The organism is Sphingobacterium sp. UBA5996 (assembly GCF_002429765.1).
In the GTDB taxonomy this organism is placed as follows: Bacteria; Bacteroidota; Bacteroidia; order Sphingobacteriales; family Sphingobacteriaceae; genus Sphingobacterium.
This window is the reverse complement of record NZ_DJAS01000004.1, coordinates 115,343-173,013: the sequence shown is the minus strand read 5'-3', so window position 1 is coordinate 173,013 and position 57,671 is coordinate 115,343. Positions and strand designations below refer to the sequence as shown.

Genomic DNA, 57,671 nt, shown 5'->3' with positions numbered 1-57,671 from the left:
CGGATTGATTTTATGCCTGCCTGTAACCGAGCTGCTGCACTTTATGTAGCCATTTGTCACGCTGAATTGAATCCGAAGTTTTGATAATGCCTATGTAGGTGACTTTTACGGGTGATATTCCACAAAATTGCAATGTTGATTTTTTTAGTTGATTAACGCTGGGACTACCATATATCAGCGTGTAATACCAACTCGGCTGATCAAGTGTAGTAATGATTCGAGCGGATTTACCTTTTAATAATTTGTCCCAAAAAAGCGAGTTTTCACGGTATTGAAATGCCATCCCAGGTAAAAAGAGTCGATCAATAAATCCCTTCATAATGGCGGGGAGCCCACCCCACCAAACGGGATGTACCCAGACTAGATGATCGGCCCATAGGATGTCTTCCCAGGCAAGCTGTAGGTCTTGTTCAAGTTCAGTCCGTTTGCGATAACCAAATTGAAGATTTGGATTGAAGTCTAGGTCGACGATATGGATCGTTCGTATAACCGCTCCGGACGCTTCTGCACCTTTTTGATAAGCATTTGCAATGGCAAAATTGAAAGACTCCCGATTTGGGTGTCCATTGATGATGAGTATTTTTTTGTTCATGACCTTGTATTATAGCACAAAAATAGTCATACGAATACCGTTGTTATAGGACAAATGTCTAAAAAGAAATTTCGCTGCGAATACGACTTAAATGGCGTTGTGTAATGCCTAAATAAGAAGCAAGATAGTGTAAAGGAAGTTGTTGGATAAATTCAGGATGATCTTTAAGTAAATTGGCATAACGTTGTGATGCGGTTTCTTTTTGCAGTTGAAACACACGTTTTTCGAGCTCAAGATATTGTTCTTCAGCAATCATTTTAAGGTACGTTGTCCATTTTAGGTTGTTTGTAGCAAGTTTGTTAATGATATTTTTTTTGATCACCCATAGTTCAACAGGCGTAATCGCTTGCATGCTCTCTACACTTGGTCCGCCCGTAATGAACGAGGAGTAGGCCGCTATCCAAGTATTCGGAAAGCGGAAACAATACGTAATATCCTCTTTATTGACGCTACTATAAAAGGAGCGGAAAATCCCTGACTGTATGAATGCAACCTCACGACAGCGCTGATTTTCTTTAATGAAAAAGTCGTTTTTATTCAACTTTCTGTATTCGAAAAGATCGACAATTTGATTGATCTCTTCTTCCTCAAAGAGACCAATAGAGCGGAAATATGTTGCTATCATGGATTTCAAACTTAGCGAAATTACTGTCTTTATGCAAAACAGATTGAGTTTTGTTGCGAAACCTAGATATTAAATATTCATTCCACCGGACACCTCAATGCGTGCCATCGCTATCTTGTCTTCTGGATAGAAAGGAAAGATGCAACTGGATCCTTGTAAGATTCAAATTATAACGTTTATTACCTAAAATTGTTTTTCAATTCAGGTGGTAGTTCCATTGATAATGATTCTCATTTCAATGTAAATTACAATATTATATTTTGCACAATATAATTTCTTAATGTACATTTGTATGGTCAAATTAAAACAAATTAAAATATGAAAACGTTATATAACATCGGTGCGACAGCAAAAGGCGGACGAAACGGTCAGGTAAAAAGTGAAAATGGTGTATTGGACTTAGCTGTTCGTATGCCTAAAGGTCTTGGCGGGGCCAATGACGATTATGCTAATCCGGAAATGCTTTTCGCAGCAGGGTATGCGGCATGCTTTGATAGTGCTTTGAATTTGGTGATCAGATCAGAAAAGGTTAAAACAGGAGAGACATCTGTAACTGCTCATGTCAGTATAGGACAACAGGAAAATGGTGGTTTCGGTCTCGCTGCTGAACTACATGCAAATATTCCTGGTGTGAGCGTTGAAGTTGCACAGGAATTGATTGAAAAGGCGCATCAAGTCTGTCCTTATTCAAATGCAACCAGAGGGAATATAGAAGTTAAATTGACAGTATCAACTAACGAATAATAGATGAACAATTTGGCCAATGTGCTTACAGCACTTGTACTTTTAGAACATGTGTACATTGTATGGATGGAAATGTTTGCTTGGGAAACGGCTGGAAAACGCAGTTTCGGAAAAGCCCTTCCGGCTGAGCTCTTCAAACCTACTAAGGGGCTTGCTGCAAATCAAGGCTTGTATAATGGTTTTTTGGTTGCAGGCTTGGCCTGGTCGTTTTTTATCACTGATCCGGTATGGAGTGAAAATGTACGACTGTTTTTTCTAGGATGTGTTCTTGTGGCTGGAATTTTTGGCGCAATTACATCGAGCAAAAAGATATTCATTGTACAGGGGCTGCCAGCATTGTTGGCGATATTAGCTGTTATTCTCTCCAAATAAATATATAATTATATGTCATTAATAGAAGATTTAAAATGGCGTCATGCTGTAAAGGCGTATGACCCTGAAAAAAAAGTTAGTCAGGAAGATATCGATAAGATTGTGGAAGCTGCTCGTTTAGCCCCTACGTCTTCAGGCCTGCAACCATTTAAAGTGCTTGTCGTTGAGAACCAGGCATTAAAAGAGGAGTTGGCTAAGGGAGCACTAAATCCAGAGTGTATGCGGGAATGTTCGCACGTTTTGATTTTCGCTGCATGGGATCGTTATACCGCTGAGCGTATCGATCAGGTGTATGATTATACAACAGACGAACGCGATCTACCTCGAGGACGCTTTGGTTCGTACACCGATAAGTTAAAGTCGATTTATCTAAATGAAGCTGCCGAAAGAAATTTTGCGCATACAGCAAGACAAACTTATATTGCTTTAGGCTTGGCGCTAGCCCAAGCGGCTGAACTTCGCGTCGATTCTACTCCTGCGGAAGGCTTTGATAATCATATGGTGGATGAAGTATTGGAACTGGAAAAGCTCGGTTTAAAAAGTGTATCATTAATGTATGTCGGTGTAGCAGACTCCTCCCGAGATTGGATCTCAACGATGAAAAAAGTTAGAGTATCCAAAGCGGATTTTGTCGTTGAATATAAATAGATGGGCGCTGCTCGCTCAATCACTTGAAAACTCGATATCTTTGTAGGATGGACGACTTATTAAAATTAGATAAACAGCTTTGCTTTTCAGTTTACGTGCTGCATAGGGAAATTATGCAGCAATACCGAGCTATTCTTGAAGAGATCGACTTGACCTACCCACAATATATCACCATGATGGCATTATGGGAAAATGATGAGCAAACGGTAAATCAATTAGGAAGTAAGCTATTTTTAGATAATGGAACACTTACACCACTGTTGAAACGTCTCGAGGCCAAAGCCTTGCTCACCCGGACACGAAGCAAATCTGATGAGCGGGTGGTAAAAATCAAACTAACGAAGCAAGGATTGCTGCTGAAAGAAAAAGCGAGTTGCATTCCTATGCAGATTTTTCAAACGTTAAACCTTGAGTATGATGATATGGTCCAGCTCAAGTCATTAGCTGATAAAATCGTAAATAATTCGGGTAAACGCTAGGAGTTTTTCATATGGAATAAGCAAGGACTGGACGAGATATAATTTCGTTCTGTTCTTGCTTATTTTACTTTAAAGCGTACTTGAAAATGGAAGTCCTTACTATGTGGCAACTACCACAGATTTCGAGTGCTCCAAGTTTATTTTTGCTGAAATTGGCTATTTTGCTTGAAATGGCTATAAACCTGTTGTATGCCTACAAGATATTTTTCAGTTTAATATATTGCAGCAACATAATAGTTTTTCCATCTTTGATTTCTCCTGTATCAATCATATGTAAAGCATCCTGAATTTTAATTTCAAGGATCTCTATATGCTCTTCTTCTTCCTCCAGTCCCCCTCCATCGCTAACTTTCATGTTGGTTGTATACTCTGCTATAAAAAAATGCAATATCTCGGTTACTGACCCGGGGGACATGTAGGCCTCAAATATCTTTTGTGCTTCCTTGATCTGGTAGCCCGTTTCTTCTTCTGTTTCTCTACGGATGCAATCTTGCGGTGAATCTTGGTCAAGTAATCCTGCGCATGCTTCTATCAGCATACCCGATTCGTTGCCATTGATGTAAGTTGGTATTCGAAATTGTCTGGTCAATATTACGGTCTGGGAACTGATGTTATAAAGCAGAATAACCGCGCCATTACCACGGTCATAAGCTTCCCTACTTTGTTGCTGTACTGTACCGTCGGGTTTGCTGTATTGATAGGTTACTTTCTTTAGCGTGTACCAATTATCTGATAATATCTCGGTTTTTATAATTTCAATATCTTTTATTGCCATTTTTAGTGTGTTAAAGTCAAATAGTAAAAATAAAGATTGCAATCCGTATGAAGTAGGGAAAACCAAAGATGCTTTGATATCTTTCGTTGGTTTCTATGGCGCTATTTAATGGACTTTATTTGAGACCATTTTCCAATACCTTTTTATCGATCGTGAACTCACGATAGCCAAATGCACCAGACTTGTAGCCAATAACGGCACCGAACTCAATATTTTTTGAGGAAGCTATCTTTGGGAATACAGAAGAGCGGTATACATTAGCGGAAGCTAAAGGTTTTTCAAAGACCCGAAAGTGTATGCCATCCTTTGAATATGCTAGGTAATTCATATCTGAGGTGAATCGGTCTACATTTCCGATTGCCAGACATAAGAAATAATATCCATCGATATAAGAGCCTTGTAAATGCCAAGTTGAATATCCCTTACTAAACTCGAGCCAAGGTTTGTTGATAAATTCAATCTTTTTGCTATTCCGATAAGTGGTAAAGTCTAATCCATTTGTAGAAACACGCGATAGGATATTCGTTATAATAGGAGTTTTATAACTCGGCATGAAATCTACTTCGTAGCTTGTTGTTACATTGGCGGAATTTTTTACAAAGGTTGGAGATAGGATGTGGTTGTCTTGAAAGGCTGCGGGTTCATTACTATTATAAACGAGTTCCAGGGGAGTCCAGTCAATCCCATTTTTCGATGTTTGCCTTACAATAACACGTTCAGCTTCTTCGTTTAATTTCCTATTATTATTGTCGCTTTTTGCGCCCCATCTTTTCAGAATTTTGCTGGAGAAAAAGCATCCCCTATAATAGAGCTCAAATTCCTTTCCGTTGAAATTCCAATCAACATCAGACCAATAGCCTTGATTTGGACTACCATCTTTTTGGATGAAAGACTCCTCTAATGGTGGTCGGCGTTGAATAGGATTGATCATCCCAGCTGGTGTAATCCATTCTTTTCCGTCGTTGGATGCAACTATAGTCGGGTTTTCGTAAAGTGAGGCTGTTCTGTCTGAGCCTATGATTCCGAAATAAGGCGTGAATACCATCCAATATTTGTATCCGTTGAAACCCTTTGGAAAATACTCCACATCGGGATGGCAATAACTCGCGTTATTTCCAGAAATATCGCGTACCAAAGATGGTCGCTCTTCACCAGGTTCATTTGCATTGGCAATTGCACTAATTTTTATACTAGCAATATCAGTTGTAAAATCTGCTGGGACTGGTAGTTTATCTCTTTCTGTGATCTCAGGATCGGGCGGTACAATACCTGGGTGAATATCTCTCTTACAACTAACAAATAATGTTAGGCCCAAAAAGAAATAGGCAATTCTTTGAAACGACATAGAGAGTTCTTAAAAATAAATATCGACGGTTAAGATGTTATGGCCTTACGGTTCCTTTAAATTGCAGGAACTAAAAGCAAAAGTGATTTATTTTTTTTATTTCTCAAAATCAATCTGAAAATATTATTCTATGTTTCTATTGTTTGTTATTCTCTACTGGAAAGCTCGTATCTTTTTCTCACTGCTGCTAATACTTTTTTATAATATTTAGTCTTATCGGCTTCGTCAATTACAATAATCTCGACATCATGTGCCTGAAGTAACTGCATCTTATCCTTGGAAAGCGAATACCATTTTTTTGATGTATAATAAAATAATTGATTTTTAATAAAGCTACTCCGTTTATAATACTTATTACGTGCACGATACGTTAATAGCCACCAAAGATCGATTTCCACAAGATCTAGAGAGAGACCAAAGATGTGGATATCTTGCGTAAAAAATAGATCAATCCACGATTGTAGCTTGGTTCCTTTTTTCTGATTCAACCTTTTCATCAAGGAATCTTTGTAGACAGTTTCTGAACTGTAATTTGTTCCATTAACGACATAATCCCTCATTTTTTGCAATTGACCACAATAATGCTCATAACCGAGATTAATGGAAGAGGGATTTAGACAGTCACCATGAATATGCCAATAGGTTTTATGCTCACTTTCATGCCTGCGAAAGATGCTGTAGGTTGTTTCGCGGATTAAACCAGTATTACGTGTGCTGATTTGACCTTCTAAACTAAAATCATAATTTGTGGTTATGATGTTTTCGATTGGTATCTCCCGAATTAACTGGTGTATTTCGTTTTGCTTGATCTGCGAAACACAATCGGAGATATAACTTTTAAGTTCCCTCTCGTTAATGTGCTGCTTTTTGATTGCGCCAAGGAATATTTCCTCATATAACATGGGGAAGGGTTTGAGTCCATTTTCTAATGAACTGACCTTATATTTCTCTTTAATATTAGTTAATAAATCGCTCCAGCTGATTCCGGGTGAGATATTATTGATGTCATTCCCAACGAGTAAAGTAAACTTATTCATCATTATATAAATCAAGCGCCATCCACGTATAACCTTGAAGACGATGCCTAATAATCGCATAATTTGTTATTTGATCACCTGTAGCATACAGGTCAATCCAATACTAAAATAATAAATTAAATCCTGAAGGAATATAGTGTACGTTTTTTTTAGTGCGGATCTTGTTGGCTCTTAATCTGGAGATCTTGACATGTTTATATTCATTAAATGCAAGAATATTGTCCGCTAGTGTTTTTAGGTGAGCTTTCTTGCATAATGCTTTCACCGATAGTCATGCTTTAATTAGCACGATATGGGTTATGGAATATTAACTGAATATAATTAGCGGGCACTGGCGTTATTCTGCTTATAATTATCAAAAAAGGCTAGGCGAACCAACTTCCTAGCCTTAACGGTATAACTCATCCTATGCTATAACAAACAAATAACAAAGGAGAGAAGGAAATGTTTGATGGCCAGATTACACTCCGGTATGAGACTTTAACAATGTGATCGTTATTAGCACACACCATTTATTGTTACGGTGTTTTTCCAAAATAGTCGGTAAGTGCAACGTACCGACTACATTAATCTGTTATTCCGTGTTTTAATAGCTGACTGCCTTTAAATTTGTAGTGTAGAGAAAGCTAAAATGCTTTCATTGATCACATTTGATTCGATGCTTATGAAAGCTCGGAGTAATCTAAATACAAACATAAAAGAACTAATTAATAAGGATAAAAGCTATGGAAATTAAAGAAAACAAGCTGTTAGGTGTTTCATATAGAGATACGCCCAATAAAGGTGGTATTATCAAACCTGTTTATATCATCATGCATTATGATGGTGCGCCCAACTCGACTAGTGCTATAGACTGGTTGACAGATTCGCGAAGTAAAGTGTCTGCGCATCTGCATATAAGTCGTACTGGTGTTGTAACCCAAATGGCCCCGTTTAATGTCAGATGCTGGCATGCAGGTTCTAGTACATGGGCGGGGCTAAAGGGGTTGAATACCTATAGTATAGGTATAGAGTTACAGAATAAAGGTCATGAAATCTATACCGAAAAGCAAATCAGTATTGCGCTTGAAGTGTGTCAGGCACTTATCGGTCACTATCCGATTCGGGATATTTTGGGGCATTCAGATATCGCTCCCGGAAGAAAAGAGGATCCAGGGCGACAGTTTCCCTGGGAGAAATTTAAATCATTAATAAAAGGGGATTGGAATGGACTTACTTGAAATTTTGGAAAAGTTGATTATACCCGTGGCTACTGCTGTTGGAGGATATTTCGTCGGAAAGCCCAAAGAGCAAGCTCAAGTGGAAGCTACAAATGTTGAAAATGCTGGAAAGGTGATCGAGAAATGGGAAGGATATTCGAATAGATTAGCGAAGGATATTGAGCAACTTCGCGCGATTATTGAAGATCTTAATGAAGCGCTACGTCTAGCAAATGATGAACGTATGGCGTGCATAAGGACATTAGCCGATTTGCAAAAAAAATATGATGACCTCATGATACTTTACAATAAGTTACAAATGGAATTAAAGCAGATCAAAAAAGCAAAACTTAGTACAGGCAATGAATAAGTTGTTTGAATCTACATCCAAAGAATAGTCCTTGAGTATTTTTTATCAAGGACTATCTATATGGTTCAATAAGAAGAAGACGAATTTTATCAATAAGTTTAAGATGGACGTGAAATAAATCAATAGTCTTTATTGAAACGCGCATCAATAAGGTAATAATTGGCAATCTGCTTGATCTCCATTTTGAAGTCCCGGTAAAGATCAAATTGGTTGCATGCGCAGATGATGGATTTCTGTAAAATGTCATTATTTATTTTCAAACACGGTCCTAATTCTTTATAAATGGTGCTTTTAACCTTTGTTTTTAGATTAGTTAATTTTTCAGGTTGAAAAATGCGTAAAACAACCGCTATAGCTTTGTAACGATGCTGAATATCGCTATAATTGATATATTCTCCCATGATTTGTTGAATTGGGATGCCTGCGAATTTGCAATAGCAGTCTATCACTTTACTGATTTTAGAAAGATCAGGTTCATAAATCTTATCAATGGATTTTAGTATTTCGGGATGGTTTTCCTTTAAGAAACTCATCATAAATGAATAATATAATGTGTTCATGTGTTGTGAGCTATTTTTTACGTGTTAAATATAGTGTTGCCTCTGTTCTTAAAATCTTATTTTATTTGCGCGGCTTATTAACATCTGTATATTAGCCGCTAATCAATTTATTTGTTAAACAAAGTTAAACTAAATTGTTAATCATTAGGTGTTTTTTTTTGATAAATTTTCATGTTATTGAAAAATAATAAACTTATTTGTTTAGTTCTAATAGTCTTATAATCAATTGTTTTTATTTTTTTTAATTGTTCTGTTTGTTTAGGTTTGATAAGTTGTGTAACTTTGTGTCAGAATGTTATGTTTTTGTGTAACATTTCTTAAGTACAGTATCAACTATGGAGACTTATTCAAATAATAATTTTGAAGTTTTGCGCCTGGAAATGCGTGTCACAAACCGTGAATTTGCGTCGTTATTAGGTGTCCGCGAGCAGGTCTATTCGCGTATTAAAAAAGGTGAGTATCCTATTGGGCTTACGATGAAAACACGAATTCAGAAGGCTTTTCCGCATGTTCAATATGACTGGCTGTTGTATGGAAAAGGGGATAGGCTAGCGACTGTCGCTCCAGTTCAGTCTGACACTATGGCGATGGTCAGTGTGGGAAATGGAAAATCAATAGGGTACTTTTCGGACGATATTAAGTTTATCGATGAAAACAAGAACAATATATTTTTTGAAGTTTCCCCTGGAAGATATTTGATGCAGACAAAACTTGTTACTGAGAAAGCGAAAGCCGGTTATTTATCGGGCTTTTCCGATCCCGAATATATGGACGACTTACCTGCCCATTTTATTACAGTCAATGAGTTTCATAAGGGAGCTTATCGTTCTTTTCAAGTTAGTGGTGACAGTATGACCGATGGTACGGATGCAAGTGTATTGGATGGCGATATTGTTACGGGGCGTTTGATAAAGCCAGAGTTATGGCAATCCAAATTTCATACACATAAATATCGTTATTGGGTAATAGTGCATAAGTTTGAGGGTGTTATTATAAAAGAAATCGCTCATCACAATGTAAACAACGGAATTCTTACGCTTAGATCACTTAACTCGGATAAAAAAAGATATCCTGATTTTGATGTAAGTTTGGATGACGTTGACCAAATTTTCAACGTTGTAGATATTAGTCGCTCTTTATAAGTGCATTAGTTTTAAGGTATTTTTTGGATTTTAAGGTGGATGGACGTTTTATATTTCATTGCTAAAAAATATAGAAATTAAAGCTAATTATGTTAGTTTTAATTTCTATATTTGATCTTAAATTGAACGTCTACGGTCATGTTGCTGTGTGCTATTTTGGCGCTTCTAGTATATATACATGCATCCGGATAGACCGTTAGCATAGCAAGGATATAGGTTGCTCATTATTCAAGCCTGCCCGTAGCGTTCAATTCAAATAGAAGACCGTTATTAAGTTTAGGTTGCTTATGTTTTCGATTGATAAAATGAGCTTATCTTTTGGATTATAGCGGCTATCATTTTTAATTTTTGACAAAACTAACGTCGGTTATTTTATAATTAAAGTTGTCCTTTTCTCGCTCATTTTCTGGCTTCTCTAATTCGCTGTAACGTACTGTACCTTTCATTTTAAATGTTGTATGCGAATCTAGATTGATTTTCTCTCCATTGTCGTCAAATACATAGAAGTTCTTGAGCGTATAATTTTTTTGGTCCGCAGGGATATCAAATAACACACTATTCTTTTCTGTGCCAACAGGTAAAATCACATTGATTACTGTAAATTTTTCTGAACTGAAAGCATGAGATTTAACAACAAAATTCATTTCCATCGTTTTCGATTTGCCAGATGAAAAGGTGAAAGACGGTGCATCAAATTCTCCAACTAACGCAATGGTCTTGTCTTGGTTGTCGTAGTTAGATTCAATAGCTTTTACCGTATCGACAGAGTCGCCATTACAAGATGTAAATAGTGTTAAGCTACAAGATGTTAACAATAATGCTGAAAATAAATGTTTTGTTTTCATGATAAAAATCTATTAATTGAATACATTGTTATTAGTCCGCTTAGCCATACTGAATAGCACTATATATATGATGTAGGAAGGTTTGATGATTCAATATTGTCCACTCCATTCCTCCTAGCTTTAGCTTTCATTCAGTAGGGTTCTCTTTATTATTTTGTATAAAAGTAATGCATGGATAAATATATCTTAAGGTAGATTTAAATTCGTAAGGAATGAATTTAAATTCGCATTCACATAATTATTTTTCGTTTGAAAATGAAGGTATGTGTACAAATCGATTGATGGTTAGTCCTTATAGAAAGTCTATAGGGTTTTTTGGTTTAGTTAGCTGTTGACAATTAATATTTTGAGGATTTGTTACCGTGGTGAATAACTTTGATTAAATGCTAGCTTGCTATCCCATTACTGCGCTCTGCATTGATCTGCCAGTTTAGTTTGTTGTCTCTCTATATATTTGGACTGTGCCCGACGTTTAAAAGCGTACTTAGCAATTCTCTGGCCGCGGCACTTCCGGCTCGGTTTGCGCCAATAGTGGATGCTGATGGGCCATAACCCACGAGGTGAATTCTGGGCTCTTTGGCTACCATGGTAGCGAGTCTGCCTGTCATTTGGATTCCGCCTTGGACTTCTTTTGGCAGAACGGCATCGAGATGGCTCAATGAGCTTTTGAAGCCCGTATTCCAAAGAATTACATCTGCTTTTTGCTCTATTCCGTTGTCCCATTTGATTCCCTTTTCTGTTATTTCCTTAAACATCGGAAAACGTTTAAGAACTCCACGCTGTTCCATCTTTTGAATTTCACTAGTATAGGGAAGGCCTGTCACCGCCACTACAGACAAAGGCGGTAGTCCTTGCCTTACACGCTCTTCCACCATCGCAACAGCATGATGACCTGCCATATCATCGAAAGGTCCTTCTCTGAACAAAGGTGGTCGACGTGTAACCCAGGTCGTTGTCGTTATTTGGGAGATTTGGTCCAGTAATTGAATGGCAGAAATGCCGCCTCCAACAACAATCATAAAATAGTCTGCAGTTTTAAAATCCTTTGTATGAAGTTGTTCTCCCTGAAATAAAGCTGCGCCGGGATAGTCCGGAATGTATGGGTTTTCCCATGTACCTGTAGCGTTTATAATGCCTAGAGCTGAGAAAAGCTCGTTATTTGTGTCGATGTGAAAACGATTATGGTGTGCATAGACTTTGTCTACTTTAACTGGCCGATATACCTTAAGCGCAAATTTCTTCTCATAAAGCTCAAAATAATGGGGGACGGCAGTGTTTGCTTGGACCTCCGTGTCGCTTGTGGATAGCGTTTCTTCGAACGACATACCAGGCAAATCGTGTATTTTATTAATAGTGCTTAAGGTGAGCGAATCCCAACGGAATTGCCAGGCCCCACCTGGGCTAGGGGCTTCATCTAAGATAATAAAGTCTTTCCCGATTGTCAGTCCCATTCTTTTTAAATGATATGCAGCGGAAAGCCCAGCTTGTCCCGCACCTATTACAGCAATTTTTGTTTTGTACCGAATATTCTTTATCATGAGTTCAGAAAAGTTAACGCCAGCCGAGTTCAGGCGCGACATATTTCAAAATAGCCGAAAGGATATGAATGTTATAGTCTACTCCTAACGTATTTGGAATGGTTAAGAGTAATGTGTCGGCTTCTTGGATGGCTTCATCTTGCGCTAGTTCCTTTATAAGTTGATCTGGCTCGGCCGCATAGCTTCTTCCAAAAATCGCCCGCCGGTCTGTTTCGATCATTCCTATCTTATCTTTTTTATCCGCCGCCTGCCCGAAATAGTAGCGATCCAAATCGTTGACCAACGCAAAGATGGATCTGCTAACGGATACCCGGGGCTCGCCGGCATGTCCAGCTTCCTTCCACGCCTCTTTGTATAAGCGGATTTGTTCGGCCTGCTGAATATGAAAAGGCTTACCATTTTCATCATATTTCAAGGTAGAGCTTTGAAGGTGCATTTTATTATACGCAGCCCATACGGCTGTTGAATTGGACGCTGCTCCCCACCACACACGATCCCTTAAGCCATCTGAATAGGGTTCAAGCCTGAGTAGGCCCGGTGGGTTTGGGAACATCGGATAGGGATTTGGCTCGGCAAAACCGATGCCGTTAAGTTTTTCCAAAAACGCCAAAGCTTTCTTCCTTCCCATATCAGCGTCGGTTTCATCTTCGCCTAGGTTGTAACCAAAATAGCGCCAGCCATCAATTACTTGCTCTGGGGAACCTCTGCTGATTCCCAGCTGCAATCTGCCTCCAGCAATTAAATCTGCAGCGCCGGCATCTTCCACCATATAAAGCGGATTTTCATAGCGCATGTCGATTACACCAGTGCCGATTTCAATGTTAGAGGTTTTGGCTCCAATGGCCGCGAGTAAAGGAAACGGGGATGCCAGCTGATTTGCAAAATGGTGTACGCGAAAATAAGCTCCATCTATGCCTATTTCCTCTGCAGCTACAGCTAAATCTATCGATTGCAGCAAGGTGTCACTTGCTGTCTGCGTACTATATGCGGGATGTTTGGACCAATGTCCAAACGATAAAAAACCTATTTTTTTCATAAAACACACTGGAATATGATGTCTATCAAATTTAACAAATGTTGTGGTTATTTGTGTCATGTGTATTGTCCGGGCGGTGTCAATAATATATCGTTTTTATCGAATTGGCAAATGAGCTATATACTAAAAATAGTAATTTTGTATATTATTCAATTGTATTGTTTCTAAGCGAAATGTATCCAATATGGTAGCAAATAGAATACTTGTTTTCTTCTTTATCTTTATTTATTATTCAACTTGTTTTGCACAAAAAGCGACGCTATTATCGATCGGTAAGTCAGAAATATTGCATTCAAAGGTTTTGAGTGAAGATCGAACGATCAATATCTATCTTCCTGATAATTATAACCCAAATGATTCTGTCCGATATCCGATTGTATATGTGCTCGATGGTGGTATAGATGAAGATTTTTTTCATATCTCCGGGATTGTACGTTTCGTGACGCAACCTTGGATCGATAGATTTCCTCAAAGTATTGTTGTTGGAATAGGAGGAAATAAAAGAAGGAGAGACTTTACCTTCCCTGTCGAAAATACTGATTTTATAGAGCGGGAGGGTTTTCAGAAAGCGAGCTTTTCTTCGTACGGCGGTTCTGAAAAATATATAGCATTCTTAAAAAATGAATTGATACCTTACCTCACTCGTAATTATCGTACGAATGGAAAGCAGACGTTAATAGGGGAGTCACTGGCAGGACTTTTTTCTACAGAAATTTTATTAAAGCACCCCGAACTATTTGATGATTATATTATTATAAGCCCAAGTTTATGGTGGGGAGAGGAGGTTTTATTGAAAAATTCAAAAAAGCTTTTGCAACATAATTTGAAAAAAAATGTAAGGGTTTACCTTGGCGTGCCGAACAAAGAAGAGGACATTAGCATGTATAATGAGGCCCTAGCATTATCTGACGTACTGAGGAGCGAAGAAAAGATTGATTTTGTGTTTGATTATATGCCCGATGAATTGCATTCTACAGTGATACATCAAGCCGTCTACAATGCTTTTAAGAAGTTGTATCCAAAGACCTACTATTCCAAGTAGCAGACAAACTATATTAATTATCTTCATTTTTTATTAGGTCTCTTCGATCAAACCATTCATCCTTTAAAATTGACATCAATAGCTTATCGTGAAATTGGTTATCCCGAAAGCAGGCTTTGCGCATCCTCCCCTCCATTTTAAATCCAGCGTTTTCATACGCTTTAATCGCTGCATAATTTGGCTCGGATACGGTAAGCATAATTCTATTAAGTCCTAATGTTTCAAATCCAATAGCGAGAAGTAATTTGGTAACTTGAGATCCTATCCCTTTACCCCAATGTTGACGATCTCCGATGAAAATAAAATATTCTCCGGATCTGTTTGGCTTTGAAATATTACAAATGCCAGCATATCCAATCAATTTATTTGTATCCCCGTTTAAGAAAATTCCACGATTAAAATTTTTTAGATCATTGACAACAGTTAAAAACCAAGCATCGATCTGATCCTTTGAGTGCATGGATTGGAATACAGAAAGTGAATATTTTATCGAAATGTCATCATTGATCCATTCATAAAATGGTGATACGTCTTGCTGAATAAGGGGTTTTAAATTAATCATTATATTGAGTCTTACAGTGTATTGATGGATTATGTTTATTTAATAATGTCGTTATTTCGGTGCAAACATAATATAATCATTGTGTAAAGAACTAAGTCTATCGTTTTGAAAATTTATCTAAAAAACTGCTGTACTACCTATGCTTTAAATCGGTAACGAGAGGGGCTGTCCAATTGGGCAGCCCCATTGATATATTTGTATTATTTTTTGTCCCACCAAACTTTAGACAAGAAAGAATCTCCATTCGTCATTCTGGCTGCCGCTTCCTTTACATGTGTTGCGTTCAACTCAGCCTCTTCACTGGAGTATATTGCCCTGCGTGGTATCTGTCCGTTGGTTGAACCTGGATTTGGGCCAGGGGTTAAGCTGGGGTATCCGGTACGTCGCCATTCCGCGAAAGCTTCCATGTCCCTGCCAAAAAGGTGAATCCATTTTTGCGTCGCTATTTTTTCCATTTTCTGTTCGTCTGTCAAACCACTTAAATTGATCACAGATTCGTATGCTAAAGGAATAGACGAAATATTATATGGCGGTAATGCCAGCGCAGCTTTGACACCTTCTGTAAAAAATGCTTGTGCATTTGCAGGTGTAGCTCCCCAGCCCAGCAGCGCAGCTTCAGCTTTGTAAAAACAGATATCCGAATACGTAAAGGCATAGCTTGGGATCGGTGCAAAGGTGAGACTAAACCACGTTGATTTATTGGCTGTGGAATAGTTGGCACGAATCAATTGTGACAACTGATTATCCGTTAACGCAACGCCAATACCCTGGTATGTTGCTGTACCATTGAAATTGACAGGCTCTGCAAGTAAACGAAGCCTTGGATCATTGTATTCTTTGAGTTTGTCAACCAGAGTATTCGCCAAATAACGTAGATCGGCACTTCCGGTAGTCATTTGACGTAAAATCGGGTTCTGGTTTTCAGCCTGAGCATCGTTGTAGGTCGGTACTGCGGCATTATCACTGTTGCTGGAGAATAGACCGATAGCAGAAGTCATGGCTTCGGTAACCGTTTTCTGGGCCAAAGAAGGATTGGCGTACCGCATGCGCATGCCGAGCTTTAGTTTGAGTGAATTGCCAAATTTTTTCCATTTGTCAATGCTGCCTTTGTAAAAGAAATCTGAGGAGCCGTAAGACAGGTCGCCGCTGGTCAGCCTTGCCATAGCTGCATCGACCTTTTGAATGAGTGCCGGATAGATCTCTTCTTGTTTGTCAAATTTGGGCGTGCGATTGATTTCCTTATTGGATTGTGTGATCTCGGAGTAAGGGATGTCCCCAAACAAGTCAGTAAGGCGCTGATAGAGATATGCTTCGTAAAGTTCGGCAATAGCCAGCTTACTTCTTCCTGCTGCATTGTCTTCCTTGCCGCTCAATTCCTGTTTGATCTGAACGATGTTGCGAAGTAAGGTGTAGTGCTGCGACCAGATCAGATTTTCGGGTCCTTCAAAATATCGAGAAACAGGCACTACCGGACCTCCAGCCCAATGTTGGATCCAAGAGCCAAACTTGTTGTTGGGTAGTTCCCCAGATTCCTGAAAAGTGCCATCACGTAGGATACGTGCTATGAGTAAAGATGGATCTACAGTGGTGACAGATGTGGGAGGCGTATTGATTCGTTCGAAATCTTTGGTACAGGCTCCTAGTCCTGCTACAGAAATAAGTCCGAAGATGAATGTATTTTTAAATAGTTTCGTTTTCATAATAAAGGGTTTACAGACCAACTGTGAGGTTAATACCGAATGTGCGCATCATAGGAAGTGAAGTTGATTCAATACCGATGGAGCTGTTGTTAACATTGAAGGCAGAGGCTTCTGGTGAAAATCCATCAGTTTTCCGTTGAAAATAAAATAGGTTTCGGCCATAGACGCCTAATTTTAGGGAATTAACAAGTTTATGTGGCATCAGCTTTTTAGGGAAAGAATAAGAAAGACTGATCTCGCGCATGGCGACATAGCTCATATCATTGATCATTTCTTCAGAGACCATGACTTCTTTATCACTGGCTACCATGTTCCAGTAATCTTGTGCGGCAACTTGCTTACTGTTTTGTGTTCCGGTACTTGTCCAGTTTCCTGCCCCATCTTTTTGGCCGAGCATCCCTGCCGCAACGTAAGTTCCATCTCGTCCTTCTAGGGTCTTCGTTGAAGTCCCATAGATAATCTGTTCGCGGTTCGACTGGGAGAAGATCACACCGCCCTGACGGATATCGACAAGCGCGTAGAGGTTGAAACCTTTATATTTAACTGTATTGGCAAAACCTCCCAACCAATCGGGTTGTGCATTTCCAAGATCGGTTTCTACACGTCCAGCTGTGCGTAAGGGGAGCCCAGTGATCGGGTCAATCAACCTATTTCCCTGATCATCTTTGATCCACGCAAATTGTGTCCCAATGAGCTGGCCAAATGGTTTTCCGACCTCCGCAACCACATTTATCCCGCGGTCTGTAGCAAGCAAGAAGCTTTCTACCCCCGGATAGAGTGATTCTACTTTATTTCGGTTGCGGTTGTAATTGAAGGTGGTATTCCATTCAAAACCCGATTCGCTTTTGATTGGTGTTGCTCCCAAGACAAATTCAATACCTCTGTTGCTAATTTCCCCTGCGTTGATCCTGTTTTTTACATAGAGACTGGAAGGGGCGATTGGTACGTCCAGAATCTGATTCTTTGTTTTGGCCTGATAGTAGGTGAAGGAGAACGAAAGTCTGTTTTTCAGAAATCGCAGATCTGCTCCAGCTTCGATTGATGTAGTCAATTCGTTTTTCAGATTTGGATCCGGTATGATTTCTGTATACGAAGCCATTGGTACACCGCCGTGGGTGTATTGGTTGAGACTGTATGCTCCTGTCAATTGATAGGGGTTTCCTGAACTTCCTGCCTGTGCCCATGAAGCTCTGATTTTGGCGAAAGACAGTGCGTCAGATTGCCATTTGAAGGCATCCGAGAGAACTAAACTGGAACTTACACTCGGGTAGAAAAACGAATTGTTTTCCTTTGACAGGGTCGAAGACCAGTCGTTACGGGCAGAGAAATCAACAAACCAATAGTCTTTGTAACTGAATTGACCCGATAGATAAGCCGAATTAATCTTGGACTGGATCAAGTCAAATATGTAACTGTTTGTGGTGGTGTTGTTGATGACAAAGAGGTTGGGTACAATAAACTGATTCCCTGAATTTCCTGTCATACGTAAATATCTATTTTGGTGACTGGCACCTAAGTTGGCACTGAGTTTAATATCGTCGGTCAACTTAAAGTTGGAACTTGCTAGGATATCAAAATTGTCTTCGCGGGCTCTGATGACTTCTTCTCGAATATCTCCCTTTCGGTTTAAGCTTTGGTAGGTATTGATTGGACGGTAGCGAAACCTTTGATCAGTATAGAAATCGGTACCTCCAGTCGCTGTTACCTTTAGCCAAGAGGCAAAGTCGTAACTCAGACGGAGCAAGCCAATAATGCGATCGCGGCGATCTTCATTGTGATTTTCATGAATGGTCCAGAACGGATTTGCTGTGGAACTATTGGTGGCATATGTTTTTTCCAATCCTTCCGTCAATCCCGAAAATCCGAGTTGTCTACTGATCTCCTGTGCGGTCCATTTATACTGTGCCAGGATGTCGTTGCCTAGGCTTCGCGGCTGGCTGATAAATAGGTAGGCCGGATTGTCTGCCGCATCAGCCAGTGTTGGCCGGTTTTGCCCCTTTTGGGCGATATAGTTCGCCTTGATGTCGATATGAAATTTGTCGGTTATTTTGGCTTGGGTGCGCAGACCAAAATTGTTTCTTTTGAGCGTATTTGTAGGAATGTATCCTTTCACATCGGTATTAGCGAACGAGAAGCGATAGTTGACTTTGTCTGTTCCGCCGTCGATACTAAGGTTGTTGGTAAACTGTTTCTCCGTTTGAAAAAAAGATGAGTAGGTATCTGGCTTTGGTGTTAACTGTAAGATGTTGCCATAAGCGTCTTCATAAGTCTGGCCTTCCATCTTCGCTCCCCAGCTTGCTCGCGTTGTACGATCACGTCCGGCACTCATTTTAGGTATACCACTGTAACCATTTTTCAGCGCTTCACTCATGGAGACAATGGTGCCGTCATCTTTTCTAAAATGTGTAAATGTTCCGTTCAGTCCCTGGCCGTAGACATTTTGAAAATCAGGTAAAACTAACCCATTACCTAATGAAAAATCTGTCCCATAGTTAAATCGGGTTTTTCCGGCTTTGCCCGATTTGGTTGTGATCAAAATAACACCATTACTTCCTCTTTGTCCATAAAGTGCGGCCGCATTTGGGCCTTTCAATACCGACATCGTTTCGATATCTTCGGGATTAATGTTTCCAATTCCGTCACCATAATCTGTTCCCCCTGACTGATTTGGAGACGAAATATTTTGGTTGTCTATCGGTACTCCATCCACCACATACAGGGGCTGGCTATTACCGATAAGGGAGTTGTTACCCCGGATCACGACCTTGGACGAACCCCCGGCACCGGATGCGGCGCGGCTCACCTGTACGCCGGCAACTTTACCCGATAAGGCATTTGCTACATTGGTTTCCTTACCCTGCGTCAGCTCGTCGCCTTTGAGTTCAGCGACTGTATAACCAAGTGCTTTTTTTTCGCGTTTGATACCAAGCGCGGTGACGACAACTTCCTGTAGATTTTGCGCGCTCGATTCCAAACTGATTTTGATCGCTAGTTTGTCCCTGTCCGTAATGGTGTAATCCACCAGTTCTTTGCTCTTAAAACCAATGGAAGATACGCTGATTTGGTAGCCCTGTCCAGCGGGAATCTGGTCGAGCGAAAAGGTTCCGTCTGGTCTGCTGCTTGTTGTTTTTGTCAATCCGCTCGTCGCATTACGTATGGTAACCGTCGCCGAGGGGATGGGCTTTCCTGTTTCATCTTTGATTACTCCGTTAATGGTCGCATTTTGTTGGGCGTCAGCAAGAAAATAGCTTGTTGACAAAAGCCCCATGAGGCCTAGACGTAATGCCCAGTTTACGTCGGCTCGAATGTTGGATCTCAACAGTAGCATAGTCAGTATACTATGCTTGGAAGGTAAATAATTGTGCATAATTTGTGGGTTAATTGAGTGAATTTTATTCGGTTTGTACATGAATGGTTATCCTATGAAGTGCTTGGATATCAGCTAGCATGTTGAGGTATGCGGATGCCGTATTTTTATACGTTCCACTATAGTATTTATCTTGTATATCTTTAGGTTCAAAGTTTAGTTTAACCGCATAATTATGACTGATGATATGAAGTACAGCGTGCAAAGGGAGGTTTTTAAAGATCAGTTGTCCACTTGTTTTTAGATATGATCCCCTTTTGCTGGATTGAGAAGCATTGATTCGGGTTTCGGCAACGATCTGTTGCTGCTTGCGGTCAATGCTGATTTCTTCATTGGGTAAAAAATGCAGGTTTAAGGGTTTTTTATTTCCGGAACTTGTATTGTTTTTGACTTCAATACGGCCTTCATAGAGTTTTATTTTTGTAATCGCGCTAACACCTTCTTCTACACTGAAAACAGTGCCAAGCGCGGTTGTTGTCAAATCTGCCGTATGAACGCGAAATGGCTTTGCCTTATTTTTTGCTACGGTAAATCTGGCTTTACCTTTCAATTGGATGTCGCGTGAAGTAGTGTCCGCGAAATCGGAACTAAATTTCACTTCAGAATTGGGGAATAGTTCGATCGTAGATCCATCTGGAACTTCAATGTGTTGAACAGTATTACCTGAATTGATATAATACAAATTGTCGGGTTTCTCCTGCGGAGATGCTTCAATTTTTTTGGAACTAAGATAGGTGGTATGAGGTTTCGGAGGATCTATCTGGGTAAATCCTATCCAAGCTCCGATTCCAACGAAGATAATAATGGCAGCATATTTTAACCAATTGAAACGATACTTGGCTTTTTGCGCTACTTGTTTGAAAATATGCGCTTTTATTTCTTTTTGGTTTTTAAAATCCGAATCCACCTCATATTCTTGCCATTCCGTCTCCGGCATAAGATCCTCCCAATAAAACTCGTTATTAGCTAGCGCGTTTTCTATGGCCGAAATTTCTTCCGCATTGGCTTTACCGCTTAGGTAATTGTCGATCAATTCTTTTGTAATCTTCATCTAATAAGATTACGATCCAAAATGAGTTATCCCCCAAAGAAGCTAAAAAATAATTTGCATCAGCATGCAGAACAGTAAAGCCTTCCGAATGGTTTTTAGGGCTAGCGTTAGTTGATTTTCTACGGTTTTCGTCGATATGGCCATTTTTTCTGCAATTTCCTTATGCGAAAGATTGGAAAATCTACTTAACATAAAAATCTCCTTGCGTTTCTTTGGTAATTTATCGACAATTTTATGGAGGGTTGATGTAAGTTGTTTGGCATAAAAATCATCCTGGGGGCTATGGCGTAAGACAAATGTCTGATCGTGATCCAGAAGTTTCTTTCGGTTATATTCTGCCTTGACCAGATCGATCACCACTGTTCGGGTGATACAGAAAATCTGGGATTCTATGGTGGCATCGATATTTTTGTCACTCATATTTTTCCAGAGTTTGATAAATACACGCTGTACAGTTTCTTCGGCCAGATAAGATGATTTGGTTTTATGAAGTGCATATTGATAAACTTTGGAACTCCATAAGTCAAAGTAATCTTCAAATCTTCGGACATTAATCGTATAACTGATTTCCATAGTGTAGGCTTGGGATAAATGAATTTAGCGATAAAGGGCTTTCGCTCCAAGTTTTTTCAGCAATATTTTGCCTACGTTCTTATGCTTCAGAACTGAAAACTGATTATACCCTGAAAGTCACAAAATCCGATCTCATACAATCAGTTATTAAGATGTTAAGCCAGCTAAAATCGTCTTGGTAGTTGGTATAAATACCCTAATAAGGTATTTATACCTCTTCTTAGTAATTTGATACGGATGTTTATGAAGTGAAATTGGACTGGCATAAAGTTTGAATTTTACCCCGCTATAATAAAATAGAATATTTACATTAACACATTTGACGTATGAAAAAATTAATTCAAACACTGGGACTAGGTATGCTTATTTTTACGGTATTAGTAGGTTTTACGGCATGTAGCAAAGATGATGATCCGGCAGACAATGATCTTTTTATTGGAAAATACGAAGGTACAATCTCTTTTGATGATTTAAACAACAATGATAATGATGTTGCAGCTGCGGAAGGGACAGTTACGGTAACAAAAGCTGGCGATACTTATAATTTTGCTTTCGGAAATGGTATTCCTAATCTTAATGGAGTAGATTTTGAGAGAAAGGATAATGTCTTAATCAATATTGGTTCGGCAGGTACAGGAGTTATTCGTATTGATGCTGGAAAATTAACAATTGGCTACACAAAAGACGGAAAGGCTTGGACCGCTAATTGTAACCGAAAATAATAATACCAGGATAAAAAGTGCTGGTATAACGATTACGACTTTAAAAATAAATTTTTAAAACGATTATTTGATTAATACTGTTCTATTAATAACTAATGAAAGGAGAATAATTATGAGTGATTTAACATGGAAAGGCCGTTGGAATGAGATCAAAGGCAAGGTAAAACAACAATATGCAGACCTTACAGATGATGATCTGATGTACGCAGAAGGCAAAGAAGACGAGTTAGTCGGTAAACTTCAAAAGAAGACCGGAAAAACACAAGACGAGGTTAATACTTGGTTAAATGACTTGTAGAGTTAATATTGTGTAATAGTAAAATTCCCCACAGGTATAAAACCTGTTGGGGAATTTTTTTTCAATGTGCTCATTAGAAAAGGTAGATGCTTATCTGTTTTTTAGCTTTTGAATTTTTAATTTACCGAGCGTATTATTGTCTTTAATGATCTTTAATTCAGGTTTTTAACTGTCATTTTTTATTGAAGTTGAAACGTCTCGCGATGCTGAATCCCCAGCGGAATTGTCCCTTAGCCCAGGAGCTATTTGTTTCGCTGATAAACTGAGATTCTTGAATTGCCGTCGCATTTGTGAAATTTAGATGGAATATATGTCCACCAGTATCCATTTCAATACCTATCCCTAAGGCATTATAATAACGCTGCCCACTTAGATCTTCACGGTATTTTTTATTTGATGATTTTCGGAAAGGTAATGTATAGTCCGCCACTAACGCGACCCGATTACTGACTTTCGCCCGTCCACCAATTCCAAGTGCAAACAAATCATTTTGATCATTATGTGCGGTATAGTTGCGGTGAAGATAGGACGGTACCAAAACGAGCGATAGATTTGAACTGAATTTTCGAGCAATAATGAGTTGCGTTACATAACTTAATCGGTCACTGAAGGTATCAAAGCTTGCAGCCGAAGCTTTATCTGTACTTGCCTCCATTGCAGATAGGGTAGTGCTTGCAAAAAGAGCTACGGAAATAGGGACACTATTATCTACTGTTTGGTCGATAAATCGGTATTTTAGATTGCCCTCAAAGAGTTGTCTAACTTCTGTCGCGCCTTTCGCGCGGGCAATTCCGATATTTAGATTATCTAAGAGTCCATAATCAAATCCTATACGGATGTCTGTAGAATTATCCAGACCAAAGAAATTTTTCCCACCGCCTGCACTGCCCGCGATATCACCAAAACGGTGATCTACTCGAAAGTCCATTTCATTTCGATGAATAGTCTCTGTAGTTTTAAGATTGATCAGGTTGCCGGATTTAAAGGTTGCTGTGACTTTTTCATTTTTCGGTGTATCGATATGAATCAATTTCTCTAGGTCTTCCTGGGCATATGATGTTGCAGAAGTTAAGCACAAGAGTATAAGTAGCGTTTTTTTCATTTGAAATGCATTCGAATTTTTAGGGTTTGTAGGTCGCATCAATGGTTATTTTGACGACTTCAGCAATCTTTTTTCCAACGATCGATGGAATTGTTATTTTGTGATCTGCAAGTCTTACTTGAAAATTTGAAATAGCCCTTATCGTTCCATTTTTTACGGTACACTCGACCTTTGTGCTGTACGATTTGGTAACTCCATGAACCTGAAGTGTTCCTGTTACGTTGAGCGTATAATTACCGTCTTTTGTTAATTTGTCCGCATTTTCGACTTTGCCTTTAAATTCTGATAGGGGATATTTGTCACTTTCCATGTAGTTTTCATTGAAATGCTCCTGCATCAGCTTTTTGTCAAATTGAAAAGATGTATTTTTTACTCTAAAAATGATTTCTCCGGTTTGAAGGTTTATAGCCGAAGCTCCTAATGTACTTTTAGCTTCAATGTTCTCTAAAGGGGCGCTACTAAAAAAGGTAATGCTGTTTTCTTTTGAAACAAGGTAGGTCTTTTGTTGAGCAAATGTCCCCACGCTGATAAGCATCATGAAGAGCACCATGTAAATGTTAATTTTTTTCATATTGATATCATTAATTTTCAGGTGAATTTCTCTTTATCCATGCGTCGAGCATTTCTATTTCTTTTGAAGTTAGCGCCCCGCCTATCGGCATGGATTTGGTGACCAGTACAGCGTTATTAATTCTTGCAATGTTTTCTTTTACGGAAGTATAGCCATTAAATGTCCATCGTCCGCTAGCCGAACGTCCTGTTCCGTGGCATGAACTACATTTGCTTTCGAAAAAAGCTTTAGAAAAATTCGTATACGATACATTCTCGGCTGTCACCGTTTCAGTACCGTTATCTGGATTGGTCGTAAGTTCCTGCGCCTGCTTTTTCGTACAGGCGGAGAAAGTGAGAGCTGATATGGTTAAGAGCGAAATGACGAAGTGATAATATGCTATGAGGCAAGGAATCGCTGTATTATGTTTTTGTGCCATATGTTTGAATCGTTAGTATAGATTTAGTTTGCAGGAGCAACGGTTGTATTGTCATTTACGATCGGCCAAACACCAACACGTGGGAAACTTATTCCTTTATTGTCTCCATGTTGTATATCCTGACCGAAGTAATATAAGGGCCATCCTTTGAAAGTCAATTGTTTCTTTCCATAGACGCTAATTACGGCGATATCAGTTGTACGAATAAGCGAAGGAAGGGCTCCTGTTTCTTTTTGGAAAATTGGCCAGATCGGATCATTGCTGAAATCTGCGGCAGTATAATTGTTTTTGTTGAATTTATCAGGCTTAAAGGCATACAGTGTTCTACCTGTATCATCTGTTAGATACATTGTTTTTGCTATTCCTTCGGTATAATCACCTAAATAGTTTTTACCGTCGTGTCCGACGAGTTGGGCATTGGCAACCATAAGTAAATAATCGGGTTTGGCTACATACCATATTTTATTTATAGCATCCCCTTTCACCTGACCAGATTGACCATCGCCTGCATAGTAATAAAGCGGCCAGCCTTTAAATGTACTTTGCTTGGAACCATCTTCGCGTGTGATTTCACCCATCAGGCTTTTATCAATTTTTACATCCGTACTTGTTTCGTTACTATGGTAAACTGGCCAAGTTGCCAAACAATTACCATTACAGGTAGAGATGCCTTTTGTATCATTGGAGAAAAAGTACAGTGTTCTACCGTTTGCATCGGTCAGGATATTACCAAACTGGGCATTGGCAGATATTTGTATACCCCTATTTTTATTTTCTACATTGTCAGGAGCTGCATCGTTTTTTGAACATGCAGAAAACATTGTTAAGGTCAATAGACCGAGAAAGACTAGCTTTACGTGTTTTTTTGTTACTTTCATATGAGTGCCTTTTTTGAAATAATCTGTTGATATTACGATCATTTCAAAAGAAAGGTTGCTTTGAAATTGATTCAAAAAAAAATATTTTTTGCAGGCAACCTTTCTTACAATCCGTTCGTATTAGACTTAATACTATATTTATCAAAAGAAAGAAGCAATATCGAGTGGCGATAACAGAAGTTGACGAAAAATCTATCCATATTATTAAAGGATGTATTGATGAGGACCGGAGAGCTCAGAAAGATCTTTATACCATTTACTATGCGATGTCTTTAGGTATATGTCTGCGCTACGCTAATAACAGAGAAGATGCACTAAGTATTTTAAATGAAGGTTTTTTTAAGGTTTTTAAAAATATTGGTAAATATGATTTTCAGAAGCCTTTTTCCATATGGATCAAAAAAATCATGACGAATACTGCAATTGATTTTTACCGCGCAAACATTAAACAGGGCTTCCTACTTGATGTATCCTTGTATGAGCACGCTATTGTGGAAGATGATAGCATCACTCAAAAGTTAAACTATGAAGACCTATTGGCGATGGTACAGCAGCTTCCACCGGCATACAGAACGGTGTTCAACCTCTACGCAATAGATGGTTATGGACATGAGGAAATTAGTGGCATGCTGGGTATTGCTATTGGAACATCAAAATCTAATTTACATAAAGCACGCGGGCGACTTGTACAAATAATGGAAGTTCAAGGTGTAAAATTTGGTAAAACTCAAGAGAAAGCATGATGGAAAAGGATAAAAATAAGATTGATGAAATTTTTAAAGACGGCCTAAATGATGTTCATTTTGAGTTTGATGAAGCACATTGGCAAAATATAGAATCACGGTTGAATCAGTCAAATCGCTTAAAGAAAAGAAAGATTGTACTTTTAATAACATTAGCGACCACAGTTGCAGCAGTTTTAATAGCTTTTTTTATCTGGAATGACCAAGTACTTAAGTCTAACGATGTGCTGAATGAAATCAATGAAGCCAATATTTTGTCTGAAAAAGAAGGGTTGGAAAATGGAACTATTCATCGTGAGGAAAATTTGCGACATGAACCTGAACAAGATTTAGGTGGGGTTGCATTTCAGCCGCATACAGGTATGAATAGTGGTTTAGCGGTACCAAGTGAAAATAGAATACTGCAGGATATTCTTTTAATGCAGGTCGCCGATATAAATTTGACAAGGATACAGGATGGAAAACAGGAAACAATATTTACTATTCCTCCTATAGAATATAGTCATCGTAGATTACCTAGTTTCAACTTAAAAGAAGAACCGATTGAAGGGATAGGGGAGCGCTTGGCAGCTATTTATCAACCTAAAGAAACCATAGGTGCCATGAGGAAGGAAGAGGAACGGTCGGTTGTTAGTTTCCTCGTTGGGCCAGATCTTACAAGCGTACGTGGAGCAGGGAAATCTTCCCTTAGTGAAAATGTCGGCTTGGCTTATTCCTATCCGCTCGCAAAAGGATTTCATGTTTCTGTGGGAGCGACTTATGCTAAGAAGAATTATAAATCAGCATATAAGTTTTATACACCATCAAATCCACCGGAGATGGCTCAGTTGCCCAGCAATGTAAGTGCCGTTTGTGATGTTCTTGATGTTCCCTTGACAGCAAGTTACACCGTACTTAAAAGTAAAAACGTCAAATTTAATGTGAGCGCAGGGCTTTCAAGTTATTTTATGCTGAAGGAAAAATACACTTTCGATTATGAAGGTGGGGGGAGCTATAGCGGATCTCAAAACAGTGCCGTCTATGAAGTGAATGGCGAGAACCAGCATATCTTTGGTGTCGCGGATTTTTCGGTTTCTATTGAGAAGAAAATCAACGATAAAATTAATATCGGCGTGAAACCATTTGTTAAAATGCCTTTGACGGGAATTGGGTATGGAAATGTGGATCTAGAATCTAAAGGGGTAGCATTTACTCTAGGAATGAGTTTGTGATCTAATTGGGAATTCGAAAAGCTAAATCGTGTTTGTGTCATCGTATTATTACATAAATACGAATATATCCCTCTTTTTGACTCAATATCCCCCTTGTCTAGATAGAAAAAGGGTGATATTTTTGTTTGCGAATAATCAATAACTATTCGCTCAAAGAGACTTAAATAAATCATGAAAACACCTATATCTGTCTGTCTTATTTTGCTTTTAAGCTGTTTTGCCGCATACAGCCAAAAACCCATCCCACAGGAGTATGACTTAGTCTGGTCGGATGAGTTCGATTATCAAGGCACGCTAGATACAAACAAGTGGAGCTACGAAGAAGGTTTCAAACGTAACCGCGAAGAACAATGGTATCAAAAGGAAAATGCTTTCTGTCGTAATGGCCTATTGATTATTGAAGCAAAAAAAGAACAACGCAAGCATCCGGGTTTTATTCAAGACAGTAAAGATTGGATTAGCAGCCGAAAGCAGATAAGGTATACTTCAGCTTCAATAAATACCTTAGGAAAGCAAAGCTGGAGATACGGAATTTTTGAAATTCGGGCACGTATACCTGTTGGCGCTGGGCTTTGGCCTGCTTTCTGGACATTAGGAACGACCAAAGAGTGGCCGTCCAATGGCGAAATAGATATTATGGAGTATTACCGTGGCAAAATATTGGCGAATATCGCGACAGGTACTGATCAGCGGTGGAAAGCCCATTGGTTCGGTCAGACTAGGGCAGTTAAAGATCTTGGGGGAAAAGCTTGGGCTGATCAGTTTCATATTTGGCGAATGATCTGGGACGAAGATGCTATTGCGCTGTATGTGGACGATATTGAGATGCTTCGCGTTACGATGGACCAATTGGTTAATCGGGATGGTACAGGCTTTAACCCATTTACCCAACCGCATTATCTGCTGTTAAATTTGGCTCTAGGCGGTACAAATGGCGGTGCGATAGATCATAAATTACTTCCGGCAAAATATGAAATTGATTATGTACGGGTCTATCAAAAAGTGAAATCTGCTCAAGTGAGTAGTTTTAAACCAGGGGAAAGATGGACAGACGACAGCGGTGATGTGATCAATGCACACGGCGGCGGCGTACTTCATCAGAATGGAAAATACTATTGGTATGGAGAGAAACGTGGTGGAACAACATCTCAGGGAGTCAATGTGTATTCATCCAATGATTTGCATCACTGGAAGTTTGAAGGATTGGCGCTAACGCCTAGCGCAGATTCTACAAGTGATATTGCCTGGGGCTGTATTATGGAAAGACCTAAAGTTATCTATCAGGAGCAACTGAAAAAATATGTCATGTGGTTCCATCTCGAATTGAAAGGTCAGGGCTATGCTGCGGCCAGGGCGGCTGTTGCAGTAAGTGACTCACCTCTTGGACCGTTTCAGTTTGTCCATAGTTTCAGGCCAAATAACAATATGTCACGCGATATGAGTTTATTTGTGGATACCGATGGGAAGGCGTACCAAGTGTATTCATCCGACGAAAATTATGCTTTACGCATGGTACAGTTAACGGATGATTACCTCCATGTAACAGCGAAGGATTCTTTACTATTTCGGAATCATAGGGAGGCTCCAGCATTATTCAAATACAATGATCGGTATTACCTGATCACTAGCGGATGCACGGGTTGGGCACCGAATCGTGCCGAGCTCCATGTCGCCAAGAATCTTTTTGGTCCTTGGAAATCACTCGGTGATCCGATGCGGGGACCAAATTCAGCCTTGACTTTTGACGGTCAGTCGACATTTGTACTTCCCGTAGCAGGAAAAAAAGATTCCTTTATTTTTATGGCCGACCGATGGAAGCCCAAAGAGCTTATGGATAGCAGGTATATCTGGCTACCTATTGATCTTCGGCATGAAAAAGTACAGATAAATTGGAGAGACCAGTGGGATTTAAGTGTATTTCATTAGTTTGGCCGCATCAATCTATTCAAGTTCGATTAGGCCAGACAAATCTGCCGTTTCGAATTAATTTGTTATCCCTAAAAATATAAGAAATGCAAATAGTGACTAAATTCACGCTTATTTTTCTGTCTAGTATTGTCACCGTGTTGGGCTATGCGCAGTCCAGTGTGACTTTGACGCATGAGCAAAACAAAAAAGAACAGCAAGATACGGTTATCCGAAAAGGGATCCCTTGGTTGGATGAAACGATTACTGAAGAAAATCGACTGCCCATGCATACCGATTTTGTAACCTTTCCGAATACAGATCAAATTAGCAACTACGATTGGCGTGAATCCTCTTCTTATTTAAGTTTGAATGGTTCGTGGAAATTCAAATGGGTTAATAGCCCGTCTCAGTTGCCAGCTCAATTTGAATCATTAACTTATGACGATCGTCATTGGGACAATTTTCAGGTGCCCGCTAATTGGGAACTCAATGGATACGGTTTTCCGATGTATACTACTTCAGGTTTTGAGTTTACCTATTTGATCGGGAAGCCGAATCCTCCCATTGTACCGATGGATTTTAATCCTACTGCGGTGTACCGCCGCGAGGTAGTTATTCCTGCGGATTGGCAGGGGAAGCCTGTTATTCTACATATTGGAGCTGCTAAATCTAATTTATCTGTTTGGGTAAATGGCGAATATGTTGGATATGGCGAGGATAGTAAATTACCATCTGAGTTTGACATAACGAAGTATTTAAGAAAAGGAAAAAATCTGATTACCATGCGTGTTATGCGTTGGGGGGTAGCCAATTATTTGGAAGATCAGGATATGTGGCGTTTAAGCGGAATCACGCGTGACTGTTATTTGCTGATGCGACAACCGCTACATGTGCGTGATATTCAACTATCACCAACACTCAATGCTTCTTTTGATAAAGGAGTCTTAAAAACCAAACTCATTTTTAACCGGATTAATCAGGAGAATTTAAAGGCAGAGATCACGCTGCAGCAGAATGGCCGGGTGATATCAAGTAAAGCTGTCAAAGTTTCGGGACAGGAAATAAATGTTGAGCAGACAGTAGATAGTCCTGCACTGTGGTCTGCTGAGGTACCGAATTTATATCAGGTAGTTGTTAAGCTTATAGACCATCAGGACAAAACAATCGAGGTCATTCCACTGCGGTTCGGTTTTCGTACTATTGAGATTAGAGGTGGGCAGTTGCTGGTGAATGGACAACCTATTCTTATTAAAGGAATAAATAGACATGAGACAGATCCCGTCTCAGGGCATGTGATCTCAAAAGAGAGTATGTTGCGGGATATACAACTTATGAAGAAATTCAATATCAATGCCGTTCGTACCAGCCACTATCCTAATGCCGAGTATTGGTTGCAGCTCTGTGATCAATACGGTCTGTATGTGATCGACGAAGCTAATATCGAATCACATGGTATGGGCTATGATCTGTCCTATACCATGGCCAATAGGCCGAGCTGGGAAAAAGCGCATGTGGCACGTGTTGAACGTCTTATTCAGCGAGATCGGAATCATCCAAGTGTCATTATTTGGAGCATGGGCAATGAAGCCGGAAATGGGTATAACTTCTACCGGGCTTACCTCCGAATGAAAGAGCTCGATACCAGCCGTCCGGTACAATACGAAAGGGCCGTGAATAATTATGGCGAATTAAGATTTGACTGGAATACAGATTTAGTGGTGCCTATGTATGCCAGTCCATCTGCGATGAAAAATTATGCAGCCCGTAACCCTAAGCCGGAAAGGCCTTTTATTCAATGTGAATATGCACATGCCATGGGAAATTCGTTGGGAAATTTCAAGGATTATTGGGATATCATTCGGGCAAACAAAGGGATATTTCAAGGTGGATATATCTGGGATTTTGTGGATCAATGTTTTATTAAAGTCAATGCTAAAGGAGATACGGTATATACCTATGGCGGAGATTACGAACCTAAAGAAGCTATCACGGACTGGAATTATGCTTCTAAAGGAATTTTTTACGCGAACAGAACTCCCTATCCCCATGCATGGGAAATGAAAAAAGTATATCAGGATATTCATACTAGTTTATTGGGTGAAAAAAAGATATCAATTTACAACGAGCGCTTTTTTAGAGGGCTTGAAAATGTTGAACTTCAATGGGAAATTATAGTTGATGGGAAAAAAACTGAATCTGGGCTAATCAAGAATTTGAATGTGTCGCCGCAACAATCTGCGGTGCTATCTATTCCTTATCAAAGCGTAGAATCTGGCGAAAAGTTTCTGAATCTAACATATCGACTGAAAAAAGCCGAGGCCTTACTTCCAACTGGGCATATTATAGCAACTGAACAGTTATTTTTAGGAGGTGTTTTTCGGCCTAAGACCGCCGTTTTAGCACAAGGAAAAATCAATACGGAGCGAAAAGATGGAAATCTCATCGTGTCGGCCAAGGATCTGCTAATTGAGTTTGATCTTAAGTCAGGATGGCTAACGAGATATAAATTTAAAGGGCAGGCTTTTGTTGATGAGCATACCACATTTAAGAGTAATTTCTGGCGTGCACCGAATGATAATGACTTTGGGGCAAATACACCGGAAAAATTGAAGTCTTGGAAGCAGGTTTCAGATTCTATTGAATTGATTGAAATTAAATCAACAGTTGTCAATAATCTAGCGTATGTGGATGCTACCTATAAAATGCCACAAGTGTATGGACAGTTGGAAATGAAATATTGCATTAATCAATCGGGTGAAATGCGTATTTCTCAGTCATTCCTTGCTGATACCACAAAAAAGGTAGCTGTTCTTCCACGTTTCGGTATGCAATGGATCCTGCCTTCAGGCTTTGAAACCATCAATTACTATGGAAGGGGACCGCAGGAAAACTACATTGACCGTAATTTTTCATCACCTGTGGGAATTTATAAACAGACGGTGGATCAGCAGTATTTTCCCTATGTAATGCCACAGGAGACAGGTAATAAGACGGACGTTAGATGGATGGAAATAAAAAATAAACGTGGCCGTGGATTGTTGTTTACGGGAGATTCGACGTTTAGCATGAGTGCTTTGCATTATTTTGACAAAGATTTGGATGATGGTCTCAAGCGTCAGCAGCGTCATGCTGCCGACCTGGTTAAGAGGAAGCAAACGCAGCTTAATATTGACCTTAAACAGATGGGAGTGGGAGGAGTCAATAGCTGGGGAGCATGGCCGCTTCAGGAATATACGTTGCCTTACAAAAATTATTCCTTCTCTTTTGTTGTAAAGCCAGTAGAATAATTGTAGTGTCCCGTGTTGCAAAAGATCATTTTAATTAACTAGTTACTGAGTCGCATCTTCCGATGCGACTTTTTTTTATTGTGAACAGTTGGTTTTTGCCGTTGAGCTTATGAATTGCTTTCTAAGTTTCGGGAGGGTAATAGGTGTGTATGTTAATTTGTATTGCTAAGTTTGGAGCTTATACTCGCTTTTGGTAGGTACAAAGTTAACTTGTTCGTGGATGTTCTCTTGCTGTTTCTTTGCTTTTCTACCTATGAAATAGCAAAGAAATACCAACGAAACAGCAAAGAATAAGCAGAGAATAAGCAGAGAAATACCAACGAAACAGCAAAGAATAAACGGAGAAACAGCAAGCAAACGGCAGTAAATAAGCGAACAAAGCCCAAACCAAGCTCAAAGAAGGCCCGAACAAAGAACAAAGAATTGGCAGAGAAGCTCCGAAGGAATAGCATAGAAATATCAATGATACATCAAACAAGAAATAATAGCTAAAACTCCTATTTATATAACGAATAATGAAAAAGACGTAGCGCATATGAAAAGTTACCCTGAAGCATGAAGAAAAGATGTAAATTGAACAAATCTTTTTGTGCTCAATATCATTTTTAAGCAAATGAACATCAATTATTTATTATTATCGTTATTATTTCTAGCCGCCACAGGGAAAACATACTCTCAAAAGGCATTTGAAGGAGAAATTATTTATCAAAACAGCTTTCAAAGTAAAAACTCCACGATTTCCAGCGAACAGATGCGTCTTCTTTTAGGCGACGAGCAAACGTGTTTTATCAAATCGGGAAATTACAAATCGCTAACAAATGGAGCTGGTATCACCGTACAGCTCTATATTAGTGAGACCAATAGACTGTACAATAAGACGAGCCGATCAGATACCCTTTATTGGTTTGATGCCAATGTGCAGTCGGATGCAATCGTGAGTTATGAGCTGATTAAAAATAAAGAGAAAATATTGGGGGAAGATTGTGATGCCTTGACCTTAAAGACGCAAGGAGGGCAGACAACCTATTTCTACACATCAAAATACCCTGTTGATTTTACTAAGTATCAGATGCATAGTTATCGAAATTGGAACTACTATTTAGCAAAAGCCAAGTCTGTTCCATTGAAAATTGTGATTGATAATGAGCAATTCAAAATGGAGTCTATTGCCCGAAAAATTGAAGCAAAGCAACTTCCGGACAATTTTTTTGCGCTATCAGCCGATATACCAATTAAGAAAACGAAATAAATCAATTTGGTCAACAGGCGGTAATCATCAATCTTTTGCCAGGTTTTCATGCAGTGTGCGCATGCGAACAATTTATTTTGAAACTGTTCGTATGCGCACATTTTCTTTTTCGTAGAGGGTCTTGAAAATGCCTTTAAATGTGCTGAGAGGCACAAATGTTTTTATTGTAGCTACTGGTATAGTATTTGGCATGCAGCAGTTAACATGGTTCTTATATTCACCTCTTCATTTCCGTCATTCACCGAGATTAAAAGACCTTTGGTCTAAAGTCTTTGGGTTAGCGGCATATTGATCTGTAGTTTCGGATCAACAAGGAAGAGGATATAAACTAACACAATTGAACAAAAAGATAGTATGAAAGGATTCGTAAAAACATTCACAGTAGCAGCTTTAATCGCCTTATCATCAGTTGCCATGGCAGATGAAAAACCAGTATCAAAATCAGAAAGAATTTCTATTAATCTCTCCACAGCAGAATTCGCCTTGCAGCATTATGTTGCGGTAACTACTGCAGGAGCATCTTTTGGTCTAGAGCAATTGTTTGCCCAAGATTTCAGTCAAAAAATTCATACTTCCACTATACATACCTATGGACGCCGTGCGGTGATTGAATGTTTGCATAAACAACAGGGTGAAATTTTGAATTGCAAAACGCATATCAAGATCGTCGAAAAATCTGCAGATTATATGATTGCAAAAATTGTATTGAAATTTGACAGCTTTACCATGACTGACCTAGTGACTTTGGTGTATGAGAGTGGCAGTTGGCAAGTGTCAAAATCATTCCATTCGTATCAATAAGCCTATTGCTAACAGCAGTATAGGTTGTAGCACCACATGACTGATGTGATTCTTATTTCTTCTTCTTGGCTCCATTATTGTATAAGGACGATTGCCGATTGGGCAATGGGGCAGCAGGTCGGGTTGTAAATCCTTGAAATGAAGTATCTCAGATTTGAAATTACCAAATGTGGTTTGAATTCTTTAGTTTTGAATACACTGATTAGGGATACCCTATTGTCTCCTCGGCAAAGGAACGTTTGGAAAAATTCAGAAATACGGATGAATAATGATATTGAAAGAAAGAATCGGTCATAATTACCTAAAATACCTGTTTACTGGGACGCTTTCGGCTTTGCTGGCTACGGGGTATGCGCAGGAAGTAGAAAAACAGCAGAAAGATAGAAAAGAGAAGCCGCAACACATTGAGCAAAGAAGTAGCGGAGAAGTTCAGACGATGGATTCCATTGAGGTTGTACGCGACTACAGGCCTATGCTGGCCGATGCCGTCAAAGTACGTCGGAGCCCAGATATGAAGCGTATCAATCGCGACGCTATAGAGACAGAATTACGTCAGATCGCTACCACCACTTATTTAGCGCAGCAAAAATATAAACAAGCGTATTATCATGAATTGATGAAACGTCATCCAGACGCATCGCAAAGTAATATTGATAATTATCGCATCAGCTACCTGGCCTATGGAGCCGGCGAATACAAAAGAGCAAGCGGTATGCTGGAGGCAATGAAATCTTCGGACGCCTTTTATCAGGGTGCAATTATGACTTTAGGCCACATTGCTTTGGAAACCGGCAACAAACAAGCTGCCCGAGATGCCTTTGTGAAAGTGACAAAATTAGACCTCGATCGACAGGTGAAAGCCGATGCGCTGTTTAACTATGCCAAAGTTCTGCTCGAAATGGATTCTACCCAAGCTGCGCAAAGAGTCCTTGAAAAATATATTGCCCAAGAAGTGAAACCTGTCGATCCGGGTTTAAAAGGAAAGGAAAGTGCCGAAACACTATCCGCTGAAATTCTACGTGGGACCACCAACTTCCATGCCGGCGTCAGTATGCTGGAATCGCTTAAAGAGCGCGGGCGAGAGGTCAATGCGATCTATCAAAAGGTAACCTACTACCGCGGACTGGAGTTTTATAACGAGCGCGCTTTCGAAAACAGCATATCGATGTTTATGCGATCGGAAAAGTTTCCAGCAAATGCTGAGATGGCTGCACTTGCCACCTATTGGAAGGCTGAGGCAATGTACGAAGTCCGCAAATTCGGGGAAGCAGTAGAGAACTTTTCCAGGTTCCTAGGTTTGCCCGCTGCTCGGAATAGTGAAGTATACAATTATGCCAATTATGGACTTGCTTATGCAGCCTATCGAAATAATCGTTTTGCGTTGGCGGCAGATTATTTTGAACGCTTTCTAACTGCCGGTGGAAGTACAGTAGATCAGGATATACGGTATGACGTCATCGCCCGACTGGGTGATTCGTATCTTTGTCTGCGCGACTACAGCCGGGCAAACAAATATTATGACCAGCTGATCAACAGCAAAGCGCCTAATCAGGACTATGCCTTTTTCCAACGTGGTATCATCTTTGGTCTGCAAGGCGATAATGAAAAGAAGATGAGTACGCTACGTTCCGTGCTGAAGCAATTCCCCTCTTCTAATTATGCGGATGATGCCGCCTTTGAAATCCCTTATACCTATTTTACGATGGGAGATTATGATAATGCACTCAAAGGATTGCAAGGTATGATTGAAAAGTACCCCCGTAGTAGTTATATTCCTCGCGCCCTAATGACCATTGGGCTTGTGCAGTACAACAATGATGAACCCGAAGCAGCTAAAGTTACGTTCCAAAAAGTAGTGGAGAAATATGCCAGAACTGCTGAGGCGGAGCAGGCTATGCGTTTTATTGAAAATATTTACCTTGATCAGGGAGACGCTTCGAGCTATATTCGTTACGCCGTAGGTACTAATGTAGGAAATCTGAGTCCTGCAGAGCAGGATAATATGGCTTTCCAGGCAGCCCATTCGCTCTTTGCCCGGGGTGAGTATGGTGCAGCTGTGGAAGCTATCAACGCTTATTTCGACAAATTTCCAAAACCTAAACAGGAGAAATTCGCGCGTTATATCCGCGGTGTAAGTTCTTACCGTATAGGCCACCCGCAGGAAGCGCTGCACGATCTGAATATGATACTGAACGACTGGACGAGTAAGTATACGGAGAATACCCTGTTAACAGTGGCTGCTTTATATCTAGGCCTCAAGGAATACAATGAGGCTATTGTGCACCTGAAAAAATTAGAACTCAATGAGGAGTATAAAAAGAACTATGGGTATGCGGTAACCAACCTGATGGTGTGTTATTTCGAACTTGGTGATATGGAACAGGTGGCCAAATACGTGAATTTGATTAAGAATTATGCGGGGGCAACTCAGGAGGAAATTGCAAAAGCCTATTTATACAACGGAAGGTCGTTACTGAAAGAAAAGAACGTCGCGTCTGCCTTGAAAGAGTTCAACTTGGCTGCGCTGAAAAGCCAGTCAGCTGTTGGTGCAGAGGCGCGTTACCGCGTGGCGCTACTGCAATATGATAGTAAGGAATACGATAAAGCATTGGAAACTGCTTTTGACGTTATCAACAATAGGGGAGCACAAGAATATTGGGTAGCCAAGAGTTTTATATTGCTTGCAGATGCTTATGCGCGCAAAGGCAATACTTTCCAGGCAAAGAGTACATTGAAAAGTGTTATTGAAAACTATGAGAAGGATGATGATATTGTTCCGTCAGCGAAAGAACGCTTACAGAGATTGAAGTAATACCTCTTAGAAGTTGTCGCAGCGGATTTAATGGTAGGTATAAACCTATCCCGAATGTAGTTTATAGGTAGGATTATGAATGGACGAGTCCGATAAAATCGGACTTTGTTATCAACAGGTCGATAAAAAGCGAGGTCTTATCCTCGCTTTTTTCATTTGTATTGGCAAAAAAATAAGATAAAATAGCGGTATTTAGACCATTACCAGCGCCCAATTACCACATCGACCTAAGAGCGCGCACATCGGATCATAAATAGTGTAACTCGAATTTGTCGATCCACCAGTTTTTTCGTAAATTAAGTGTCGCTAAAACAATTATAATCATCTTATGAAAACTGTCTACTTGATCCTTCTCGGGTTATTCTTGCCGATTCATGTTGTCTGGTGTCAATCATCCATTGCTTATTTAGGCATTGATAAAGGACTTTCAAACGATTTTGTAACGGTTATCTTTCAGGATAAAGATGGGTTTATGTGGTTTGGAACATCCAACGGCCTGAATCGTTACGATGGGTATGAATTTAAAGTTTTTAAAAATGATCCATTATCGAATAATACAATTCCTGACAATCGTGTAACGGCTATCGCCGAAAGTGCTTCCGCTCAGTTATATGTAGCGACCAAAAGTGGATTGGCAGTGATAGATGCCAATCGTACAGTTTGTAAGCAAGTGTTGGTGCGTTCGCAAAGAGAAAATAAACTTCTAAATTTTCCGATCCATCAGATAGAGAGGGATATGCTAGGTCAGTTATTTGTGCAAGGCGGATCTAAAGGACTTTTTAAAATTGAGGAAACGAAGGATGGAAGTATTGCGAATAGGATACCTTTACAATATGCTGGCCAAAAGGATTTCGACTATCGTGTTTCGGCTATCTGCAAAGCAGCTGATGCTGGAATTTGGGCAATAATAGATCATCTTGGTTTGGCTTATTATGATAGCAAAAAGAACAGTTTTTCAATTGTAAAGCAAGGTGATTTCCAGTCGACGACAATGGCTGTGTCAACGATTGGAGATGTTTGGTTTGCCAATTATCAGAAAATTAGTTGTTATCATATAGAAACGGGCGTGCTTGAACGATATAGTTACGATACTTATCGAAAAGCTATCGTTAACCTTTATTTTGGAAAAGACAAAAAGCTGTGGATATGTACAGATGGTACGGGCATTCAAAAATTTAACCCCACGACAGAAACTTTCGAAGAGTACATCGGATTTGATCAACAACAATTAACCAGTCGATCTGTGTTTGCTGTATGGGAAGATAAAGACGATCGGATTTGGATTGGCACTCTAAGGGGTGGGGTCAATATTGTGGATCCGGTAAAAAGAAGATTTCAATCATTTAAACTTATTCCCAATAGCCAACGGGTAAATACGGCCGATTTTATTTTATCATTTGAACAGGCCGATCGCGATCATATCTGGATAGGAACTGATGGGGATGGATTATATAAATGGAGTATATCGAAAGGCACTTTGGTGAATTATACCTATTCAGCTCCTCTGCAGAGCAAACCTTCTTTTATAACATCCTTGATTCAGCATCAAAATGACCAGTTGTGGATTGGAACCTATGATATGGGAATTGTAAAATTAAACGCAAAAACAGGCGAAATAAAGCATTATAGCTGTTACTATCCGAATACGCCTTACGCAAATAATGCTGTATGGCGTTTATTTAAAGACAGTAGGGGTACATTTTGGGCTTCAACCCTTGCTAGTGGAAATGTCTATCGCTTAGATACCACCACAGATCAGTTTAAATATCTTGATTTGCCAATAAATGACGTGTTAACGTTTTACGAAGATAAAGATGCTACATTGTGGATGGGATCCTGGAATTCTTTATTTCGACTGGACCTGCGTACGATGAAATACAAGAGTTATCAGATAGGTACGCCCATCCGTTTTATCCAACAAACAGAAAATAGCTTTCTTTGGCTTGGCACCGAAGGGGGAGGACTTTTACATCTGAACTTAAATACAATGAACTATAGGCGCTATACTGAAAAGGATGGACTTGTTAGTAATACTTTGTTAAATGGATTACAGGATGCACAAGGTAACATGTGGATATCTTCACTCGACGGACTGTCCAAAATGGATTTACGAAAAAAAACATTTCAAAATTTCTACCAGTCAGACGGTCTCCAAAGTAACCAATTTAATTACAACGCTGCCATCAAATTACGCGATGATCAGCTGATTTTTGGAGGCATCCGTGGTTTCAATATCATCAGACCGAAGGATGTATTATTTGAGACCAGTTTTCCTTTATTAAAATTGACCCGATTAAGTATCGATAATATACCATATGACCAAAGTGGGCAGGAGAATCAAATTCCTTTAAATGATGTGAAGCATCTAAAAATACCATTTGATAAGGCTGTATTATCGTTTTCCTATGCAGCATTAGACTTTAGTTTTTCGGATAGGATCGACTACGCCTATTATTTGGAAGGCTGGGACAAAGATTGGAATTACGTCAATAAACAGCGTACAGCCTATTATTCTAATCTCAGAGAAGGAACATACAAATTACATATTAGATCAACCAATGCAAATGGCGAATGGAATCCGACGGAACGAATTATAGGTATAGAAGTTTTGCCTCCTTGGTACCGAAGTTTTTGGGCATATCTAGGATACTTTTTGCTACTCGCTGCGGTACTCTTTTTTTATAATAGGTATAGGGAGAATAAAGCATTGTTGCTCTTTAAAGTAAAGACTGCTGAGTTTGAACGTGATAAAGAACACGAATTACTCGAAGATAAACTGGCATTTTTTACCCATATTGTCCACGAGATCAGGACTCCATTGACCCTTATTGTAAATCCGATCAAGGATATTGTCGTCAAGTCAAAAAAGAATATGACAGAATCAGACGAGCTACTGTCTATTTACAGTCATTCCAAGCGATTGTTAAACCTTGCGGATAAACTTCTTTTGTTTAGAAAATCCGATGGCAATTTAGACGAACTCGACAGTAAGGTTTTTGACATTATACAGGTTTGGCGAGACGCCTTTGAGTCCTTTAGGCAATTGGCCAGTTCTCGAAATATCACGTACTCATTTGAAACAGCTATTGAAAAACTAACTGTAGATGCAGATTATGAAAAACTGGAGATCTGTTTCATCAATTTACTTCAAAATGCGCTTAAATATACAGACAAAGGAGGATCTGTCGCTGTTAAAGTGAGGCGCCTAGAAAGCGAATTGATCTGTGATATCATCGATTCTGGACAGGGTTATCCAACCCATTTAACAGAAGAAATTTTTAAACCTTTTAAACGTAATTTTAACCTATTCAACCAAAGCGCAGATGGTTTTGGAATCGGACTGTTTTTTGTGAAAAAATTTATTACGCTGCACGAAGGTAAATTGGAATATACTGCAAATCCAAAAGCTGGAGCTACTTTTACAATACGATTGCCGATTCATCAGGTCAGCTCAGCGACGGTGGGGCCAACTGTCGAATTACAACAGGCTGCTTATGGATATCTTTCTTCTGCGGAAGAAGATAAGCTTGAGCATACACCTTCAATCTATCCAAAAAAACGACAACCACTTGACGAGTGGTATGAAGATGATATGCAGGAGAAAATACTAATTGTAGATGATAATGAAGATATGTTAAACTATATTGCTGGAGTCTTTTCTGACAAATATCAGGTTATTAAAGCAGACAGTGCAGAAATGGCAATAACTGTGTTAGAAAAAATAGAACCAAGTATCGTCATCAGTGATATCATGATGGGTGGAGACTCTGGAATCGATCTCTGCAAACATATGAAGAGCAATACAAAACGCAGCCATGTCCCTATTATTTTGTTAACTGCAAGTGCGTCTTTCGATGTTAAATTAAAAGGGATTGAAGTTGGAGCAGATGACTATATCGTTAAACCTTTTGATAAAGAGTTACTCGTGGCACGTGTGGAAAGTTTGATAGAAAACAAAAATAGATTGCATACCTATTTTTACAGTGAGATCACGTTGCAGTCGAAAGATCATCAGGTTCCGACGGCCTTTAAAGATTTTCTTCAACGGGCTATAGCAGTGGTTGAAAAGCACTTGTTGAATGAAAATTTTACGGTAAAAATGCTTGCCGAGGAGCTAGGCATGAGCCATTCCAATATGTATAGACGAATAAAGTCTATTTCAGGTAAATCTGCCAATGAATTTATCCGCTATATCCGGATGCGCCGCGCCGCGCAGTTGCTGATTAATAATAAAACGAATATTAATGAAACCGCTTATCAAGTAGGTTTTAAGGATATCAAACATTTTAGACAGCATTTTTCCAAAATCTTTGGTTGTTCGCCCTCAGAATACCGAAAGCGATACAGCCACCTCGGAAATTTGCCTGATAATAAGAGCTAAATGTGACGGATTATCTAAAAATCAAAGAGCAGAAAAACAGTAACTTTCGTGAGAAATCCTGTTTTTCTGCTCTTCGTTTGTGTACAGCTAGCTATTAATAAGGTCCACTGTGACTGGTCATACCGTCTTTACGCATAGCTTCTATGAGCAGACAGTTGTAGACATAGTCCCAACTAGAGCTGACTTCTGAATTTTGATTTAAGCCATAAGGCCACCAGTGCATGCTATCGCCACTTAGCACAGCTGATTCGTCTTGAGTGATCATTTTTAGTGTTTTGTTGGCGTTTGCTAAACTGTATTTGCCATTTATAATGGCCTGCGACCACCAACTTGTCGTTCCAGTACCCAAGGTATGATTCATCTCATGCAACATGGTACGTATGTTTTGGTACCCTTCACCCGAACCAAATCGCATCCAACCCTCATTGTTAGCGTCGGCTGTCGGCACGCCTGGATCGTAGTTGAGATAAATGTGTTTGGTAGCAGAAGTATAATTATTGACATACCACACCGCACTGTCAAGGGCCACTTGCAATCGTTGATAAGCAGCAAGTTGTTGGGCCGTAGGGTTATCGGCTTTATTAAACGTATAGGTTACTTTACCCTTAGCAATCGTATGGAACGCAATATCTGGACCGTAGCTTACACCGGTTTCATTGATCGCATAAGCGCGTAAATGATAGTTCGTGCTTGGATTAAGGTTGAGTATACCTATTCTAAATTTTCCAGTACCTTTCGAACCGTTCGTCACTTTGTGATCATTTAAGGTGGGTTGTTCCTGTAGGCTCCAGCATATCCCTCGTTCGGTAATGGCGCCACCGCCGCTACTGATTATATTGACGTCATAATAAGCCATTGATGATCCCACAATAAAGATCGGATTAGTGCCAAAGGTAACCGATTGTATATCGGCAGTGGTCAACACCTGTTGTTCGCCGTAAGCAATTCCGCCCTTATTTTTGGCGTAAGGTCTAATGTAGTATGTTTGCGAGGGGGCAAGGGTTGTTAGTGCCACACTAAATTCACCAGAACCTTTACTGGAAGTTGCTTCCATCGGATTATTGTCGATTGTCGGATTCGGATCTTTGTTCCAGCAGATTCCACGACTCGTCACGAGGGCACCACCCGGTTGGAGTACTTTTCCAGTAACCATAGCACCGGTAGTGGTGATATTGGAAAAAGCCAGTTTACCGAGTTCAGCAAGTGCGATGTCGGCGGTTTTTTCCGGAGGCGTTACCATATTACTCTCTGTAGCCGCCTTTTTGCAGCCTGCTAAACTGCAGGCCGCAAGTAATGTATAAAAAACTAACCTACTCATATATTTCATTGTAATTTTTCGAAAATCATATTGCCAGTAACTTTAAAGTACGAACCGTCCGAGGCTGTACCGCTCATATTTCCGAGAAACCCTATGGTTACGGGACCCGCTTCGCTTACTGTAAATTCTAATACAGCGTTGCTTCCCGATAAGGTTTGAAAACCGATGGCCGTGTTTAAGGCGGATTGATCCGGCAAGATATTGCCTTTTGCAGCAATGAGATGAACGACACCAGCGCTGCCTTTGTCAATCTTTGAGACTGTAAAACGATATTTGCCCGGCTGTAAGTTGGTTGTTTGATAGATCTTACCATTTACTATTGGCGCTAAGTTGGGTGACGGTGAAGCCCATTGCCACCAACCGGCTTCCAATGATAAACAGGCTTTTTTATCGCGAATCTCAATTCCACCATAATATTTTCCGTCTGCAGTCTTGAAATTTTTTACTGCATCATTGACTATCCATACAGCCGGTGTACCCCAGCGATCGCCGCCCATTGCGGATGTTTCGAAAGGAAAGTTCATGTTTTTTAGATAGACCTCCTTAGGCGATATATTTGCGGAATAATTTGTGTAGAATGTATCTATACTTAAGGAATCCGGAACAAATAATGTACGGTAGCGCAATGGTTTGCCAGGCATAAAGTCTGCTAAAATACTTTTCCCAAGTTTAATGGAGTCTCTTTGTGTAATCAATTTACCGGAAGTATTGGTGTACTCCACTTCCGTAAACTGAGCACCGCTGGTCAGATCGATCCCCCCCCAACTGACGGTGGTTTTTTGATCTCCTGCGAAATAATCAACAGCATACATTGGTCTGTTGATAAGACCTGAACTAAATCGTTCACCATAAGATACTCCAGTCTTAAATACACTTAGCGACTTGTTGCCTTGGGCGTCGTAGGTGATAAGTTCAAAATTGTGTACCCCTTCGCTTATCTTGAGCGAAATTTTTAAGGTATCTACGCCTGCTGTACGATTGACTTTTACCTCAGTCGAATCTTGCCGATTATCCCAGTATATTTTGAGACGCTCCACCTTGGGGTCTGCCATAAATAATCCAGTAATATAGACGCGCTCTTTACCCGAGAAGACCTTTACGGAATCAATTTTGCCGGTGTAGGAAATTTCACCGCCTTCCAGGTACTTTTTATAATCATCACTCTTTGAACAGCAAAGGAAAGAAAGCATGGCCATGCTAAGCAAGGGCATGATAAAGAATGTTTTAATATGTGGTACTTTCATCATAGTCTAATTGATAATAAAAAAGTGATCTTAACGTGGATCGCCATAAACCTGTAGCTCGGCGATGGACATAAAAGAAGATCCTTGCCAATTTTTAATAGTCTTGATGCGCAGATAACGCACCTTTGGCGCACTGACATCAAAGTCAAAGCTTAAACCCGCATTGGCGAGTTGGTAATCTTCATCTGTTTGTTGTCCCATAGGTAATCCAGAGGGCTTTTTGCTTTCAAATGTACCCAAACGCGTCCAGTTGTTCCAGCTTCCGTCCGAAGGAGGATTGTCGGAGCCCCATACTTCAAAAAACCGAACATTACCCCCATAATAGTACATGCGGCCGTTATTAGTATATTCAGGATAGTCCCAGATGACAATCCTACTCATTTTGGCCAGCGTACCGGTATCAAATGTAACCCATTGTGGACCGTTCACAGTGACATCAGTCAACGATATGTTGGGCCAGTTAATAATGTCCCCATCCCACATTTTAGAAAGTCCCGTAGAAGAATATTGTTGTTTAGAATCCGTCGGTAGTGTAACTGCAGTATACCTCGATTTTGGAAGTGGCTGTTCAAACAGCGGTGTCAAGGTGGTGACCAGTGTATCAGTAAAATTCATGTACTTGTCTCTCACGGTAATCGCAAATTGTTTGGGATTAGGAGCAAAACCACGGATCGTACGTGAAATCTGTTTAGCGGAGGTATAGATATTATCGACAGAAGGCACCCATTCACCCAACGAGTCGACCATCACCATCACCGTTAAATTTTTTTCTGACTCGTTTTCAGCCGTGATCCGAATGCCACCAAAAGCTGGAATGGCCTCCAAACTTCGGAAAGTATTCCAGATCGGGTTTTCTAAAGGAGTTACGGAGACTTCGATCGGCGCCGAACTGACTTCACTTCTATTTACGGCATAAAGTTTAATTGGATGTGGATTTGTATCTGCAAAACCTTCCACCAACAGTGAGTTGTTATAGTAGGAGGATTTCACCTCCATTTCTTTGCCCGATTTTAATTGGTAGACAGCTTTGACATATAATAGATCCTGATCCTTTGGTAAGGTATAGGTAATCCGTGCGGCCCCAGCCAAGTTTTCTACCTTCACGTTACTCACTTGACCTGGCGCTGCGCTGTTTACGACAGGGGCAACCTGAATTTCTTCTTTACAGTTTTGGAATAAGATGCAGAAGAAAAATATAGCCTGCATCAGTTTTCTGTTTATATTCATTTCGTTATGACTTTAAGGATAAAATTGAAAAGGGCTACCATCCAAGACTTTGTGTCAAGGAAGGATTTACGGTTAATTCGCCTTGAGCAATTGGCCAGAAATAATCTCTAGGCGCTACAAATGTCTGCTGAAATAAGGTTCTTATCTGGTAGTAATCTGCACTGACCTCTTGGTTTACACTCCATCCGGTAATGTTTTGGTTGAAGTATTTAACGGCCAATTTCCAGCGTCTTAAGTCCCAATAACGTTTTCCTTCAAAGGCCAATTCGATCATGCGTTCGCGTTGGATAATTTCGCGAAGACCCTCTTTTGTCGTCGGCTTGTCAGGGTTTGAAGAAAATTGACTCCAAGAAGATAGTACTCCAGAGATTCCTGCACGTTCACGAATGCGGTCTAAATACGTGTATACTTCATTGGAAGGACCATTTGCCTCATTTAATGCTTCTGCGTACATCAGATAGATGTCGCTTAACCGCATGTTCGGCCAAGGGTAGGACTTATAACTGACTCCGTTGCTGCTAAATGCTTGTTCCCAATTGACTAATTTTTTAAGAAAGTATCCAGTTTCATTGATCCATCCATGGTTATTCGCGCCGGCAGGCTGATTTAACTTTGCCTGCACATAATAAGTATCCTCGTCTGAGAGGCTTTTAGTATCAAACTTAAACCAGATACCACCGTCAAAACCCAAGTCAGCATAAAAGCGTGGCTCGCGGTCAAAGTTTAAACGTGCCGTGGTATATCCTTCTTTGATATAGTAGCGATCTGCAGAGGTGGCCACACGTAAGGTTGACTTATCGTTAAAGTCTAATGTTTTATCCTCGTTGATGGGTACACCATTTTTTGTATAAAACATTTCTGCAATTTTCAGTGGTGCGCTGAGGTGCTGCCTTGCTGTACCGACCACTGCCTCTGGAGTTAACAGCGGCATCGCGTCTCGCTGTATATTCCATGCCTGATAATTAGGGTTTGCCCAAATGTGTTCAGCAGACCAGCGCTCATTGAAAGCTAAATTAATACCTAGCACCTTTGCTGTTGCATCGCTCATCTTAAACTGCCCATATTCAGCCTTATTGAAAGGGAAGAAGCGGATACCCGCTGCATCGGCAGATTCAATTGCAACTTTAGCGGCCTCCGCAGCTTTGGTCCATTTTGAGGCATCGTATGAAGGATTGAAAAGCTGTTCACCTTTGCTATTTCGCATGGACTGATAATCTGTATTTCCGTTGAATAATGGGCTTGCCGCAGTGAGCAATACTTCAGCTTTTACAGCCTGAATGATGGGTTTAGTCACCCGGCCCAATTCTGCTGCTTTGTTCGGAATAATTAAGGGGACAGCTTTTTGCGCTGCGGAATCTAACAAAGTAACGATATAATTGACAACCTCATCTACAGGACGTTGTTCTACGCGTACAGCTGACTGGTTTGCATCAAGTGATATATTATTTTCAACCACAGGAATTGGACCATATTGACGGAATAACAAATAATGGTAGTACGCTTTTAGAAACAATACCTCTCCAATCCATCGCGAACGATCATCAACTGAGAGATCAGGTACTTTGGATAGATCAGAAACATTTTCCAAAAAGATATTGCAATCTCGGATAGCGGTCCATAAGCCACCTCTCCAAGAGTCTACTAGAGGTTGGTTGACATTTTGCCCACCGCGCGCGATTCGCCAGTTGTTAGCCGGATAGATTTCACGTTGGGCGACAGGTAGCCAGACTTCGTCGCCAGCAAGAAATCCAATGTTGCTTTGAGCATCCGAATTATTTGGTAACCATGCATAACAAGTGAAGAGAAATTTCTCAGCTTCATTTCGCAAGGAAAAGGCGTTGTCAATTGTCGCCACATTATCCGGAACGACGTCGATATAATCTTTGCAGGCAGAAACACCAAAAGCACTAAACAAGAGGCATGCTAAATAGGTTGCTGTCTTTTTCATATTTTTATTTTTCATTATTTCTCGGTTGTAGTTAACATTAAAAGCCCAGTTGTAAACCAATGTTGTAAACGGACTGAATCGGATAGCCTATTCCTTTTCCTCCCATTTCGACATCCCACATCTTAAAGGAGCTTAAGGCAAATAAATTCATTCCGTTGGCATAAACCCGTAGGTTTTTTGCTCTGATACGTTTCATCAAACTTTCTTTAAAAGTATAGCCGACTTCGACTGTTTTCAATCTCAAGAAAGCTCCACTGCGCATCCACCAGGTACTTCTTTGATTATTATTTGCAATAATGTTTTCACTTAGGCGAGGCCAGAAGGCATAAAGATTGCGATTTTCCTCACTCCAATAGCTATCAGCAATGACCTGTAAAAGGCCATTTTGTGAACCACCATTTAAATAGAAAGGAGAGATATTCTCAGAATTTATGAAAAAAGAAGAGCGTGCAGAACCTTGAAAGTAAAAGCTGAAGTCTAGGCCTTTTCCACCCACAGTACCACCAAATCCATAGATCATTTCAGGTGTCGTTGGGTAACCTATCGCGACACGGTCTAGGTCTGTAATCTGTCCATCGCCATTGACGTCACGGTATTTGATATCTCCTCCAAGATAATCCAACCCTGGTTTTCCGAACTGTACAGGAGAATTCAGTACTTCTTGATCATCCACAAATAGACGCTCAGCGATGTAACCAAACTCTTGGGATGCTGAAGTTCCTACCGTATAGCGGCTAGCCTCTTTGTAAGCAGGTTCATCCACAATCAATTTTTTGCTCACTGCATAGGTCATCGTGCCCCGACCCTGAATATACCAGCTGTCGCCGAAATTCTTATTATAATTTAGCGTAAGATCGACCCCTTTACTTTCTGCTTTATTGGTATTGGCAACAATAGGAGCCCGCAGCCCCATGGTACTCGGTATATAAGATCGACCAGTGAGAATATTGCTCCGTACCTGTTTGTAGACATCTACATTTAATTCGAGGTCTTTAAAGAGGCCTAGTTCAAGTCCTAAGTTTGTCTGCCGCGATCGTTCCCAAGTGATATCCTGATTGGCATAACGACGAATGGCAATGGTCGGTCTGTTATAGCCCGAAAGCTCACCAAATGCGATCGGAAAATCGTTCATATTTACATCAGATAAATAGAAAAAGCGATCTTGCGAACGGCCTATCTGATCGTTACCGGCAAAACCATGCGTGGCGCGAATTTTTAGTTTTGAAATGACCTCTTTGACAGGTTCAAAAAATGCTTCGTTGGATATATTGTAACTAAGCCCAAAGGAAGGAAAAAAACCTAAACGACGATTTTTGGCAAAGCGTTCTGAACCGTTGTAACCAAAGTTGAATTCGGCAATATAACGATCATCGAAATTGTAAGAAAAGCGACCAGATAGACCAATATTGCGTGAAGGTAGCGAGAGTTGCAAGTTTCCGGCATTTCCACTCAATGAATTCTGAACTAATCCGATGACTGTGGCACCTACATTGTGCTTGCCAAAAGCATGATTATAGCTCGCAATTGCATGTGCGTAAAACATCGAGTTGACTTCTTTTGCAGATTCCGAATAATCGAGGTATTCGGTACCGACCGTACCGATCGATCCCAGTGAGCCATCGTTCATGACGCGCAGGCTTAAATCGCCATAGGCATCAGCAGATGCGGTGTAATAGAAAGGGTTATATTTTCGGTTTACTTCAAAATAGGCATAGCGTTTTAGGTAAGTCATGGCTGTAAGGCTCAAACCTGGAATCAATGCATTCAGATTTTGATTAATTTGAATCTGTGGCATTATCGTAGAGGTATTGAATTCTTGATAACCACGGACCATTTCCGCATACGGATTCACAAATAAACCACCATTTCTGTTGAGTGCATTACCAAATAAAGGATGATTCATATAAGGCATATACGAAGACGGGTAGATCGCGGGGAACATGACAGGATTCGACCATATTGCCCGTCTGAACGTAGCTGCTCCGCCGTTGATACGGCTCCCGTTTTCATCTGTGCTACCTATAGGTCCATTGTAATCGTCAAATTGCGCGTATACCCGTACGATACCAACCGTAGTAGGCGTAAAGTTGATATCAATATTCGAACGTACTGAATAATTTTTTAACTTGATATTGTTATTGAAATTGTTGATTCCGTTCATCTTCAAAATACCATTATCGATATTATAGGTGCCCGACAGATAGTACTTCGCTTTTGCTCCACCGCCACTGATATTTAAGTTGTTGCGTTGGTTTAATGTGTAGTCTTTTATGAGTTGGTCAATCCAATTGTTATTTGGATATAGTAGCGGATTGTCTCCGGCTCGTGTGTGATCAATTTTGTTCTGCCAGTAAGGAAGTCCCTGTCCGCTGGCGGCATCAGCTGGTCTAGTTAGATAAGCCTCGTTGGCCATTTCCATATAGCGGATGTTGTCTGCAAATTTAAAATTGCGTGTATTCGTAGAAATATTACTTTCGGTGCGGAATTCGAATTTTGTAGCACCTTCTTTCCCCAGTTTCGTTGTGATCAGTACAACACCATTTGCCCCGCGGGCACCGTACATGGCTGCTGCATTGGCATCCCTGAGCACAGAAAAGCTCGCGATATCGTCTGGTTGCAAACGTGCCATGTCGGTAGGTGAGGACTCGATGTTATCGATAAGAATCAGCGGGTCCTGTTTTCCAGTTCCGAAACTTCCAAGTCCCCGAATAAAGAAATTGGCATTGTCAGATCCAGGCTCACCGCTCCGTTGAAAGGCAATCATACCAGCAACCCTTCCCGCAAGCATCGTTGTCAGGTTACTTGTTGGTCCTTTTAATTCCTTGGGATTAATTGTGGTTACCGAGCCGACGACAGACGCTCTTTTTTCACGTTGTCCAAAACCCGTAACAACAACATCATCAATAACATTTTCGTTTAGTTTGATTTGAGCATCTAAGGTGATGGTGTTGTTGGCATCTATTTTTTTTCCGATCAAGGAAATTTCCTGGCGGGCATAGCCGACACTACTAAATACTAATGTTGCCGTTTTACTGGTATTTAGTACATATCGACCATTTCCGTCCGTAGATACGCGAAGAGTGCCTCCCAAAACACTCACCGTGACGCCTGATAAAGCTGTACCGTCATTTTCTGAGGAGACCTTTCCTTGTACCCGAACTTGTTGAGCAATGGCTGCAAAACAAGTTGCCGTCATTAGAAACATAAAAATTCCTAGACGAGATTTAATCTTCTTCCATCTTTTCATTAATAAGAATTTTGGTTATAAATTGAGTTATGTTAATACAATTATCGTCACAACAAACTGTATAATTCGAGGGGATTTACAGCAAAAGAAGGGGGTGAAATCGTCTTTTTTAGCATGTTTTGTGCCGAATCTTAGCGCTATGAGGTTCAGCAAGTTTTCTAACGTATTCAGCATACAAGAATATGGGAGACTAAGGACCTTTACATTAATTTCATCGACCGCTGTTTCAAATGAGACGATTAGAGCCATTTTGTACAAAAATGAACCATTTCTGAACGATTCAGTACCCTAGTGGAAATCCACTATAGCTATTTTTGTACCGTACCTCAATAAATCATTTTATTATTAAACCAGCCCAATAAGTTATAAACTGTAGTAGTGGGCTGCGTAAATGGGGAATACAGTAACCAATAACCAATACACATAATAATATATTCTGATACGAAATGATAAACAGAAAAATAATCTCTCATGGTATAATAAGTATTTTATCACTTTTATTTTGTACATCCACGTTGTCTGGCTTTTCTCAAAAAAATAAAAGTGAGAGCGATTCAAACAGCTCAGCGTATATCCTATTGAAGCCAAAGTACGATGGCCAATCAGTCTTGCGCAATCCTTTAAATGGCTGGGTAATGTATGCGCCGCGGAATGCAGATGATACGTATTGGGATATCGAATATTTTGTACCAGCATTGGGTAAAAAAGTAAAGGTCATTGATTACGCCTCGGCATGTTATGTACGCACAAGTTGGTCATCGCTGAATCCCAGTGACGGTGTTTATGCCTGGGATAACCCGAGTTCTAAAATAGGAAAGCTTCTGAAAGGAGCGCAAAAGAGAGGGCTGCCCATCGCGCTTCGCATTGTGGTTGATGGCCGCGACCAAGGTCAAAATACACCCAAATTTGTTTTTGATCAAGGCGCTAAATATTATCTGGAAAATGAAAACCATCCAGATAGGCAAACTCCCTATCCGCAGGATGCGGTATTCAGAAAGTACTATAGCAAATTTATAACCGCGTTAGCTCAAGAATTTAATGACTCTGAAAAAACTTCATTTATTGACGCTTATGGCTTGGGAAAATGGGGCGAGGCACATTATGTAGTTTATGAAGATCCGAAAACAGCAACTCCCGAAAGTACTGAAAAAATAAAGGAAGAGACCTTGGATTGGGTAACCAACTTATATGCTAAAGCCTTCACCGAAGTACCTTTAGTTATTAACTATCACCGTTTGGTTGGGCATCCCGAAAGTTGGGGAGCTGTAAATCCAAACAGCGAACGCTTATTGGATAAAGCTATTGATAAAGGTTATAGTTTGCGCCAAGATGCTTTTGGTATGACAGGCTATTATCAGGACTGGGAAAAGAATTTTGCCAAGAAATGGAATTTCAAACGGCCCATCATTATGGAGGGCGGCTGGATTATTGCTCCGGGCAAGCATCGTTATTGGACAGATCCCAGTGGAAAATATAGAGAAGGACACGACGAGGATGTAAGGAAGGGCGAGTTTGATTTGTCGGCTGAAGCTCATGTGAACATGATGGATTTCAGAGCGGGCGGGGAAACTGAGTCTTGGTTTAAGTCCTTTGATCTGGTTCAACGGTTTACTTCAGAGGGGGGATATCGTGTCTATCCGGACCAGATCAAATTACCTCAAGATATCCGTTCCGGTGCTGCAGCATTAATTTCTCACCGTTGGCAGAATATGGGCTGGGGTTATCTACCAAATAATATTCCACAGTGGAACTACAAATATAAAGTAGCTTTTGCGTTGTTAGATGCTAGCGGGAATGTGAAGAAGATTTTTATTGATCATCAGAGCGAACCGTCTGTATGGTTGAAAGGTGCTGGTGTGAATTACAACCTAAAAGCAAAAATAGATCTACCTGCGGGAATTTACACCTGGGCTGTCGCCATTGTGGATACGACAAAAAATAGTAAACCAGCAATTCAACTCGCACTCAATGAAGAATTAACTCCGCAGGGCTGGACCAAACTGTCGGTTATACGGGTAAAATAGAAAATGAAGATTCTATAAAAAATAACATCTATTATGGTAAAGCTGATCAATCTATCTTTGGTATTATCTCTATTTTTTAATCTGTTCGCATTTCATCTTGTTGCTCAGCAAAATATGATTAATGTGTATGGTAGGCGTGCACAGTTATTAAATGGTAAGTGGGATGCCATTGTCGACTTGTATGACCAGGGTAGAAAAAACAAAATCTATCTCAATAAAAAGCCCGAAAATAAGACTGATTTCTACGAATATGCCTTCGAAAATGGTATTCGTTTAAACGTGCCTTCGGATTGGAACAGCCAGATGCCCGAACTTAAATACTATGAGGGTACCATTTGGTATGGCCGCAAGTTCGATGCAGCGAAAGCAAGCGGAAATAGGCTGTTTTTATATTTTACTGCTGTAAGTTACCGTTGTCGCATTTATCTCAATGGCAAAGAGATCGGACAACATGAAGGAGGCTTCACTCCGTTTCAGGTTGAAATAACAGATGCTGTGAAAGAAAATGATAATTTTTTGGTCGTTGAGGTCAATAATACGCGTCGGATAGATGCCATTCCAGCAATGGCGTTTGATTGGTGGAACTACGGCGGCATTACCCGTGATGTTTTTCTAGTTAGTACACCGAAAGTTTTTATTGACGATTATTTTATCCAATTGGACAAAACCAAAGGCAATAAAATCAATGCTCAGGTAAAACTTTCAGAAAAGTTGGCCAATTCTTCCGTAACCATCGAAATACCAGAATTAGGATTGAAACAAACACTTGAGACGAATGCTTTGGGAGAAGTAAAAACGTCTTTTACATCAACAGAAATCAAGCGTTGGTCGCCAACTGCACCAAAATTATATCATGTCAAGATATCTACCCAAACTGACGAAATAGAAGAGGAGATCGGCTTTCGCAATATTTGGGTGAAGGGGGAAGATATCTTGCTGAATGGCCAGCCTATTTTTCTGAAGTCGATTTCATTTCATGAGGAAATACCTCAACGTGAGGGCCGTGCTTTTTCGCAGTCAGATGCGTTGATGTTACTTTCTGAAGCTAAGGCTTTGGGCTGTAACATGATTCGCTTGGCACATTATCCACAGAATGAATATATCGTGCGAATGGCAGAAAAAATGGGTTTCATGTTATGGGAGGAAATTCCCATCTGGCAGGGGATCGATTTTGAAAATGAATCGACCAAGAAAAAAGCGGTTAAAATGATGCGTGAAATGATCGAGCGTGATAAAAACCGTTGTGCACTTACCTTTTGGGGGGTAGCTAACGAAACCCAACCTTCCGAACAAAGAAATGCTTTCATCAGGCACTTGATTGCAACATGCCGAGCTATGGACACAACGCGACTTATTACGGCTGCTTTTGACCTGGTTCGTTTTAATAAAGAAAAAGAAATCTTTGTCATGGACGACCCTTTCATTAAAGAGCTGGATGTGGTAGCGGTTAATAAATATTTAGGCTGGTACCACAATTGGCCGGTTTCCCCTGATAAAGCTGTATGGGATGTGGCAAAAGGGCAGCCTTTGATTATCTCTGAATTCGGCGGAGAGGCCCTCTATGGAAAAACGGGCGAAAAGGATGTTGCTAGTTCATGGAGTGAAGATTACCAAGCAACTTTATACAAAGACAACTTGCAAATGTTTAAGCATATCCCAAACCTACGCGGAATTTCACCTTGGGTGTTATTTGATTTCCGTTCGCCTTTCCGTTTTCATCCGACTAACCAAGGGGGATGGAATCGAAAAGGGTTAGTATCGGACCAAGGTTATCGAAAGAAAGCATGGTATCTTATAAAGGAATATTATGAGAATAATTTATAGAAATGAATGAAAGTAGAGAAAAGAGTAACACACAAAATGAACACATACAAAACAGGTATATTCAAATACGTTAAACTAATATGTTTACTGTGGCTTTTAGTGCATACAGCGTTATTGAAAGCGCAAGATGTCGTGGATTTATCCGGTACTTGGGGGTTCCAGACTGATGTGATGGATTTTCGTAGGGGCTCGCTGTCGCCTCGGTATAATCACGTATTACAAGGGACGATTAAACTACCGGGTATTACAGATGATTATCATATAGGGTATCAAACTCCCTATAAATATATTGACCGTCTGACCCGAAAATATGAATACATGGGTCCGGCATGGTACCAACGTGATATCGAAATCCCTGCTGACTGGAAAGGGAAAAAAATATTTCTCTATTTTGAACGTACCCATTGGTTGAGTTCGATTTTTGTAGACACCAAAGAAGTTAGCAGCATCGATTATGTCAGCGTGCCGCACAACCACGATTTGAGTGCATTTTTAAAACCGGGAAAGAAGCATCGCATTACCATTTGTATTGATAATCGATTTCAGTACAATACGCACAAATGGAATCATGCGCATACAGAATTTACGCAAATTAACTGGAATGGCATCTTGGGTGATATGAAGCTGATGGCCGTAGATCCGGTTTACGTCGACGATTTTCAGGTATATCCCAACATAGCCGATCAGTCTATAAAAGTAAAGTTAAAGGTAAATAATACGACTAAAAAGCAGATAAATGGTCAGGTATCCTTTGCTATCGCCGGAACAAACTACAGTCTCAAGCATCAGCTTGCCATCGTAAGTACTGATTCGGTAAATTTTGTAGAGGCCAATATTCCCTTAGGAAAACGCATTAAACTGTGGGATGAGTTTAACCCAAATCTCTATCGGATTAGCTGCCAGTTGAATACTTCGGATGGTAACAATAGCTATAAGCATGAGAAATCGACCACCTTTGGTATGCGCGAAGTAAAGCAGGGAAAAAATCATATACTGCTCAATAATCATCCGATACATTTACGAGGTAATGTAGAAAATGCGGTTTTTCCAAAAACAGGACATGCTCCGCTTGATGATGGCTCTTGGGAAAGAATTATGATGCTGATGAAGAACTACGGCATGAACCATTTACGTTTCCATTCTTGGTGCCCTCCGGCTGCTGCCTTTCGCATGGCAGACAAACACGGAATATATTTTGAGGTGGAAATGCCTATGTGGGGCAAAGATGCCGAACCGGACGAAGCAAGATATAACTTTTTCCGCCGGGAAATTAAAGCTATTTTAAAAGAATATGGCAATCACCCTTCTTTTGTTCTTTACTGCAATGGCAATGAAATTACAGGCAATTTCGACTTTATTGAGGAATTGACTGCGGAAGGTAGAAAAGCTGATCCGCGCCATCTGTATAGTGGTTCTACGGCGCGAACACGGGTTAAGTCAGATCAATATTACGTATCGCAACAAACCAATAAAGGTGCGGTGAAGGTTTATGAGGGGCTACCCGGCACCGACTGGGATAAGAACATGGAATCTGATGTAGATGTGCCTGTTATCTCGCACGAGTCGGGACAACGTTGTATCTACCCAAATTTTGATGAGATAAAGAAATATGCAAACAGTCCCGTGGAGGCCCGAAATTTTGAGGTTTTTCGAGACCTATTGCAAAAGAATGGCATGTTGGATCAGGCAAAAGATTTCTTTAGGGCATCTGGTGCGCTGACGGTACTGGAATACAAAGCCGTCATCGAAGCCTTATTGCGCTCGGGTAAATCCGCTGGTTTCCAGCTCTTGTCGATGAACGATTTTCCGGGGCAAGGCTACGCCCCAGTCGGTATTTTTGATCCTTTCTGGGACTCAAAGGGACTGGTTACTGCCGATAAATTCCGTGAGTTTTGCGCGCCCACTGTCGCATTACTGCGGTACGAAAAAAGCAGTTTCTTCAATACGGAAACATTTAAAGGTAAAGCGGAAGTGTATAACTTTAGCAATTCCGTAATCGAAAATGCCACAATTAAATGGTGGTTGACGGATACCGCAGGCAGTGTATTGCAAAAGGGTACACTTAAAAAGCAAACCATTGCCAACGAAAATGTATCGCCGGTGGGTGAATTTGAGATTCCCCTAAAAAATGTCCGTAGCCAAAAGGTTACGGTTCATCTTGCAGTTAATGATTCTATTAAAAATAGCTGGGACATTTGGGTATATCCCAAACATCAAAATCTGATGCAGTCTACAGATAAGATTTTGTACACCGATGTCTATGATGATGTTGCAAAAAGCCAGCTGTCTAAGGGAAAAACGGTGGTTCTCTATGCTTCGCCAGACAAAATAAAAGGTCGGAAATCACTATTTCATAATCATTTTTGGAACCCTATTATGTTTGCTTGGGCACCAATGACGATCGGCAATCTGGTCCATCATCAACAGGCCATGTTTAAAGATTTCCTTACTTCATACCATACTGATTGGCAATGGTGGGATATCCTCAATCATGCAAAAGTAATCGAAATGCAAGATGCCCCACAACAACTTCGTCCGTTTATACAAGTCATTGACAGCTATGATAACAACCAAAAATTAGGTATAGGTTTCGAAGCTCAACTGAACGGTGGAAAACTTCTGGTAATGGCATTAGATACAAAGACCGATATGGATAACCGCCCGGCCACCCAACAATTGTTGTATAGTATGGATAACTATGTAAAAAGTGCGAAATTCTCGCCACAAGTAGCCGTGGATGAGACTTTTATTCAATCATTTTTAATCAAGTAAAGAAGAGTTAAACGATGATAAGAGCATTTATCTGGACGCTAACAGCGTTTTTGTTAGGGCAATCCCTAAAGGCACAAGAAGTGA

Annotated in this window: 45 protein-coding genes (1 of these 45 cut by a window edge); 22 read left to right on the top strand and 23 right to left on the bottom strand. The window is 40.2% G+C overall.

Annotated elements, in window-relative coordinates:
- Positions 1-10: 10 nt before the first annotated feature.
- Positions 11-592 carry an NAD(P)H-dependent oxidoreductase gene (locus B3E00_RS03725; RefSeq protein WP_293937015.1) on the bottom strand — a complete coding sequence of 194 codons (582 nt, stop codon included), beginning with the start codon at positions 590-592 and terminating at the stop codon, positions 11-13.
- A 58-nt stretch (positions 593-650) separates the two neighbouring features.
- On the bottom strand, positions 651-1,217 hold the full coding sequence (locus B3E00_RS03720; RefSeq protein ID WP_293937012.1) for a Crp/Fnr family transcriptional regulator: 567 nt from the start codon (positions 1,215-1,217) through the stop codon (positions 651-653).
- A gap of 318 nt (positions 1,218-1,535) precedes the next feature.
- On the opposite strand from B3E00_RS03720, the gene B3E00_RS03715 reads away from it, so the two are divergent.
- From B3E00_RS03715 to B3E00_RS03700, 4 genes are read left to right on the top strand one after another with little or no spacing between them, the layout of a single operon-like run.
- Positions 1,536-1,961, top strand: a complete 426-nt coding sequence (locus tag B3E00_RS03715) for an organic hydroperoxide resistance protein (protein WP_293937010.1) — start codon at positions 1,536-1,538, stop codon at positions 1,959-1,961.
- A gap of 3 nt (positions 1,962-1,964) precedes the next feature.
- Complete coding sequence (locus B3E00_RS03710; protein ID WP_293937007.1) at positions 1,965-2,333, top strand: DUF1304 domain-containing protein; 369 nt, start codon at positions 1,965-1,967, stop codon at positions 2,331-2,333.
- A 12-nt stretch (positions 2,334-2,345) separates the two neighbouring features.
- Complete coding sequence (locus B3E00_RS03705; protein ID WP_293937004.1) at positions 2,346-2,981, top strand: nitroreductase family protein; 636 nt, start codon at positions 2,346-2,348, stop codon at positions 2,979-2,981.
- Positions 2,982-3,028: 47 nt separating this feature from the next.
- Complete coding sequence (locus B3E00_RS03700) at positions 3,029-3,460, top strand: MarR family winged helix-turn-helix transcriptional regulator (protein ID WP_209576537.1); 432 nt, start codon at positions 3,029-3,031, stop codon at positions 3,458-3,460.
- 193 nt (positions 3,461-3,653) lie between these two features.
- Here the strand turns inward: B3E00_RS03700 and nudK are convergent, their stop codons facing one another.
- The 3 genes from nudK to B3E00_RS03685 form a co-directional block, all read right to left on the bottom strand.
- Positions 3,654-4,235, bottom strand: a complete 582-nt coding sequence (nudK, locus tag B3E00_RS03695) for a GDP-mannose pyrophosphatase NudK (RefSeq protein WP_293937002.1) — start codon at positions 4,233-4,235, stop codon at positions 3,654-3,656.
- A gap of 115 nt (positions 4,236-4,350) precedes the next feature.
- A complete protein-coding gene (locus tag B3E00_RS03690) occupies positions 4,351-5,580 on the bottom strand; it encodes a hypothetical protein (RefSeq protein ID WP_293937000.1) in 1,230 nt (409 codons plus the stop codon).
- Between the two features lie 146 nt (positions 5,581-5,726).
- Positions 5,727-6,677: an SIR2 family protein gene (locus tag B3E00_RS03685; RefSeq protein ID WP_293936998.1), complete on the bottom strand. Its 951-nt coding sequence runs from the start codon at positions 6,675-6,677 to the stop codon at positions 5,727-5,729.
- 665 nt (positions 6,678-7,342) lie between these two features.
- Between B3E00_RS03685 and B3E00_RS03680 the strand changes: the two genes are divergently transcribed.
- Together B3E00_RS03680 and B3E00_RS03675 are read left to right on the top strand one after the other, a co-directional pair.
- Positions 7,343-7,837, top strand: a complete 495-nt coding sequence (locus B3E00_RS03680) for an N-acetylmuramoyl-L-alanine amidase (RefSeq protein ID WP_293936995.1) — start codon at positions 7,343-7,345, stop codon at positions 7,835-7,837.
- Entirely contained in the window at positions 7,824-8,186 is a 363-nt protein-coding gene (locus tag B3E00_RS03675; RefSeq protein ID WP_293936993.1) for a hypothetical protein, read from the top strand. Before B3E00_RS03680 ends, B3E00_RS03675 begins: the two co-directional genes overlap by 14 nt.
- 119 nt (positions 8,187-8,305) lie before the next feature.
- Here the strand turns inward: B3E00_RS03675 and B3E00_RS03670 are convergent, their stop codons facing one another.
- Positions 8,306-8,746, bottom strand: coding sequence for a hypothetical protein (locus tag B3E00_RS03670; protein ID WP_209576528.1), 441 nt, complete (start codon positions 8,744-8,746; stop codon positions 8,306-8,308).
- A 335-nt stretch (positions 8,747-9,081) separates the two neighbouring features.
- Here B3E00_RS03670 and B3E00_RS03665 point away from each other — a divergent pair, with 335 nt between their 5' ends.
- Positions 9,082-9,888: a hypothetical protein gene (locus B3E00_RS03665; RefSeq protein WP_209576526.1), complete on the top strand. Its 807-nt coding sequence runs from the start codon at positions 9,082-9,084 to the stop codon at positions 9,886-9,888.
- A gap of 341 nt (positions 9,889-10,229) precedes the next feature.
- Here B3E00_RS03665 and B3E00_RS03660 read toward each other — a convergent pair whose 3' ends face one another.
- The 3 genes from B3E00_RS03660 to B3E00_RS03650 form a co-directional block, all read right to left on the bottom strand.
- A complete protein-coding gene (locus B3E00_RS03660; RefSeq protein ID WP_293885379.1) occupies positions 10,230-10,733 on the bottom strand; it encodes a hypothetical protein in 504 nt (167 codons plus the stop codon).
- A 446-nt stretch (positions 10,734-11,179) separates the two neighbouring features.
- Positions 11,180-12,271: an NAD(P)-binding domain-containing protein gene (locus tag B3E00_RS03655; protein ID WP_293936989.1), complete on the bottom strand. Its 1,092-nt coding sequence runs from the start codon at positions 12,269-12,271 to the stop codon at positions 11,180-11,182.
- 13 nt (positions 12,272-12,284) lie between these two features.
- Positions 12,285-13,307, bottom strand: a complete 1,023-nt coding sequence (locus B3E00_RS03650) for an LLM class flavin-dependent oxidoreductase (protein ID WP_293936986.1) — start codon at positions 13,305-13,307, stop codon at positions 12,285-12,287.
- 184 nt (positions 13,308-13,491) lie between these two features.
- On the opposite strand from B3E00_RS03650, the gene B3E00_RS03645 reads away from it, so the two are divergent.
- On the top strand, positions 13,492-14,349 hold the full coding sequence (locus tag B3E00_RS03645; protein ID WP_293936983.1) for an alpha/beta hydrolase: 858 nt from the start codon (positions 13,492-13,494) through the stop codon (positions 14,347-14,349).
- A gap of 13 nt (positions 14,350-14,362) precedes the next feature.
- Here B3E00_RS03645 and B3E00_RS03640 read toward each other — a convergent pair whose 3' ends face one another.
- The 5 genes from B3E00_RS03640 to B3E00_RS03620 form a co-directional block, all read right to left on the bottom strand.
- Positions 14,363-14,911, bottom strand: coding sequence for a GNAT family N-acetyltransferase (locus B3E00_RS03640; protein ID WP_293936981.1), 549 nt, complete (start codon positions 14,909-14,911; stop codon positions 14,363-14,365).
- A 200-nt stretch (positions 14,912-15,111) separates the two neighbouring features.
- Positions 15,112-16,611, bottom strand: coding sequence for a SusD/RagB family nutrient-binding outer membrane lipoprotein (locus tag B3E00_RS03635; RefSeq protein ID WP_293936979.1), 1,500 nt, complete (start codon positions 16,609-16,611; stop codon positions 15,112-15,114).
- A gap of 10 nt (positions 16,612-16,621) precedes the next feature.
- A complete protein-coding gene (locus B3E00_RS03630) occupies positions 16,622-19,978 on the bottom strand; it encodes a SusC/RagA family TonB-linked outer membrane protein (protein WP_293936977.1) in 3,357 nt (1,118 codons plus the stop codon).
- 25 nt (positions 19,979-20,003) lie between these two features.
- Positions 20,004-21,029, bottom strand: coding sequence for a FecR family protein (locus B3E00_RS03625; RefSeq protein WP_293936975.1), 1,026 nt, complete (start codon positions 21,027-21,029; stop codon positions 20,004-20,006).
- Between the two features lie 42 nt (positions 21,030-21,071).
- The gene (locus B3E00_RS03620) at positions 21,072-21,602 is read right to left on the bottom strand and encodes a sigma-70 family RNA polymerase sigma factor (protein ID WP_293885394.1); all 531 of its coding nucleotides are present in this window, start codon (positions 21,600-21,602) and stop codon (positions 21,072-21,074) included.
- 326 nt (positions 21,603-21,928) lie between these two features.
- Here B3E00_RS03620 and B3E00_RS03615 point away from each other — a divergent pair, with 326 nt between their 5' ends.
- Both B3E00_RS03615 and B3E00_RS03610 read left to right on the top strand, forming a co-directional pair.
- Complete coding sequence (locus B3E00_RS03615; RefSeq protein WP_209576506.1) at positions 21,929-22,324, top strand: hypothetical protein; 396 nt, start codon at positions 21,929-21,931, stop codon at positions 22,322-22,324.
- A gap of 112 nt (positions 22,325-22,436) precedes the next feature.
- Positions 22,437-22,622: a CsbD family protein gene (locus tag B3E00_RS03610; protein WP_209576504.1), complete on the top strand. Its 186-nt coding sequence runs from the start codon at positions 22,437-22,439 to the stop codon at positions 22,620-22,622.
- 172 nt (positions 22,623-22,794) lie between these two features.
- Here the strand turns inward: B3E00_RS03610 and B3E00_RS03605 are convergent, their stop codons facing one another.
- Genes B3E00_RS03605 through B3E00_RS03590 form a run of 4 tightly spaced genes read right to left on the bottom strand, consistent with a single transcriptional unit; the run spans position 22,795 to position 25,591 of the window.
- A complete protein-coding gene (locus B3E00_RS03605; RefSeq protein ID WP_293887667.1) occupies positions 22,795-23,724 on the bottom strand; it encodes a DUF5777 family beta-barrel protein in 930 nt (309 codons plus the stop codon).
- A 19-nt stretch (positions 23,725-23,743) separates the two neighbouring features.
- Positions 23,744-24,295 (bottom strand): YceI family protein, encoded by a 552-nt coding sequence (locus B3E00_RS03600; RefSeq protein WP_293885399.1) that lies wholly within the window; start codon positions 24,293-24,295, stop codon positions 23,744-23,746.
- Positions 24,296-24,305: 10 nt separating this feature from the next.
- The gene (locus tag B3E00_RS03595) at positions 24,306-24,713 is read right to left on the bottom strand and encodes a c-type cytochrome (protein WP_293936973.1); all 408 of its coding nucleotides are present in this window, start codon (positions 24,711-24,713) and stop codon (positions 24,306-24,308) included.
- Between the two features lie 23 nt (positions 24,714-24,736).
- Positions 24,737-25,591 carry a hypothetical protein gene (locus B3E00_RS03590; RefSeq protein ID WP_293885402.1) on the bottom strand — a complete coding sequence of 285 codons (855 nt, stop codon included), beginning with the start codon at positions 25,589-25,591 and terminating at the stop codon, positions 24,737-24,739.
- Positions 25,592-25,755: 164 nt separating this feature from the next.
- Between B3E00_RS03590 and B3E00_RS03585 the strand changes: the two genes are divergently transcribed.
- From B3E00_RS03585 to B3E00_RS03550, 8 genes are all read left to right on the top strand, one after another.
- The gene (locus B3E00_RS03585) at positions 25,756-26,334 is read left to right on the top strand and encodes an RNA polymerase sigma factor (protein ID WP_293936971.1); all 579 of its coding nucleotides are present in this window, start codon (positions 25,756-25,758) and stop codon (positions 26,332-26,334) included.
- Positions 26,331-27,545: an outer membrane beta-barrel protein gene (locus tag B3E00_RS03580; protein ID WP_293936969.1), complete on the top strand. Its 1,215-nt coding sequence runs from the start codon at positions 26,331-26,333 to the stop codon at positions 27,543-27,545. The genes B3E00_RS03585 and B3E00_RS03580 overlap by 4 nt, the downstream gene beginning before the upstream one ends.
- A gap of 171 nt (positions 27,546-27,716) precedes the next feature.
- On the top strand, positions 27,717-29,471 hold the full coding sequence (locus B3E00_RS03575) for a family 43 glycosylhydrolase (protein WP_293885408.1): 1,755 nt from the start codon (positions 27,717-27,719) through the stop codon (positions 29,469-29,471).
- An 86-nt stretch (positions 29,472-29,557) separates the two neighbouring features.
- A complete protein-coding gene (locus tag B3E00_RS03570; RefSeq protein ID WP_293936967.1) occupies positions 29,558-32,740 on the top strand; it encodes a glycoside hydrolase family 2 TIM barrel-domain containing protein in 3,183 nt (1,060 codons plus the stop codon).
- A gap of 613 nt (positions 32,741-33,353) precedes the next feature.
- Entirely contained in the window at positions 33,354-33,989 is a 636-nt protein-coding gene (locus tag B3E00_RS03565) for a hypothetical protein (RefSeq protein ID WP_293936965.1), read from the top strand.
- 354 nt (positions 33,990-34,343) lie between these two features.
- Positions 34,344-34,790 carry a nuclear transport factor 2 family protein gene (locus B3E00_RS03560; RefSeq protein ID WP_293936963.1) on the top strand — a complete coding sequence of 149 codons (447 nt, stop codon included), beginning with the start codon at positions 34,344-34,346 and terminating at the stop codon, positions 34,788-34,790.
- Between the two features lie 268 nt (positions 34,791-35,058).
- Positions 35,059-37,602, top strand: a complete 2,544-nt coding sequence (locus B3E00_RS03555) for a tetratricopeptide repeat protein (RefSeq protein WP_293936960.1) — start codon at positions 35,059-35,061, stop codon at positions 37,600-37,602.
- Between the two features lie 328 nt (positions 37,603-37,930).
- Positions 37,931-41,983 (top strand): hybrid sensor histidine kinase/response regulator transcription factor, encoded by a 4,053-nt coding sequence (locus tag B3E00_RS03550; RefSeq protein WP_293936957.1) that lies wholly within the window; start codon positions 37,931-37,933, stop codon positions 41,981-41,983.
- A 94-nt stretch (positions 41,984-42,077) separates the two neighbouring features.
- Here the strand turns inward: B3E00_RS03550 and B3E00_RS03545 are convergent, their stop codons facing one another.
- The 5 genes from B3E00_RS03545 to B3E00_RS03525 are packed head-to-tail and all read right to left on the bottom strand — an operon-like array spanning position 42,078 to position 50,967.
- Positions 42,078-43,301, bottom strand: a complete 1,224-nt coding sequence (locus tag B3E00_RS03545; protein ID WP_293936955.1) for a hypothetical protein — start codon at positions 43,299-43,301, stop codon at positions 42,078-42,080.
- Positions 43,302-43,306: 5 nt separating this feature from the next.
- Positions 43,307-44,548, bottom strand: coding sequence for a DUF4998 domain-containing protein (locus B3E00_RS03540; protein WP_293936953.1), 1,242 nt, complete (start codon positions 44,546-44,548; stop codon positions 43,307-43,309).
- Positions 44,549-44,575: 27 nt separating this feature from the next.
- Complete coding sequence (locus B3E00_RS03535) at positions 44,576-45,772, bottom strand: DUF5000 domain-containing lipoprotein (RefSeq protein WP_293885424.1); 1,197 nt, start codon at positions 45,770-45,772, stop codon at positions 44,576-44,578.
- Positions 45,773-45,806: 34 nt separating this feature from the next.
- Positions 45,807-47,720: a RagB/SusD family nutrient uptake outer membrane protein gene (locus B3E00_RS03530; RefSeq protein WP_293885426.1), complete on the bottom strand. Its 1,914-nt coding sequence runs from the start codon at positions 47,718-47,720 to the stop codon at positions 45,807-45,809.
- 37 nt (positions 47,721-47,757) lie between these two features.
- On the bottom strand, positions 47,758-50,967 hold the full coding sequence (locus tag B3E00_RS03525) for a SusC/RagA family TonB-linked outer membrane protein (protein WP_293936951.1): 3,210 nt from the start codon (positions 50,965-50,967) through the stop codon (positions 47,758-47,760).
- Positions 50,968-51,413: 446 nt separating this feature from the next.
- Between B3E00_RS03525 and B3E00_RS03520 the strand changes: the two genes are divergently transcribed.
- The 4 genes in view from B3E00_RS03520 to B3E00_RS03505 are tightly spaced (at most 36 nt apart) and all read left to right on the top strand, a layout consistent with a single transcriptional unit that may run on beyond the window.
- Positions 51,414-52,991: a DUF4832 domain-containing protein gene (locus B3E00_RS03520; RefSeq protein ID WP_293885430.1), complete on the top strand. Its 1,578-nt coding sequence runs from the start codon at positions 51,414-51,416 to the stop codon at positions 52,989-52,991.
- Positions 52,992-53,024: 33 nt separating this feature from the next.
- Positions 53,025-54,815, top strand: a complete 1,791-nt coding sequence (locus B3E00_RS03515; protein ID WP_293885431.1) for a glycoside hydrolase family 2 protein — start codon at positions 53,025-53,027, stop codon at positions 54,813-54,815.
- A gap of 36 nt (positions 54,816-54,851) precedes the next feature.
- Positions 54,852-57,587, top strand: a complete 2,736-nt coding sequence (locus tag B3E00_RS03510) for a sugar-binding domain-containing protein (RefSeq protein ID WP_293936949.1) — start codon at positions 54,852-54,854, stop codon at positions 57,585-57,587.
- 14 nt (positions 57,588-57,601) lie between these two features.
- On the top strand, positions 57,602-57,671 hold the 5' end (the start) of the coding sequence (locus B3E00_RS03505) for a hypothetical protein (RefSeq protein ID WP_293936946.1). The gene runs 701 nt beyond the window's last position; only the first 70 of its 771 coding nucleotides appear in the window; it begins with the start codon at positions 57,602-57,604; the stop codon falls past the right edge of the window.

What these genes read in the sequence shown, in the direction of transcription:
- B3E00_RS03580 (WP_293936969.1), top strand. Translation starts at nt 26,331, where the DNA reads ATGATGGAAAAGGATAAAAATAAGATTGATGAAATTTTTAAAGACGGC.
- B3E00_RS03610 (WP_209576504.1), top strand. Translation starts at nt 22,437, where the DNA reads ATGAGTGATTTAACATGGAAAGGCCGTTGGAATGAGATCAAAGGCAAG.
- B3E00_RS03600 (WP_293885399.1), bottom strand. Translation starts at nt 24,295, where the DNA reads ATGAAAAAAATTAACATTTACATGGTGCTCTTCATGATGCTTATCAGC.
- B3E00_RS03720 (WP_293937012.1), bottom strand. Translation starts at nt 1,217, where the DNA reads ATGATAGCAACATATTTCCGCTCTATTGGTCTCTTTGAGGAAGAAGAG.
- B3E00_RS03725 (WP_293937015.1), bottom strand. Translation starts at nt 592, where the DNA reads ATGAACAAAAAAATACTCATCATCAATGGACACCCAAATCGGGAGTCT.
- B3E00_RS03615 (WP_209576506.1), top strand. Translation starts at nt 21,929, where the DNA reads ATGAAAAAATTAATTCAAACACTGGGACTAGGTATGCTTATTTTTACG.
- B3E00_RS03555 (WP_293936960.1), top strand. Translation starts at nt 35,059, where the DNA reads ATGATATTGAAAGAAAGAATCGGTCATAATTACCTAAAATACCTGTTT.
- B3E00_RS03595 (WP_293936973.1), bottom strand. Translation starts at nt 24,713, where the DNA reads ATGGCACAAAAACATAATACAGCGATTCCTTGCCTCATAGCATATTAT.
- B3E00_RS03650 (WP_293936986.1), bottom strand. Translation starts at nt 13,307, where the DNA reads ATGAAAAAAATAGGTTTTTTATCGTTTGGACATTGGTCCAAACATCCC.
- B3E00_RS03660 (WP_293885379.1), bottom strand. Translation starts at nt 10,733, where the DNA reads ATGAAAACAAAACATTTATTTTCAGCATTATTGTTAACATCTTGTAGC.
- B3E00_RS03665 (WP_209576526.1), top strand. Translation starts at nt 9,082, where the DNA reads ATGGAGACTTATTCAAATAATAATTTTGAAGTTTTGCGCCTGGAAATG.
- B3E00_RS03625 (WP_293936975.1), bottom strand. Translation starts at nt 21,029, where the DNA reads ATGAAGATTACAAAAGAATTGATCGACAATTACCTAAGCGGTAAAGCC.
- B3E00_RS03590 (WP_293885402.1), bottom strand. Translation starts at nt 25,591, where the DNA reads ATGAAAGTAACAAAAAAACACGTAAAGCTAGTCTTTCTCGGTCTATTG.
- B3E00_RS03705 (WP_293937004.1), top strand. Translation starts at nt 2,346, where the DNA reads ATGTCATTAATAGAAGATTTAAAATGGCGTCATGCTGTAAAGGCGTAT.
- nudK (WP_293937002.1), bottom strand. Translation starts at nt 4,235, where the DNA reads ATGGCAATAAAAGATATTGAAATTATAAAAACCGAGATATTATCAGAT.
- B3E00_RS03635 (WP_293936979.1), bottom strand. Translation starts at nt 16,611, where the DNA reads ATGAAAACGAAACTATTTAAAAATACATTCATCTTCGGACTTATTTCT.
- B3E00_RS03605 (WP_293887667.1), bottom strand. Translation starts at nt 23,724, where the DNA reads ATGAAAAAAACGCTACTTATACTCTTGTGCTTAACTTCTGCAACATCA.
- B3E00_RS03710 (WP_293937007.1), top strand. Translation starts at nt 1,965, where the DNA reads ATGAACAATTTGGCCAATGTGCTTACAGCACTTGTACTTTTAGAACAT.
- B3E00_RS03545 (WP_293936955.1), bottom strand. Translation starts at nt 43,301, where the DNA reads ATGAGTAGGTTAGTTTTTTATACATTACTTGCGGCCTGCAGTTTAGCA.
- B3E00_RS03675 (WP_293936993.1), top strand. Translation starts at nt 7,824, where the DNA reads ATGGACTTACTTGAAATTTTGGAAAAGTTGATTATACCCGTGGCTACT.
- B3E00_RS03525 (WP_293936951.1), bottom strand. Translation starts at nt 50,967, where the DNA reads ATGAAAAGATGGAAGAAGATTAAATCTCGTCTAGGAATTTTTATGTTT.
- B3E00_RS03690 (WP_293937000.1), bottom strand. Translation starts at nt 5,580, where the DNA reads ATGTCGTTTCAAAGAATTGCCTATTTCTTTTTGGGCCTAACATTATTT.
- B3E00_RS03550 (WP_293936957.1), top strand. Translation starts at nt 37,931, where the DNA reads ATGAAAACTGTCTACTTGATCCTTCTCGGGTTATTCTTGCCGATTCAT.
- B3E00_RS03655 (WP_293936989.1), bottom strand. Translation starts at nt 12,271, where the DNA reads ATGATAAAGAATATTCGGTACAAAACAAAAATTGCTGTAATAGGTGCG.
- B3E00_RS03670 (WP_209576528.1), bottom strand. Translation starts at nt 8,746, where the DNA reads ATGAACACATTATATTATTCATTTATGATGAGTTTCTTAAAGGAAAAC.
- B3E00_RS03575 (WP_293885408.1), top strand. Translation starts at nt 27,717, where the DNA reads ATGAAAACACCTATATCTGTCTGTCTTATTTTGCTTTTAAGCTGTTTT.
- B3E00_RS03560 (WP_293936963.1), top strand. Translation starts at nt 34,344, where the DNA reads ATGAAAGGATTCGTAAAAACATTCACAGTAGCAGCTTTAATCGCCTTA.
- B3E00_RS03565 (WP_293936965.1), top strand. Translation starts at nt 33,354, where the DNA reads ATGAACATCAATTATTTATTATTATCGTTATTATTTCTAGCCGCCACA.
- B3E00_RS03520 (WP_293885430.1), top strand. Translation starts at nt 51,414, where the DNA reads ATGATAAACAGAAAAATAATCTCTCATGGTATAATAAGTATTTTATCA.
- B3E00_RS03535 (WP_293885424.1), bottom strand. Translation starts at nt 45,772, where the DNA reads ATGAATATAAACAGAAAACTGATGCAGGCTATATTTTTCTTCTGCATC.
- B3E00_RS03620 (WP_293885394.1), bottom strand. Translation starts at nt 21,602, where the DNA reads ATGGAAATCAGTTATACGATTAATGTCCGAAGATTTGAAGATTACTTT.
- B3E00_RS03700 (WP_209576537.1), top strand. Translation starts at nt 3,029, where the DNA reads ATGGACGACTTATTAAAATTAGATAAACAGCTTTGCTTTTCAGTTTAC.
- B3E00_RS03680 (WP_293936995.1), top strand. Translation starts at nt 7,343, where the DNA reads ATGGAAATTAAAGAAAACAAGCTGTTAGGTGTTTCATATAGAGATACG.
- B3E00_RS03630 (WP_293936977.1), bottom strand. Translation starts at nt 19,978, where the DNA reads ATGCACAATTATTTACCTTCCAAGCATAGTATACTGACTATGCTACTG.
- B3E00_RS03570 (WP_293936967.1), top strand. Translation starts at nt 29,558, where the DNA reads ATGCAAATAGTGACTAAATTCACGCTTATTTTTCTGTCTAGTATTGTC.
- B3E00_RS03715 (WP_293937010.1), top strand. Translation starts at nt 1,536, where the DNA reads ATGAAAACGTTATATAACATCGGTGCGACAGCAAAAGGCGGACGAAAC.
- B3E00_RS03645 (WP_293936983.1), top strand. Translation starts at nt 13,492, where the DNA reads ATGGTAGCAAATAGAATACTTGTTTTCTTCTTTATCTTTATTTATTAT.
- B3E00_RS03685 (WP_293936998.1), bottom strand. Translation starts at nt 6,677, where the DNA reads ATGCGATTATTAGGCATCGTCTTCAAGGTTATACGTGGATGGCGCTTG.
- B3E00_RS03510 (WP_293936949.1), top strand. Translation starts at nt 54,852, where the DNA reads ATGAACACATACAAAACAGGTATATTCAAATACGTTAAACTAATATGT.
- B3E00_RS03640 (WP_293936981.1), bottom strand. Translation starts at nt 14,911, where the DNA reads ATGATTAATTTAAAACCCCTTATTCAGCAAGACGTATCACCATTTTAT.
- B3E00_RS03540 (WP_293936953.1), bottom strand. Translation starts at nt 44,548, where the DNA reads ATGATGAAAGTACCACATATTAAAACATTCTTTATCATGCCCTTGCTT.
- B3E00_RS03530 (WP_293885426.1), bottom strand. Translation starts at nt 47,720, where the DNA reads ATGAAAAAGACAGCAACCTATTTAGCATGCCTCTTGTTTAGTGCTTTT.
- B3E00_RS03515 (WP_293885431.1), top strand. Translation starts at nt 53,025, where the DNA reads ATGGTAAAGCTGATCAATCTATCTTTGGTATTATCTCTATTTTTTAAT.